The sequence below is a fragment of the Thiobacillus sp. SCUT-2 genome (genome assembly GCF_035621355.1).
GTDB lineage: Bacteria > Pseudomonadota > Gammaproteobacteria > Burkholderiales > Thiobacillaceae > Thiobacillus > Thiobacillus sedimenti.
Window position 1 is genome coordinate 1,346,575 of sequence record NZ_CP141769.1, and the last position, 57,671, is coordinate 1,404,245.

The window sequence follows — 57,671 nt, forward strand, 5'->3', positions numbered from 1 at the left end:
GCGGCGGCACGTACCACACCATCGGCAGCGTGCGGTACTCGGGATGCAGCGGGAAGGCGATCTTCCAGTCGATCGCCATCTTGTAGACCGGGGACTTCACGGCCGCGTCGAGCCAGGCCTCGGGAATGCCCTCGGCGCGCGCGGCGGCGATCACGGCCGGATCGCTCGGATCGAGGAAGATCTTCAGCTGGGCCTCGTAGAGTTCCTTCTCGTCGGCCACGCTGGCGGCTTCCTCGATGCGGTCGGCGTCGTAGAGGATCACGCCGAGGTAGCGGATGCGGCCGACGCAGGATTCCGAGCAGACGGTCGGCTGGCCCGCCTCGATGCGCGGATAGCAGAAGATGCACTTCTCGGCCTTGCCGCTCTTCCAGTTGTAGTAGATCTTCTTGTACGGGCAGCCGGAGATGCACATGCGCCAGCCGCGGCACTTGTCCTGGTCGACCAGCACGATGCCGTCTTCCTCGCGCTTGTAGATCGAGCCCGAGGGGCAGGACGCGACGCAGGTCGGGTTGAGGCAGTGCTCGCACAGGCGCGGCAGGTACATCAGGAAGGTGTTCTCGAAGGTCGCGTGCATCTCCTTCTGCACGTTGTCGAAGTTCTTGTCGCGCCCGCGCGAGGAAAACTCGCCGCCGAGGTCGTCTTCCCAGTTCGGGCCCCAGTGGATCTTGTCCATCTTCTCGCCGGTAATCGCCGAGATCGGGCGCGCGGTCGGCGGAGTCTCGGACAGCGGCGCCTTCTGCAGGTGCTGGTAGTCGTAGGTGAAGGGCTCGTAGTAGTCGTCGATCTCCGGCAGGTTGGGGTTGCCGAAGATGTTGGACAGGATCTTCAGGCGGCTGCCCTGGCGCGGCTCGATCTTGCCGTCCTCACGGCGCTTCCAGCCGCCGTTCCACACCTCCTGGTTCTCCCACTGCTTGGGATAGCCGATGCCCGGCTTCGATTCGACGTTGTTGAACCATGCGTATTCCACGCCCTCGCGCGAGGTCCATACGTTCTTGCAGGTGATCGAGCAGGTGTGGCAGCCGATGCATTTGTCGAGGTTCAGCACCATGGCGATCTGGGCACGCACTTTCATGTTCCAACTCCTTGCATGGCCGCGGCGGCATGCCGCGGCGCGTTGTAAAAAACCCCGCGCCTGGAGAGATCGGGCGCGGGCGAGGGCATGGGGGGCCTTACCCTCAAAAAAACGCTCTCCTCAGCGTTCTGCCAGCGGGCCTTCCATCCAGTCGACCCGCTTCATCTTGCGCACGATCACGTATTCGTCGCGGTTGGACCCGACCGTGCCGTAGTAGTTGAAGCCGTAGGCCTGCTGGGCGTAGCCGCCGATCATGTGGGTCGGCTTGGTGATGGTGCGCGTGACCGAGTTGTGGATGCCGCCGCGGAAGCCGCTGACTTCGGCCCCCGGCACGTTCACGATCTTTTCCTGGGCGTGGTACATCAGGCACATGCCCTTGGGCACCCGCTGGCTGACCACGACGCGTGCCGTCAGCGTGCCGTTGACGTTGAACACCTCGACCCAGTCGTTGTCGACCAGGCCCGCCTCTTTCGCCTCGGCCTCCGACACCCAGACGTGGGGGCCGCCGCGCGACAGCGTCAGCATGCGCAGGTTGTCGGTGTAGGTGCTGTGGATGCCCCACTTCTGGTGCGGGGTGATCCAGTTGAGCACCAGTTCGTGGTGGCCGTTCGATTTCTTGCCCAGCAGCGGCGCGATCGTCTTGGTGTCGACGGGCGGCTTGTACACGCACAGGCCCTCGCCGAAATCGAGCATCCACTTGTGGTCCTGGTAGAACTGCTGGCGTCCGGTGAGGGTGCGCCAGGGAATCAACTCGTGGACGTTGGTGTAGCCGGCGTTGTAGGAGACATGCTCCGACTCGAGCCCGGACCAGGTCGGCGAGGAGATGATCTTGCGCGGCTGGACGACGATGTCGCGGAAGCGGATCTTGTCGTCCTCGCGCGGGATCGCCAGATGGGTATGGTCGCGTCCGGTGATCTTGGAGAGCGCGTCCCAGGCCTTCACCGCCACCTGCCCGTTGGTCTCCGGCGCCAGCATCAGGATGGTCTCGCAGGCGTCGATCGCCGACTCGATCTTCGGCAGCCCCTTGCTGATGCCGTCCTCGGTCACGGTGTAGTTCAGCTCGGCAAGCTGCTTCACCTCGTCCTCGGTGTTCCAGCTGATGCCCTTGCCGCCGTTGCCGATCTTGGTCATGAGCGGCCCGAGCGAGGTGAACTTCTTGTACGTGTCGCCGTAGTTGCGCGTCACCACCGTCATGCTCGGCATGGTCTTGCCCGGAATGGGATCGACTTCGCCCTTCTTCCAGTCGCGCACCGCCATGCTCTGGCCCAGCTCCGAGGGCGTGTCGTGCATCAGCGGCGTGAGCACCAGGTCCTTCTGCGTGCCCAGATGGCTGTCCGCAAGCGCCGAGAACTTCTTCGCGATGGTCTTGTAGATCTCCCAGTCGGACTTGGACTCCCACAGCGGCTGCACCGCTTCACTCAAGGGATGGATGAAGGGGTGCATGTCCGAGGTGTTGAGGTCGTCCTTCTCGTACCAGGTGGCCGACGGCAGCACGATGTCGGAATAGAGGCAGGTGGTCGACATGCGGAAGTCGAGCGTCACCAGCAGGTCGAGCTTGCCTTCCGCCCCCTTGTCGTGCCAGACGACTTCCTTCGGCTTGGCCTCGCCGAGCTCGCCGAGGTCGGGGCCCAGCACCGCATTCTGCGTGCCGAGGAAATACTTGAGGAAGTATTCGTGGCCCTTGCCGGACGAGCCGAGCAGGTTGGAGCGCCAGACGAACAGGTTGCGCGGGAAGTTCCTCGGGTTGTCCGGATCCTCGCACGCGAACTTGAGCGCACCGCTCTTGATCTGCTCGACCGCGTACTTGGCCGGATCGATCCCGGCGGCGTCGGCGGCGCGGGTCACCTCCAGCGGGTTGGTCTCGAGCTGGGGCGCGGACGGCAGCCAGCCCATGCGCTCGGCGCGCACGTTGAAGTCGATCAGGCGGTAGTCGGCATTCGACTTGTCGGCCGTGGGCGAAAGAATCTCCGCGGCCGACAGTTTCTCGTGGCGCCACTGGCTGGTGTGGGCGTAGAAGAACGAGGTCGAGTTCATCTGCCGCGAAGGCCGGTGCCAGTCGAGCGCGAAGGCGAGCGGCGCCCAGCCGGTCTGCGGGCGCAGCTTCTCCTGGCCGACGTAGTGCGCCCAGCCGCCGCCGGACTGGCCGATGCAGCCGCACATCATGAGCAGGTTCATGATGCCGCGGTAGATCATGTCGTTGTGGTACCAGTGGTTGAGCGCGGCGCCGAGGATGACCATGGACTTGCCGTGGGTCTTGTCGGCGTTGTCGGCGAACTCGCGGGCCACCGTGATGATGTCGGCGCGCGGCACGCCGCAGTGCTTCTCCGCCCAGGCCGGGGTGTAGGGCACGGGGTCGTCGTAGCTCGTCGGCACGTTCGGCCCGCCGAGGCCGCGGTCGACGCCGTAGTTCGCGAGCGTCAGGTCGTAGACGGTGGCGATGCGGACGTCCTTGCCGCCGACGCTGATCACCTTGACCGGCATGTTGCGGACGAGCAGCTCGTCGTGGTCGCCGCCGCCGAAGTAGGGCATCGCGACCTCGGCGACCTCGTCGTGGCTGCCGAGCAGGGTCAGCTGCGGCTTCACGTCCTTGCCGGAGTAGCCGTCGCGCATCTCGAGGTTCCAGGCGCCCGACTGGCCCCAGCGGAAGCCGATCGAGCCGTTGGGGGCGACGAGATAGCCGGTGTTCTCGTCGTAGATCACCGTCTTCCATTCGGGGTTGTTGTCCTGCCCCATGTTGCCGGTCAGGTCCGATGCGCGCAGGAAGCGGTCGGCGACGAGCGTGCCGTCGTGCTCCTTCAGCATCACCAGCATCGGCATGTCGTTGTACTGGCGGCAGTACGAGTCGAAGTATTCGCTGCGGTTCTTGTTGTGGAACTCGGACAGGATCACGTGGCCCATCGCCAGCGCCAGCGCGGCGTCGGTGCCCTGCTTCGGCGCGAGCCAGATGTCGCCGAACTTGACCATCTCGCCGAAGTCGCTCGATACGGCGACGGTCTTCGTGCCCTTGTAGCGCACCTCGGTGTAGAAGTGGGCGTCGGGCGTGCGGGTCTGCGGCACGTTCGAGCCCCACACCATCAGGTAGGTGGAGTTGTACCAGTCGGCCGATTCCGGCACGTCGGTCTGCTCGCCCCACACCTGCGGCGAGGAGGGCGGCAGGTCGCAGTACCAGTCGTAGAACGAGCCGCACACGCCGCCGATCAGCGACAGATAGCGGCTGCCTGCGGCGTAGCTCACCATCGACATCGCCGGGATCGGCGAGAAGCCGTAGATCCGGTCAGGGCCGTATTCCTTGATGGTGTGGACGTTGGCGGCGGCGATGATCTCGGTCACCTCGTCCCAGCCGGCCCGGACGAAGCCGCCCTGGCCACGCACCGACTTGTAGCGCTTCGCCTTCTCGGGATCCTGGGTGATCGCCTTCCAGGCCTCGACCGGGTCCATGGCCTTGCGCGCCTCGCGCCACATCTCCATGAGCCGCCCGCGGATCAGCGGGTACTTCACGCGCTGCGCGGAATACACGTACCAGGAGTAGCTGGCGCCGCGCGGGCAGCCGCGCGGCTCGTGGTTCGGCAGGTCGGGGCGCGTGCGCGGGTAGTCGGTCTGCTGGATCTCCCAGGTGATCAGGCCGTTCTTGACGAAGATGCGCCAGCTGCACGAACCCGTGCAGTTCACGCCGTGGGTCGAACGCACGACCTTGTCCTGCTGCCAGCGGCTGCGGTACGCGTTCTCCCAGCTGCGGTCTTCGTTGCTGACGACGCCGTGGCCGTTCGAGAACTCGGAGACACTCTTCTTGAAGAAGGTCAGACGGTCGAGGAAGTGACTCATGTATTCGCTCCTTATGTCGCTCATGGGTGAGCGGTTAGCAGTGAGCAGGTAGCGGTGAGGTGGAGGGGCGCCGCTTCCTGCTCACCGCCTACCGCTCACGGGTTCTTGATGTAGGCGTTCTTGCGCAGGTAGAACCACCAGTTCAGCACCAGGCAGACGGCGTAGAAGATGGCGAAGCCGTACATCGCGTTTTCCGGCGTGCCGGCCTTGATCTGGTCCTTGATCACCTCGGGGGCGATGAAGGAGCCGTAGGCCGCCACCGCCGACGTCCAGCCGAGCACCGGTCCCGCCTGCACGCGGTCGAAGATCACCCCGACCGTGCGGAAGGTCGAGCCATTGCCGATGCCGCTCGCGGCGAACAGCACGACGAACACCGCGAGGAACTGGGTGAAGTAGGCCTCCGGCGTGGCGGAGTGGTAGGCCTGCATCAGCACGTATCCAGCATAGACCGAGGCGGCGACCATGACAGCCGAGATGACCTGGGTGACGATGGAGCCGCCGACCTTGTCCGAGATCCAGCCGCCGACGGGGCGGATCAGGGCGCCGACGAAGGGGCCGATCCAGGCGTATTGCAGCGCCGAGGGGGCGTGCGGATTCTTGGCGTGCACCCAGGCGCCCGTCGCGGCGTCGAGGGTGTGGCTGTCGCCGAAGATGACGGTGATCGACAGCGGCAGGGCCATCGAGAAGCCGATGAACGAACCGAAGGTGACCAGGTAGAGCGCCGTCATCGACCAGGTGTGGCGGTTCTTGAAGATGGCGAACTGCTTGGCGATGTTCTCCTTCATGGTGCCGAACGCCGCGAGCTTGAGGATCAGCAGCGTGACGACGATGATCAGCGGCATCGCCACCCACATGTTGAGGATGCCGAGGCCCGTCGGCGCAGGCAGGTAGAGATAGAGGCCGCCGATGGCCGGGACGAAGACCAGGGTGTAGAGCCAGGTGACCTTGATGAAGGCGAACAGCGTGCCGCCGATGTCGGGCGAGACCGACAGCAGGTTGTTCATGCCGAACCACGCGATGACGCCGAGGGGAACCAGCGAGAGCACCCAGGTGAGGCCGGCGTTCTGGATGTAGGTCGGCGTGCCGGCGACGATCTTGCCGAAGATCCAGCCGCTGTCCTTCACCAGCGTCATCGGCTCGCCGCCCAGCGCGCCGAACACGCTCACGGTCATCACCAGCGGGATCAGGATCTGCATGGTCGTCACGCCGAAGTTGCCGAGGCCCGCGTTGATCCCGAGCGCGGTGCCCTGCAGACGCTTGGGAAAGAAGGTGCTGATGTTGGACATCGAGCTGGCGAAGTTGCCGCCGCCGACGCCCGACCACAGCGCCATCAGCTGGAAGGTCCACAGCGGCCAGTCGGGATGCTGCAGCACGATGCCGGTGCCGATCGCCGGCGCCAGCAGCATCGACGTCGTCAGGAAGATGACGTTGCGCCCGCCCGCCAGGCGGATGAAGAAGGAGGAGGGGATGCGCATGGTCGCGCCGGCGAGGCCGGAGATCGCGGTCAGCGTGAACAGCTCGTCCTTGCTGAACGGGAAGCCCAGGTTGGACATCTGCACGGTGATGATGCCCCACATCAGCCATACGGCGAAGCCGCACAGCAGGGCCGGGACCGAGATCCACAGGTTGCGGTAGGCAATCTTCTTGCCGGTCGTTTCCCAGAAGGCCGGGTCTTCCGGGTTCCATTCCTTGATGTTGATGGACATGCTGCGCTCCTGCTTGGGGAAGGGGTTATTCGAGGGTGTCTGCCGCCGCAGACTTGATCACGGGCACCTTGCGCACCTCGGTGAGATACATCCAGATCAGCGAGACCCAGGTGACGCCGTACAGCAGCATGAAGATGCCGCTGTTGATGCCGGTGAGGTCGACGATGGCGCCGAACAGGATGGGGAGGACGAAGCCGCCGAGGCCGCCCATCAGCCCGACGATGCCGGAGATGACGCCGATGTTGTGCGGATACTCGTCCGAGATGTACTTGAACACCGAGGCCTTGCCGAATGCCCACGCCAGCCCGAGGATGAACAGCAGCGCGGTGAACGCCCAGACGTTGAGCCCGATGTGGAGGGCGACGTCGCCCTTGGTCGTGCGGACCACCATGTCGGTCTGCGGGTAGGAGAGCAGGAACAGGCAGATCCACGACACCCACATGACCCACCAGGTCAGCCGATGGGCGCCGACGCGGTCCGAGATCCAGCCGCCGACCGCGCGCATCACCCCGCCCGGCAGCGAGAATGCCGCCGCCATCAGCGCGGCGGTCTGGATCGAGAAGCCGTATTCGGAAATGAAGTACTTCGGCATCCACAGCGCCAGCGCGACGTAGCCGCCGAACACGATCGAGTAGTACTGCGAGAGCTTCCAGACGTTCGGGTCCTTCAGCGCGGCGAGCTGCTGGCGGACCGTGACGTGGCCCGGGACGTGGTGCGCGGTGTCGGTGTAGGTGAAGATCCAGAACAGGATCGCCATCGCGAGCATGCCGATCGCGTACACGTGGGGAACCGACTGCCAGCCGTAGGCGACCACCAGCGACGGGGCGACGATCTTGGTCAGTGCCGCGCCCGAGTTGCCGGCGCCGAAGATCCCCATCGCGAAGCCCTGGCGCTGCTTGGGGAACCAGCGTGCGACGTAGGCGATGCCGACCGAGAACGAGCCGCCGGCCGCGCCGACGAAGAGGCCGAGCAGGAGGAACTGCCAGTATTGCGTGGCGTAGCCAATGAGCCAGATCGGCACCACCGTCGACAGCATCAGGACGAAGAACACGATGCGCCCGCCCAGCTTGTCGGTCCACATGCCGAGCGGCAGGCGGATCAGCGAGCCGGTGAGGACGGGGGTGGCCACCAGGATGCCGAACTCGGTTTCGTTGAGCCCCAGCAGCTTCTTGATCGGAATGCCGATGATGGCGAACATCATCCAGGCCGCGAAACACGCCGTGAACGCGAGGGTGCTCAGGGTGAGCACGGAAAACTGTTTCTGCGCATGGGTGGCCATGATCGCTCCTCTTCTGCGATTACGGATTCGTTTATCCGAATAGCTGACTGCAGTGTATGCGCATAAGACCGGAAGAAAAGGAGGGGAATTCGCATGGAGCGAACCGTCCTACCTCCAGCGAGGTAGACGGGGTAGGCGGCTAAGGCCTCGCTGCGCAAGGGGAAATCGGAACGGCACCGCGTGCGCATCGCGGGCCGGGGTCATTCGGGGTATCCCTTCGGACGCGTCCGCAGCCCGCCGTGGCGTGGTATATTTTCCTCGAACGAAGCGCCCGCCGAACGGAGCAGCCGGTTGCGGTGAGCGGCGCGCGGTGCCGATGTCCCACCCTTTTCGAGAAGCAGCAACCTTTCAACTGACCCTGGAGGAAACGGAAATGAAGAAGACTTCACTCGTACTGGCACTGTCGCTCGCCGCGCTGTTGGGCGCCTGCGGCAAGCAGGAGAGCCCCCCCGCCGAAGCCCCGGCACCCGCCCCGCAAGCGGCAGCGCCTGCGGCACCCGAGGCCGCCGCACCCGCAGCCCCCGAAGCTGCGGCGCCCGCTGCAGCGGCCGCAGAACCGAAGGCCGAAGGCAGCGACGACGTCGGCAAGAAGGTCTTTGGCGCCGTCTGCTCGATGTGCCATGCGTCCGGCGCCGCCGGTGCGCCGAAGTTCGGCAACAAGGAGGAGTGGGGCCCGCGCATCGCCCAGGGCAAGGACGTGCTGTACAAGCATGCGCTCGAGGGCTTCACCGGCTCCAAGGGCATGATGCCTGCGCGTGGCGGTTCCGCTACGCTGAAGGACGACGAGGTGAAGGCGGCAGTGGACTACATGGTGCACAAGGCCCAGGAGTAAACCGGCGGGACGCGCCCATCCGGGCGCGCGACGAGGAAACGGGGGAGATCGCATCTCCCCCGTTTCTTTTTGGCGGCTTGCGCCGGCTCAGTGCTGATGCGGCGCGCCGCGATAGAGTCCCTGCAGCACCGCAGGCGTGATCTGGGCGGCCGCGACGACCGCACCGCCGTGACGCCGCGCGAAGGCAGCGGCCGCATCGCGGCTCGCGAACGCGGGGAGGTCGGCCGTCCGCATGGGGCCGCGTGCCTCGGAACCCTGCACGAAGAAGGCAGCGGGGGCATCGATCCACTGGCCGCTTTCCACGTCGCGGACGTAGCGGGCGATGACGTCACCGCGCGTGTAGCGGCGGTCGTAATGGTCGACCCGCTGCAGGAAGACGAACAGGTCGATCGGCGAGTCGAAGTAATGCACGGCGCCGTCGCGGAAGATGACCTGCGCGCTCCAGTGCGGATGGCGGGCCGGATACATGCCGCACACCGGGCAGCGTGCGCCGGCGGGGATCGGGCGCGGCGCGATCATTGGCAGGCCCGACGCCGGGTCGTAGGGCGTGGCGGGCGCGACGATGCAGAGGTCGTTGCGGATCACCTTCGGCTTGCCCGTCGGGGGCGCGTCGCCGAGCAGCAGCGGCACGACGAGCGCGGCGGCTCCCAGCGAGAGCAGCGCCGCCCGTGGGTTCATGGCGCGACGCGGGAACCGAGCGTCGGGTCGTCGAGCAGGGCCCGGATCAGCTGCGCGAGGTTCGCTTCAGGCGCGGCGCCGGGCTGTGTGACCGGGTCGGCCACGACGCGCCCGGCGGCATCATGGAAATGGTTGGGAAAGGTCGCCAGCCCGCGGTGGAGCGGCGCCGTGTCGATCCCGGATTCGGCCTCGCCGTGGCGCCAGCGCAGCGAATAGGCGTCCGGCGCGGCATAGCGCACGTCCAGCGTCACGCCGTTGCTGAGGCGCACGATCATCACGTCCTGCTTCTGCTCGATGGGCCCGTCGAGGGCGTCCGGAAACGCCTGTTCGAGCGTCGCGCCGAGTTCGATGTGAAGGCTCATGTCCGGTTGGCCTCCTGCAGGCTTTCGGCCAGCGCGGCACGGGCGGCATCGCGCGTGTCGGCGAGAATGCGCGCCGCGAGGTAGTACTCGTAGGTGGGATGCTCGTCCGCCTCGCCCGCCTCGATGCGCGCCAGCAGCGCCGCTTCGTCGGCCACGTCATGGGCGGCGAGGATCGCATTGCGATTCTCGCGGAGTTCGTAGGACAGCCTCGCCAGCTCCTCGATGGCCGTGGCGAGCTCGAAATCGATGCTTTCGAAGAATTCGGGCATGGCAATCACATGTTCCTGTCGTGGAGCACGCCGCCATCCAGCACCACCATGTCGGGGGTGATGTCGGCGAACCGGTAGACCTTGCCGCCATACTGGGCGGCGAACTTCGCCGCGTCCTGCTCGCGCGCGAAACTGGCGATGGTCGGCCCCATCGAGCCTTCCCGCTTGCTGCCGAAGACATAGTACGCCGTCTTGGCGTCGATCCAGTGGCCGCGCGGCGCATCCCAGTCGGCCACGCCCATGTCCTGCACGAAAATCCCGGTCACCTTGCGCACCTGTTCCGGCGTCAGGTAGATGTGAAACATCTCCACCGTGTCGCAGAAGAAGTCGGGCGCCTTCTGTCCGGAATAGAAGATCTGCGCCTTGGGGCCCGGGTAATCGGCGAGCAGCATGCCGTCGAGCGTGCACGACGTATTGCGGTCGAAGTCCTGCGGGGCCACGGCGTCGGTATGCGCCGACTGGCCACAGCCGGCAAGCAGGGCGGCCATCAGGGCCGCGGACACGAGTCGTCGTCTAACGGGGGTCATTTGCGGAATCTCCAGCTTGCGATCACGAGGGGAACTGCGATCCAGCCCAGCATCACCAGGCCCAGCAGCCACGGATCGGCCAGGGTTGGGGGAAAAACGGTCGCCAGTCCGTACAGGGTCCGGACGTCGTCGAGGGAAAAGATGTTGAGGATGCGGAACACGTCCGCGGGGTTGGCGAGCAGCAGGTAGGCGAACAGGTCGCCGCCCCACTGGCCGCCCGTCACCACCAGCGCGCCGAGCAGCAGCAGGTCGAACACGAGGACGAAGAAGAACCAGGTCGCGATCGCGAATCCCGACGCCCGGGTGCGGTCGGCCGCGAAGGTCGACAGCATGACCGCGAGGCTCAGGAAGGCGCAGCCCAGCAGCACCGAGCTCAGCATGAAGCCGAAGTAGTGGAACAGCGCGGCAAGCTCGAGCTTGGTCGACAGCACGATCGCCACCAGGCCGAAGCCTGCGACGGTCGAGAAGGTGAGTGCACCGGCGAGCCCGAGGTACTTGCCGAGCAGCAGTTCCAGCCGGGTGATCGGCATCGACAGCAGCAGGTCGAGCGAACCGCGCTCGCGTTCGCCGACGATGGCGTCGAAACCCAGCACGAGCGCGATCAGCGGGATCAGGTAGATGACCAGGCTCACCAGGCTGGCGATGGTCACGTCGATCGAACGGAAGCCGACGGTGCCCTGCTGGGCGGCGCCGAAGTAGGCGATGACGAGGGCGAAGGCGGTGAACACCAGCGCGACGGCGAGCACCCAGCGGTTGCGGATGCGATCCCAGAATTCCTTGCCGGCAATGGTGGCGATCTGTCTGAATTCCATGTCGTCCCTTCAGTCGGCAAAGCCGAAGAACACATCCTCGAGCGAGGGTTCGCGCACCGTCAGGTCGCGCACCTGGCCATCCAGGCGCGCGAGCGCCTCGATCACCGCCATCTTCGACTGGCGCCCGCACTGCACGCGGACGTGGTCGTCGTGGGCCTCGACCGCCTCGACCTCGAGATGCGCGAGCACCGCGCGCACCGCCTCGAAATCCTCCGGCGCGACCCGGACCGTGAACGACAGGGGCAGGTCCATCTGTTCGCGCAGCGACTGGACCGTCCCGGTGGCCTGGATCTTCCCGGCCGCCATGATCGCCAGTCGGTCCACGCGTTCCTGGATCTCGGCCAGGATGTGCGAGGTGATCACCACGGTGACGCCTTCGCTGCGCAACTGGCGCAGCGTCGTGTAGAAGCCCCGGATCGCCTCGGGGTCGAGCCCGTTGGTCGGCTCGTCGAGGAACAGCAGGCGCGGCTTGCCGAGCAGTGCCTGGGCGAAGCCGAGGCGCTGGCGCATGCCCTTGGAGTATTCGCGCACCCGCCGCCGCGCCGCGTGCGCAAGGCCCACGCGCTCGAGGATCGGCCCGATCTCGGCGGGCGAGGCGCCCTTCAGCTGGGCGAAGAACTGCAGGGTCTCGGCGCCGGTGAGATTGTCGTACAGCACCACGTTCTCCGGCAGGTAGCCGACGCTGCGGCGGACCGCGCGGAAATCGCGGCCGGTGACCGGCGCGCCGCCGATGCGGATCTCGCCGCCGGTGGCCGGGATCAGGCCGAGCATCATCTTGAACAGCGTGCTCTTGCCGGCGCCGTTGTGGCCGATGAGGCCGAACAGTTCGCCGGCGCGGATGTCGAGGTCGACGCCGTCGACCGCGTGGACGGCGCCGTAGTGCTTGCGGGCCCCGCGCGCGACGATCACCGGCGTGCCGGGTTCAGCGGGGGGAAGAGAAGAGTTTGCCACGCCATTGGCTCCAGTCGGGGTTGTGCGGCTGCATCCGCGGCTTCGGGTCGACGATGCTCGGCGCCCGCAGCAGCGGGAACTGCTGGGCGACGAGACGCAGCGTCTGCACCGCAGGGCTGGCGAGCAGCAGCTTCATCAGCGGATGGCGCCACGACAGGTAGTCGACCATGTCGTTCGCCTCGTAGGGCACGTCGCCGATGCCGTCGCCGTTGCGGTCCCAGCCCACGTAGTTGCTCCAGTAGTTGCCGCTCCAGGTCTGGTCGCGGGCGGCGACGTACTTGATCTGGGTGCGGTTCATGATGAAGTCGTTGCCTTCCGCCTTGTTGCGGTAGGAGCCCGCCCACAGGTGCACGCCGACGTTGTTGTCGATCACGAGGTTGTTGCGGATGGTGTTGTACTCGGCATCGTAGATGAAGAAGCCGCGGTTGTTGCCGGCGACGACGTTGCCTTCGATCAGCGAATCCTGGATGGTGCGCAGCATGATGCCGTGGTCGGAATTGCCCCACGCCCGGTTGTTCCGCACCACCTGGTTGCGCACCTCCATCAGCGCGAGTCCACCGCGGTTGTGGTAGACGTCGTTGCCCTCCCACACGTTGTAGTAGGAATTCATGTAGTGCGTGCCGTAGCGCGCGTCGTGGATGCGGTTGTCGCGGAAGACCGCGTGGTGGGAGACGTCCACGTAGATGCCGTCGCGTACGAAGCTGATCTGGTTGCCGACGATGCGGGCGCCGGTCGTGTTGTAGAGCTCGATGCCGTTGCCGCGGCGCGCCGACTGGTAGTCGCGCTTGCCGGTGATGACGTTGCTGCGGATCTCGACGTCCTTGACCTTCTCGATCCACAGGCCGAAGAGATTGTAGGTGAGATCGCAGTTGCGCACGGCGGCCCGGTCGGCGCCGGGCTGGATGTAGATGCCGGCATTCTGGGCGACCAGGTCGTCGCCCGAGTCGCGCACGATCATTCCTTCGATGGCGACGTCGGTCGCGGTGATCCGGATCGTGTCGCCCTTGAGGCCGCCGCTCAGCGTGGGGCGGTCGATGCCTCTCAGCGTGAGCGGCTTGTCGATGCGGAGGTTTTCACGGTACAGGCCGCGCTCCACGCGGATCTCGTCGCCGGGGCGGGCCCGGGCGACGGCCGCGCCGATCGACTGGCCCGGCTGGACCATGAGAACGGCGGCGCCGGCGGGCGGGGCGTGCAGCAGGCAGGCCAGCGCGCCAAGGACAACCGCATGCCATGCGACGGGCTGACGCGGCGGGCGGGCCCGCGCGGCGGCGTCAGGGCGCCCAGTCAGAAGAACCATTGAAACGACGGCAGGCCTTGAAGGAGATCCAGTATGCCAGCACCCTTCATGATGAGGAACAGCGCCGCGGCGATCAGCAGGTTCTTGAACGACACGTAGGCCGCCATGTCCGCCCACGACGCCGGACGCAGGTTGCGTCCCCACCACGGGCCGTCCTTGACGTAGGGCTTGCAGCGCATGCGCACGAGCAGCTCGTAGACGCTCCAGCCCACCCACCAGCCGAGCACGATGCCGGGGCCGATGCGGCCGGCCGCGCCGAGGATCCAGACCCAGGTCACGAGCGCGGTGAGGGCGAAGGTGGTCGCCTGCAGCAGGATCGGCTGCTGGAACACCTTGCGGCTCCACGGGAACAGGTGATCGAACAGTTCCTGCCCCACGAAGGCGGGCAGGCTTGGCGCCGCGGCCGCGGGGGCGGCCGCCACCGGCTTGATCGGGATGTAGTAGCCGTTGGCGCCGATCGGCGTGAGCGGCTCGCCGGCCTTGGTGCGGCGCTTGCGCTCCTGGACGAGCGGCGGGCACGCATGGGGATCGTAGTAGAGCACCTGGCAGTCGAGGCACAGCAGGCATTCGCGCTGGTCGATGCGGCCGCTGTCGTCGATCGCCTGCGAGCCGCAGCCCACCTGGCACGCCGCGCACGGTCCGCATTCCTTCTTGCGCTTGAGACCCCACCAGCGGAACGTCGACGGCACGGCGAGCGCGGCGCCGAGCGGGCACAGGTACTTGCAGAAGGGCCGCTCGAAGAAGATCGAGGCGACGAACAGGAACGCCCAGAACGTCACGAAGGGCCAGCTGCGGTTCCACACGCCGACCAGGAAGGTCGTCTTGAACGGCTCGACTTCGGCGAGCTTCTCCGCCATCCCCATCGAATAGAAGGACACCGCAAGCAGGACGGTGAAGACGCCGTACTTGATCCACTTGAGGCGGTCGTGCCAGCGCTGCGGCAGCAGGTGGCGCTGGTAGCGCTTGAGGCCGATCTTGCGCGCCACGTGGTAGGCGAGTTCCGCGAGCGAGCCGTAGGGGCACATCCAGCCGCAGAACATGCCGCGTCCCCAGAAGAACACGGTCACGATGATGAAGATCCAGAACAGGAACACGAAGGGATCGGAGAGGAAGAGCTCCCAGCGCCATTCGAACAGGATCGCGTGGAACCAGGTGAGCACCTGGGTGATCGAGGGAACCGCCAGCAGATGGAAGCCGACGAAGCCGATCGAGGAAATCCACAGCAGGTATTTCGGGATGTCCTTCCAGCGCTTGTCCTTGTGGGTGGAGCGGCGCACCAGCTTGTCGCGCAGCGCGTAGACGGTGCCCGCTGCGGCGAGCCACAGGAGGAACAGCACGACCTCGAGCTTGCGCGTCTTCCACACCTTCACCCAGGTCGGCTCCGGCTTGACGATCTCCGGCCGCCCGCCCACGAGGTAGCGGGCCGGCAGCCAGTACTCGCGGTCGAAGTTGACGAAGGTCTTGGCGCCGGTCTGGCGATCCACCTTGTTGGCGAGATAGATCAGCCGCCACGGATAGGCCGCGCTGAATGCCGGCGAATGGATGATGAAGATCGCCGATTCCTTGTAGGCCGGCGCACCGGCGGCCTCGATCCCATACAGGTTGAGGTAGTCGAGGTCGCGGAAGGTGAACGCGTCCATGTCCTGGGAGACCTGCACACGATCGTAGATGCCGCCGCGGACGAAGCCCGAGCCCTTGAACGAGCCGGTGCCGTTGGCGATCAGGAAGATGGCGTGCTCGCCCGGCTTGAGCTTGGACATCAGCGCGGCATAGCCGTGCTCGCCCAGCACGCTGCGCCCGATCGTCGGCTCGTTGAGATAGCCGAAGTAGATGTCGATGTAAGGCTGGCCGTTGGGTTCGAGGCCGAGTTCCTCGGGCCTGACCTTGAGCTCCTGTACGCCGCCTTCCTTGAGCAGCGCTTGCCAGTCGAGCGTGCCGGCGACATCGGTGAATTTCGCCTGGGGCCGGATCGTGGGCTTGACGATGCCCACCTGCTTGGCGACTTCCAGTCCACTGCGCAGGATGACCTGGTTTTCCGCGATGACGGTGACGGTGGCGCCGGAAATCGCGTCGACGCCGATCATGCCCTCGCCCGGGCGCGCGCTGCCGACCTCGATCTTGGCGCCGACGAACTTGCCGAGATACTGCTTGACGAACTTGGTCAGCTCCGACTCCGGGATGCCGACCAGCAGGATCGGCTCGGAGTGGCGCAGCACCCGCACGCCGGTGATGATGCCCTTGGTGTCCATGCCGATCAGGGTCACGACGGGCTTGCCCGAGTAGGCGGGGATGTCGACCACGTCGGTGGAGAGGAAGACATAGCCGACGAGCTTGCGGCCCTTCTTCTCGCCGTGGTGCTCCTTGTCGCCGTTGGCGCCGTTCTCTTCATGCTCATCCGAGGTCGTCCGGTAGGCCTCGACGTAGGACGGCTTGCCCATGCGGGGGGAGAAGCTGTCGGCGCCGGGCATGACGTCCTTGCAGGGAACGTACTTGCAGAGATCGGGGTCGCTGGAGAGTTCGGCAGGGAGCGGGGCTTCGTAGCTTCCCGCCAGCGCCAGGCCGGGGGCGCAGCACAAGACCACCAGGGTCGCGAAACGGACGGCCAGGCGTGCAAGAGAATTCATCAGAGGTATCGCCAAGAGTTGAACATCAAGCGGGCGCTCGCTTCCTCGAGGCCCGAGCGGCCGCCGGTCGCATGGCCGGCGGGCCGCCAGGTCGTGCACTGCCCCGCGTTACGCGGGGCAGCGGCGCGGATCACGCCTCGACAAGCATGCGGCTGCGCATCTCCAGGTGCAGAGCATGACAGAAGTTGGTGCAGTAGCACCAGTAGACGCCGGGCTTGTCGGCAATGAAGGTGACCGACTGCGTCTGCTGCGGGTTGACGATGAACTGGATGTCGTACTTCGGAATGGCGAAGCCGTGGGTCAGGTCCTCGACCTTGTCGTGGTTGGTGAGGATGATGGTGACTTCGTCGCCCTTCTTGACCTTGAACTCGCGCAGGCTGAAGGCTGGCGCCTGGCTGGTGAGCTTGATGGTCACCTTCTTGCCGTTGCGGAAGACGCCGGAGTCCTTCGGGTCCTTCACCGCGTGGGGGAAGTCGTCCAGGTTGTAGACCTGGCGCGTCTTGATGATGTCGCGGCGAACGATGATGGAATCGTGCGGCTCCGAGTACACCGAGTGGTCGGCGACCAGCTTCATCTTGTCGCCGCTGATGTCGATCAGCTGCGCCGTCTCGGCGTGGAGCGGGCCGACCGGCAGGAAACGGTCCTTGGAGAACTTGTTGTCCGAGATGAAGTACTTGCCGTCCGATTCCTTGGTCTCGCCCATCGAGGTGAAGCCGTGGCCCGGCTGGTAGTGCACGTCGATGCGGTCCAGCACGACCTTGGCCTGCTTGTCGCCCTTGAACGCCTTGATCGCGGCGTCCACGTTCCATTTCACGATCTGGCTGTCGAGGAACAGCGTGGTGTAGGCGTTGCCCTTGTTGTCGAAGCCGGTGTGGAGCGGGCCAAGGCCGATCTCGGGCTCGGCGACGACCGCATCGCGCGGGTTGGCCAGCTGCCCGTCGAACCACTTCAGCACCAGGGCGTGCTCGATGACCGAGGCGGTCGGCGACAGCTTGCCCGAGCAGGCGTAGTACTTGCCGTCGGGGCTGATGTTGACGCCGTGCGGGTTCTTCGGAATCGGCACGTAGCAGGTCAGCGCCGTCTTCGGATCCTGGTTGGCGGCCTTGGTACCGTCGACCACGGGGACCTTGGAGCCGGCGATGGTCTTGAACTTGCCGGCCTTCACCGCCTCCTCGATGCGGGCGACGTTGAAGAACAGGCAGGCATCCATCTCGGATGCCATCATGTCCTCGTAATGCAGCCCCATCTCGGTGTTGTACTGGTTGGTGCAGGTCAGCTTGCCGTCATAGGAGGTGGCGACCAGGTCGCAGTTGCCGTCGATCAGCACCTGCCAGCGCACGTCCATCGTGTTCGAATCCACGCAGGTGAAAATCGAGCGGTACTTGCTGCCGTCTTCCAGGTCACGCCCGTCGTTGGGCAGGGGAATCGAGAACTCGCCGCCGCAGAAGACGCGGGTGGTGTGGTTGATGTTGGGGTCGACCGGATCACGCTTGTCGGGGAAGGTGCCGTGGAAGCCCTGGACGTTCGGCAGCTCGGTGATCTTGTCGGTTTCCATGGTATCCATGCGGACGCGTGCGAGGCGGCCGTGGATCTTGTCGTTGACGAACATGTACTTGCCGTCGTAGACGCCGTCCGTGTAGGACTGGTGGAGGTGGTGCGTGTCGCCCGTGTGGTATTTCAGCGTGCCGTCGGGCTTGGTGCCGATGATCGCCTTCGATTCGTTGGTGATGCCCCAGCCGACCAGCGCGTCCATGTTGAAGACGGGGATCCGCTTGAGCTCGCGGCCCGAGGGAATGCCGTAGATGCGCACTTCGCCCGAGTGGCCGCCGCTGGAGAAGGAGTAGTACTCGTCGAGCTGGCCCGGCGGCACTTCGTACTTGCTGTAGTCGACCGCGCCGGCCGCAGCCGCCGGTGCGGCGCCGCCGGTCGCTGCCGGAGCCGCCGCCTCCTTCTTGTTGCAGGCGGACAGCCCCAAGGAGAGACCCGCGCCGGACAGGCCGACCAGCGCGGCCGTGTTCATGAATTTGCGGCGACCCAGATCGGGCGGCGTGTCGGAGAGTTTGCTATCGTCCTGTGTCATGTCCTATTGACTCCCTGTCTCAGGTGGAACCGGCACGCCATCCCGGACGGGGACGACGCACGCGCATGGTGCGAAACACGCAGGAGGCCCTGGGGCCGCCTGCCGATGCGACAAAATGTCGCACTTGGAACATAGCATAAAAAGCAGAGAAAATGATCCTTAATTGTGGTCAGCGATCCGCGACGGTGCGTGCTTCCCCGGGGAAGGGAAGGCGCTGCGCCGCAGGGGAGGTAGGCGGTTAAGCCCCTGTTTTTGCGCAAGCTGCCCCGATCGTTGCTGGCATCCGCCGTGCCGGCTTAATCCATTGGAGGTACTCCCTTATATCCGGGCGCGAAGGGCCCCGGTGCGAGCGGGAAAGCATGAGAGAACGACGCGGATTCCTGCAGCATTCCCTGCTGCTCAAGCTGGGCGGGGCGCTGGCGCTGATTGCCTGCTTCGCCATCCTAGGCATGGCCAGCTCGGGCATCATCGCGGAATCGGTCCAGGGCAGCAGCGAGGCGATCAACCAGGCAGGCAGCCTGCGCATGCAGGCCTACCGCATGAGCAGCCTGGCGCTGGCTGCACGTCCGGGTGACGGGACCCGGGCGGCTGCGGCGATGGAGGAGGCGATCGCGAAATTCGACGCGACGCTGCGCGATCCGCACATTACGTCGACGATGTCGCGGCAGGGCGACACCGCGCTCGCTGCCAGCTACGCCAGCGTGCAGGATGCCTGGACGCAGCGCATGAAGGCGCGCTTCGCGGCGGTCGCCCCGGGCGGCGGCGACGCCGGCGGCGCGGCGCTGATCGACGACACCACGCGCTTCGTCGGCCAGATCAACGATCTGGTCAAGCAGATCGAGCGCGATACCGAGGACAAGATCCTCGTCCTGCGCATGGTGCTGGGGGCGGCGCTGCTGATGACGCTGCTGGTCGGCGCCTTGACCCTTTACCTGGCGCGCAACGACCTGATCCTGCCGTTGCGCGACCTGCTGGCCTTCGCCGCCCGCGTCGGCCAGGGGAACCTCGCGGTGCGCACCGAGCACACCGGGAGCGACGAGTTGGGGCGGCTCGGCCAGGCCTTCAACCACATGGCGGAAGACCTCTCCAAGCTGTATCAGAACCTCGAAGCGCGGGTGGAGGAGAAGACCGCCGAGCTCACCATCGCCAACCGTTCGCTGGAGCTGCTCTATCATTCGATCGCGCGCCTGTACAACGGGCCGGTGGCGCCGGAAACCTACGCCATCCTGCTGAAGGATCTGGAGAACGTGCTGGGCGTCGGGCACGGGCTGGCCTGCCTGGTGGAATCCGGAGGCTCCCGCGCGCGCGTCATCGCCAGCACGCTGCATCCGGAAACGGGCGATCCCGACCTGTGCGGCCTGATGAGCTGCGCCGAATGCCTCGCGCACCAGACGCTCGACGTCCTGCCGCTGCGCGACGGGCGGCGCGTGCTGACGCTGCCGTTGAAGGACGCCGAGCACCACTACGGCGTGCTGCAGCTCGACATGCCGCCGGGGCGCGAGCTTGCGCCGTGGCAGATGCAGCTGCTGGACGCGCTGTCGCGCCACATCGGCGTCGCCATCGGCACGGCGCGCCGCATCGAGCAGAGCCGCCGGCTGTCGCTGCTGGAAGAGCGTGCGGCGCTGGCGCGCGAGCTGCACGACTCGCTGGCGCAGTCGCTCGCGTACATGAAGATCCAGGTGAGCCGCCTCAAGCCGCTGCTACCCGCGCCGGACGACGCGGGCGGCGGCGGGGAGGCGGCCGAGGTTCTGGCGGAACTGCGCGAAGGGCTCAACAGCGCCTATCGCCAGCTGCGCGAATTGCTGACCACCTTCCGCCTGCGCATCGAAGGCGAGGGCCTCGGCGCCGCGCTGCGCACCACGGTGGACGAGTTTTCCGGGCGCGGCGGCATCCCGATCACGCTGGAGGCCCATCTCGCCGGCTGCACGCTCAGCGCGAACGAGGAGATCCACACGCTGCAGATCGTGCGCGAGGCGCTGTCGAACGTGATCAACCATGCGCGGGCGCACGCCGCCGAGGTGCGGGTCGTCTGCAACAGCGACGGCTCCGTGTCGGCGACCGTCACTGACGACGGCATCGGCGTCCGGCAGGCCGCGGGCACCCACCATTACGGCATGGCCATCATGGAGGAACGCGCCCGGCACCTGGGCGGCCAGCTCACCGTGGAAAACCTGCCGACCCTGGGCGCGCGAGTCACGCTACACTTCACGCCGGGGCACGAACCCGAGCGTGCCGTTCCGATCCATCCCGTCCATCCGTCCTGACTTCGTCATGCAAGCGGCTTCCCCCCATACCATCCTGATCGTCGACGACCACCCGCTGTTCCGCAAGGGGGTGATCCAGCTCATCCAGGCCGACCCGGAATTCCGCTTCGTCGGCGAGGCCCCGAGCGGGCGCGAGGGCATCGAGCTTGCGCAGCGCCTGCAGCCGGACATGATTCTGCTGGACCTCAACATGAAGGACATGGACGGGGTCGAGGTCCTGCGGACCCTGAAGGAGGCGGGGCTCGATTCGCGCATCATCATGCTCACGGTGTCGGACCAGGCCGAGGACCTGATCGCCGCGCTGCAGGCCGGTGCCGACGGCTACCTGCTGAAGGACACGGAGCCCGAGGACCTGATGCAGCAGCTCGCCGAGGCCGCGCGCGGCAAGATCACGATCAGCGAGCGCCTGACCCAGCTGCTCGTCGTGTCCCTGCGCGAGAAGAGCCGTCCCGTCACCCCGTCCGAGGCGGGGCTCACCGAGCAGGAAAGCCGCATCCTCGAGCATCTCGTCGACGGCAAGAGCAACAAGCTGATCGCGCGCGACATGGGCATCGCCGAGGGCACCGTGAAGGTCCACGTGAAGCATCTCCTGAAGAAGCTCAACCTCCGCTCGCGGGTCGAGGCCGCGGTGTGGGCCGACCGCTGCCGCCGCCAGGCCAAGCCCTGACGCCTTGCTTTTTCGGACCGGTCCCTCTTCAATGAAATCGAGGGATTCCGGAACGCGCAAGGAGGACATGATGCCCATCGGCGAAATCTGCAACCGCGAAGTCGTCATCGCGGAGACGTCGCTCCCCGTCACCGAAGCGGCGCAGCTGATGCGCGCCCATCACGTCGGCGACCTCGTCGTCGTCGAGGAGCGCGCGGGGCGCCGTCACCCCGTCGGCATCGTCACCGACCGCGACATCGTCGTCGAGGTGGTGGCCGCGGGTGTCAATCCGGAGGCGCTCAAGGTCGGCGACATCATGGGATCCGACGTGGCGACGGTGCGCGAAGGCGAAGGGCTGTTCGAGGCGCTGCGCTACATGCGCGACAAGGGCGTGCGGCGCATGCCGGTGGTGGACGCCGCGGGCGGGCTGGTCGGGATACTCACGCTCGACGACCTGCTGGGCCTGCTGGCGGAAGAGATGATGGAACTCGCCAAGCTGGTGTCGCACGAACGGCAGCGCGAATCGGTGGCGCGCCACTGAACCGTTTCGGACGCCGGCCAGCGACGCGAGCGCTGCGCTATCGCGCCTAGCGGCCGGGATCAGTCCGGCCCGCCGGCTCGGGCGGCGCCGTCCGTCCACCCGCATTCTTCAGCAGCTGCACGCTGGCAGCGAGGCGGCGGCTGTGGATGTCCACCGCACCGCGTTCCGCCGCGAGCTCCTGGGCCTGGGCGGTGATCACGTTGAGCGCGCTGATCGTGCCGGCGCGATATTGATCCTCCGCGATCTCGCGGGCACGGCGGGCCGCCGCCAGCGTCTGCTCCTGTTCGCCGGTTTCCCGTTCGAGCAGGCGGGCGGCGGCGAGGTTGTCCTGCACTTCCTGGAAGGCGGTCAGCACGGTCTGCCGGTAGACGGCCACGGCCTGGTCGTAGCCGGCCCGCGCCTGTTCGACACCCGCGCTGCGTGCGCCGCCGTCGAACAGCGTCATCGCGAGGCTGGGACCGAGCGACCAGAGGCGGTTCGGCGCATCGAACAGGCGGGCGAGCGCGCTCGCCCGCCCCCCGGCCGTGGCGCCCAGGTCGACCAGCGGATAGTAGGCCGTCTGCGCGAGGCCGATCTGCGCATTGGCGGCGGCGGCCAGGCGTTCGGCCGCGGCGAGGTCGGGACGCTGCTCCAGCAGGGTCGACGGGAGCAGGGTCGGGGCGGGCGGAACGGCCGGCAGCGGCGCACGCGCTTCGGCCGGGGCGGCCTTGCCGCCCAGCAGCGCCGTCAGGGCGTGTTCGAGCTGCGCCCGCTGCAATTCGATTTCGCTGAGCTGCGTGCGGACCGTGCCGAGCTGGGTCTCGGCCTGGGCGATGTCGAGGCGCGACGCGACCCCGGCGGCATAGCGGTCGCCGGTCAGCGCGAGGAAGCGGGCGTAGGCGGCCTGGGTGCGCTGCAGGAGGCGGTGCTGCGCGTCGGCCGCGCGCAGCTGGAACCAGGTCTGCGCCAGCAGCGCCTGGGTCGACAGCCGCGCCGCCGCGAGATCGTCGGCGCTCGCCTCGGCGCGCGCCTGGGCGGCTTCGACGCTGCGGCGCACGCGCCCCCACAGGTCGATCTCCCAGCTGGCGCTGACGAGCAGGCTGACGCTGTCGGTGGTGGCGCCGGTGCTGTGGCTGCGGCTGGCCGCGGCGGACCCGGTGACGGTCGGGAAGCGCGCGGCGGCGGCGCTGTTCACGGCTGCGCGTGCCGCGCGGTATTGCGCCTCGGCGGCCTTGAGCGTCTGGTTGTCCACGACCACCTGCGCTTCGAGGCGGTCGAGTTCGGCGTCGCCGAAGACGCGCCACCAGTCGGCCGGGACCTCGAAGCGCCCCGGCTGCGTCGCGCGCCATTCGTCGCCGGCCTCGCTGAAGCGGGCGGGAAGCGCGACCTCGGGGCGGCGGTAGTCGGGGCCGACCGCGCAGGCGCCCAGGCACAGCAGGGGAAGAACCAGAATCAGGCGTGATCGCACGGGGGCTCCTTCAGGCGTTGTGCAGCGCCGGCACCGGCGGGGCCGGGCGGCGCATGACGAGGTTGCGCAGCCGGTCCATCAGCAGGTAGACGACCGGCGTAGTGTAGAGGGTCAGCGCCTGGCTGACCAGCAGGCCGCCGACGATGGCGATGCCGAGCGGGTTGCGCAGCTCGGCGCCGTCACCGCTGCCGAGCGCCAGCGGCACGGCGCCGAAGGTCGCGGCCAGCGTGGTCATCATGATCGGACGGAAACGCCGCTGCGCCGCACGATAGATCGCGCGCGCGGCGCTGACGCCGTGGCGGCGCTGGTGCCCGATCGCGAAATCGATCATCAGGATCGCGTTCTTCTTGACGATGCCGATCAGCAGGATGATGCCGATCAGGGCGATGACGTCGAACTCGTTGCCGAAGGCCATCAGCGCCAGCAGGGCGCCCACGCCCGCCGAGGGCAAGGTCGACAGGATGGTGATCGGGTGGATGAGGCTTTCGTAGAGCACGCCCAGCACGATGTAGACCGTCAGCAGCGCGGTCAGGATCAGGATCGGCTGGCTGGCGAGCGACTCGCGGAAGGCCTTGGCCGTGCCCTGGAAACTGCCGTGCACCGTGGTCGGCACACCCATCCGCCCGAAGGCACGGTCGATGGCGGCGGCGGCCTCGTCGAGCGACACGCCGGGCGCGAGGTTGAAGCTGATCGTCGTCGCGGGGAAGGTGCCCTGATGGTTGACCGCGAGCGGCGTATTCGTCGTCTCGATGTGCGCGATGTCGGACAGCGCGACCTGCCCGCCACCCGGCGTGCCGAACCAGACCGAGCGCAGCGTCTCCGGGCTGGCCAGCCATGCCGGTGCCAGCTCCATGACGACGCGGTACTGGTTGAGCGGGTTGTAGATCACCGACACCTGGCGCTGGCCGAAGGCGTCGTTGAGCGTCGCGTCGACCGCGCGCATCGTCAGGCCGAGGCTGGCCATGCGGTCGCGGTCGAACACCAGGCTGGTCTGCAGGCCCTTGGTCTGCTGGTCGGAGCTGACGTCGACGAGCTCGGGCAGGTTCATCAGCGCGCGCCGGATGCGCGGCTCCCAGGCGCGCAGGTCGTCTAGATGGTCGGCCTGCAGGGTGTACTGGTAGTTGGCGTTGCCCGGCCGGCCGCCGACGCGCACGTCCTGCGCCGGGCTGAGGAAGAGGCTCGCCCCCGCGACGCGTCCCAGCCTGGCGCGCAGCCGGCCGACGACCTTGTCCGCCCCGACCTTGCGTTCGCTCAAGGGCTTCAGCGTGACGAACATGAAGCCGGAGTTCTTCTGCCCGCCGCCGGTGAAGCCGACGACCGTATCGACGGCCGGGTCGCGCTGGACGATGGCCATCAGGTCGAGCATCTTCTGGCGCATCGCCTGGAAGGAGATGCTCTGGTCCGCCTGCACGATGCCGATGACGCGGCCGGTGTCCTGCTGCGGGAAGAAGCCCTTCGCGATCGTCGCGTAGAGATGCACGTTGAGCGCGATCGTCAGCGCCAGCAGAGCCAGCATGAGGCCGCTGTGGCGCAGCGACCAGGCCAGGCTGGCGCGATAGCCCGCCTTGAGCCGGCGCAGCAGGCGGGCGCTCCAGCGCGCCCAGCGCCCCGCAGGGGCCGCGGCCGGGCGCGGCTTGAGCAGGTGGGCGCACAGCATCGGCGTGGTGGTCAGCGAGACGAGCATCGACACCAGGATCGCGGCCGCCAGGGTGAAGGCGAACTCGCGGAACAGGCGGCCGACGATGCCGCCCATGAACAGGATGGGAATGAAGACCGCGACCAGCGAGAGGCTGATCGACACCACCGTGAAGCCGATCTCGCGCACGCCCGCCAGCGCCGCGTCGAACGGGCGCTTGCCGCCTTCGAGGTGGCGGCTGATGTTCTCGACGACGACGATCGCGTCGTCGACCACGAAGCCGGTGGCCACGGTCAGCGCCATCAGCGAAAGGTTGTCGATGCTGTAGCCGGCGAGGTACATGACCGCGCTGGTGCCGATCAGCGACACCGGGACGGCGAGGCCCGGGATCAGCGCCGCGCGCAGCCGGCGCAGGAACAGCAGCACGACGAGCAGCACGAGCCCGACCGCGATCGCGAGCGTGCGCTGGACTTCGTGCAGCGAGCCGCGGATCGTCGGGGTGCGGTCCATCACCACCTTGAGATCGATCGCCGCCGGGATCGACGCGCGCAGATGCGGCAGCAGCGCGTTGACCTGGTCGACGGTGTCGATGATGTTGGCGCCGGGCTGGCGATACAGGATCAGCAGCACCGCCGGCCGGCTGTTGGCGGCGCCGAAGTGGCGCACGTCCTGCACCGAATCGTCCACGGTGGCGACGTCGGCGAGCCGCAGCGGCGCGCCGTCGACGTAGCGCAGGATCAGCGGCCGGAAATCGGCCGCCGTGCGGCCCTGGTCGCTGGCGCCGAGCTGCCAGTGGCGCGCGCCGCGCTCGAGCGCGCCGAGCGGCCGGTAGGCGTTGCTGGCGGCGATGGCCGCGCGCACGTCCTCGAGCGCGAGGCCGTTATGGCTGAGCGCGGTCGGATTGAGTTCCACCCGCACTGCCGGCAGCGCGCCGCCGCCGATGTTGACCTGGCCGACGCCGGCGACCTGCGACAGCCGTTGCGCGAGCACGGTCGAGGCGGCGTCGTACATCTGCCCCGGCGACAGCGTGGCCGAGGTCAGCGACAGGATCATGATCGGCGCGTCGGCCGGGTTGACCTTGCGATAGGTCGGCATCGACGGCAGTCCCGACGGCAGCAGCGCCCGCGCCGCCTGGATCGCGGCCTGCACGTCGCGCGCGGCGCCGTCGATGTCGCGGCCGAGGTCGAACTGCAGCACCACGCGCGTGTTGCCGAGCGAACTGGACGAGGTGATCTCGGTCACGCCGGCGATGCGTCCGAGCGTGCGCTCCAGCGGCGTCGCCACGGTCGCCGCCATGGTCTCGGGGCTCGCTCCCGGCAGCGAGGCCTGCACCATGATGGTTGGAAAGTCGACCTGCGGCAGCGGCGCCACCGGCAGGCGGAAATACGCGACGATGCCCGCCAGCACGATGCCCAGCGTCAGCAGCGTCGTCGCGACCGGGCGCCCGATGAAGGTGGCGAAGAAATTCATGCCGGCTCCGCCGCGCCGCGGCGCCCGCCGAAGCGGGCCGACAGGCGGTCGAAGGCAAGGTAGATCACCGGCGTGGTGAACAGCGTCAGCACCTGGCTGACCAGCAGGCCGCCGACCATGGCGAGGCCGAGTGGCTGGCGCAGCTCGGCGCCGACGCCGGTGCCGAGCATCAGCGGCAGGGCGCCGAGCAGCGCCGCCATCGTCGTCATCAGGATCGGCCGCAGGCGCAGCAGGCAGGCCTGGTAGATGGCCTCGCGCGGCGGCAGCCCCTGTTCGCGCTCGGCCGACAGCGCGAAGTCGATCATCAGGATCGCGTTCTTCTTGACGATGCCGATCAGGAGAATGATGCCGATGATGCCGATGATGTCGAGCTCCTGGCCTGCCAGCGCCAGCGCCAGCAGCGCGCCGACGCCGGCGGAGGGCAGGGTCGAGAGGATGGTGACCGGATGGATGGCGTTCTCGTAGAGCACGCCCAGCACGATGTACATGGTCACCACCGCGGCAAGGATCAGCAGCAGCGTGTTGGTCAGCGAGGCCTGGAACGCCAGCGCGGCGCCCTGGAAGCTCGTTTCGATCGACGCCGGCAGGCCGAGCGCGGCCTCCGCCTGGCGGACCGCTGCGACGGCGGCGCCCAGCGAACCGCCCGCGGGGACGTTGAACGACACGGTGGCGGCCGGGAACTGCCCAAGGTGGCTGATCAGCAGCGGCATGCGCCGCTCCTCGATGTGCGCGACGGCGGTCAGCGGCACCTGCCGGCCCGAGGCGGTCGGCACGTAGAGCCCGTCAAGTGCGGCGGGACCGGCCTGGAATTCCGGTTTCACCTCCAGCACCACGCGGTACTGGTTCGACTGCGTGAAGATGGTCGAGATCAGGCGCTGGCCGAAGGCGTCGTAGAGCGCGTTGTCGATCGCCGCCACCGACACACCCAGGCGCCCCGACGCGTCGCGGTCGATGTCGACGTAGGCCTGCAGGCCGTCGTTCTGCAGGTCGCTGGCGACATCAGCGAGCTCGGGGAGCTGCTTCAGCCGCGCCACCAGCTTCGGCACCCATTCGGCGAGCGCCTGCGCATCCGGCGAGCCCAGCGTGAACTGGTACTGCGAGCGCGAGACGCGATCCTCGATCGTGAGGTCCTGCACCGGCTGCAGATAGAGCGCGATGCCGGGCACCTGCTTGGCCGCCTCGGCCAGCCGGCGCATGATGGGGCCCACCGCGTCCTTGCGCTGCGCCTTCGGCTTCAGGGCGATCTGCAGCCGCCCGCTGTTGAGGGTGATGTTGCTGCCGTCGACGCCGATGAAGGAGGCCACGCTGTCGACCGCGGGGTCCTGCAGGATCGCCGCGGCCAGCGCCTGCTGGCGGTGCGCCATCGCGGCATACGAGACGGTCTGGTCGGCCTCGGTGATGCCCTGCAGGAGGCCGGTGTCCTGCACCGGAAAGAAGCCCTTGGGAATCCAGACATACAGCGCGGCGGTCAGTCCCAGCGTGGCGACGGCCACCCACAGCGTCGCGGTCTGGCGGTCGAGAACCCAGGTCAGCGCCCGGCCGTAGGCCGCGACGACGCGCTGGAACAGCGGATCGGGCTGGTGGCGCTTCTCGGCACGCAGCAGGCGGGCGCAGAGCATGGGCGTCAGGGTCAGCGACACGACCGCGGAGATCAGGATCGCCACCGCCAGCGTGATCGCGAACTCGTGGAACAGGCGGCCGACGACGTCGCCCATGAACAGCAGCGGGATCAGCACGGCGATCAGCGAGAAGGTCAGCGAGATGATCGTGAAGCCGATCTGCTTCGAGCCCTTGAGTGCCGCTTCCAGCGGCGATTCGCCGGCCTCGACGTGGCGCGTGATGTTCTCGATGACGACGATCGCGTCGTCGACGACGAAGCCGGTCGCGATCGTGAGCGCCATCAGCGTGAGGTTGTTGATCGAGAAGCCGGCCAGGTACATGACGCCGAAGGTGCCGACCAGCGAGATCGGCACCGCCAGGCTGGGGATGACCGTGGCCGAGGCCTTGCGCAGGAACAGGAAGATCACCATCACCACCAGCGCCACGGCGAGCAGCAGCGAGAACTCGACGTCGGCGACCGAGGCGCGGATGGTGGTGGTGCGGTCGGACAGCAGGTGCACGTCGATGGCGGCCGGCAGGCTCGCCTGCAGGCCCGGCAGCGCCGCCTTGATGCGGTCCGCCACTGCGATGACGTTGGCGCCCGGCTGCCGCTGCACGTTGACGATGACGCCGGGGCGCGCGTCGGCCCAGGCGGCGAGGCGCGCGTTCTCGGCGCCGTCGACGACGTCGGCCACGTCCTTGAGGCGGATCGGCGCGCCGTTGCGGTAGGCGACGACAAGGTCGACGTAGTCGTCGGCGCTCTTCAGCTGGTCGTTGGCGTCGATCGCCGAGGCGCGGTGGGCGCCGTCGAAGCTGCCCTTGGGCGTGTTGACGTTGGCGGCGCCGACCGCCGCGCGCAGATCCTCCAGCGACAGGCCGGCGGCTGCCAGCGCCTTCGGATTCGCCTGGATGCGCACCGCAGGGCGGCGCCCGCCGGCCAGCGTGACCAGCCCGACGCCCGGCAGCTGCGAGATCTTCTGCGCCACGCGGCTCTCGACGAGGTCGTGCAGGCGCGTCACCGGCAGCGACGGCGAGGTCACCGCGAGCGTCAGGATCGGCGCGTCGGCCGGGTTGACCTTGCTGTAGACCGGCGGCAGCGGCATGTCGGTCGGCAGCAGGTTGGACGCGGCGTTGATCGCGGCCTGGACCTCCTGCTCGGCAATGTCGAGCGTGAGCTCGAGGCCGAAACGCAGCGTGATGACCGATGCGCCGCCCGAGCTGGTCGAGGTCATCTGCACCAGGCCCGGCATCTGGCCGAGCTGGCGCTCCAGCGGCGCCGTGATCGAGGCCGTGACGACCTCGGGGCTGGCGCCGGGATAGAGCGCCATGACCTGGATCGTCGGGTAGTCCACCTCGGGCAGCGCCGACAGCGGCAACAGGCGGTAGGCCACCGTGCCCGCCAGCAGGATCGCCAGCATCAGCAGCGAGGTCGCGACCGGCCGCAGGATGAAGAGGCGGGACGGATTCATCCGGGACTCAGCGTGCCGCGCCGGTGACGCCTCGGGCCAGGTCGCCGGCGGCGGGGCGCGTTTTTCCCTGTGAGGCACCGGTACCGCGTGCAGCCTTGCCGGCGCCGGGCACGACGACCTCGGCCCTGGCGCCGTCGCGCAGCTTGTCGGCGCCGTCGACGACCAGCTTGTCGCCTGGCTCGAGCGCGCCGCTCACGGCCATCCAGTCGCCGTCGACCGCGCCCGGCTGGACCGGCACGACTCTCACGGTGCCGTCGGCGCCGACGCGGTAGACGAAGCTGCCCTTGTCGCCGCGCTGGACGGCGGCGGTCGGAATCGCGACGACCTGGTGCAGGACGTCGAGCAGCAGGCGGACATTGACGAACTGGTTGGGGAACAGGCGGTTGTCGCGGTTCGCGAATTCCGCCTTGACGCGGATCGTGCCGGTGGCCGGGTCGATCTGGTTGTCGGTGGTGAGCAGGCGGCCCTCGGCCAGCCGGGCCCGCTGCTCGCGATCCCAGGCTTCGACGGGGAGGCTCTGGTGCGCGGCGGCCCGGCGGCTGATCGCCGGCAGCCTGGCCTCGGGCACCGAGAACACCACCGTGGTGGGCTGCAGCTGGACGATGGTGGCGAGCCCCGCGGCATCGCTGGCGTGCACCTGGTTGCCCGGATCGACCTGCCGCAGGCCGATCCGGCCCGATGCGGGCGCGACGACGCGCGTGTAGCCGAGCTGCAGCGCGGCGTTGTCGACCAGGGCGCGGTCGGCAACGACCGTGCCCTGGCACTGCCGCACCAGCGCCTCCTGGCTGTCGACCTGCTGGCGCGCGATGGCATCCTTGGCCAGCAGGTCGCGGTAGCGCGCGAGATCGAGGCGGGCGTTGTCGAGCAGGGCGGTGTCGCGCGTCAGCTGCCCGCGGGCCTGCTCGAGCTGGATGCGGAAAGGACGCGGGTCGATCTCGGCGAGCAGGTCGCCCGCCTTCACCATCTGCCCTTCGCGGAAATTCACGCGCAGCAGCGTGCCGTCCACCTTCACGCGCACGAGGGCGAGGTTGCGCGGCGTCACGGTGCCGAGCGCGTCCACCCAGACGCGGATGTCGCGCTTCTGGATCGTCTCCACCGACACCGGTTGCGCATGGTTGCCCCCGCTGCCCTTCATGCCGCCATGCCCGCCGCCTGCCGCAACAGGCGGCGCGCGGTGACTGCTCCAGTACCAGGCGCCCCCGATCAGGCCGGCCAGCAGAAGTGCCACGAGTGCGGCACGCAGTGGATGACGGTGGCGGGAAGGCGCGACGGATTCGGGAGCCATATGCAATTGGAATGGGTGGGTGATGAAAGCGGTCGGGCGCGCGCCGGCAGGCGTGCCGGAATCCGCCGGATGCAGCGACCGAGCGGAGCGGCGCGCGACTCAAGCGAACGCCGACGGGCCTTCGTAACGCGTCGCGCGGTCAGGCAGCGTCCCGGGGCGTCGGCACGGCAGGGCCAGGGCATGGCAAAGGTACAAAAGAGAATAGGAATGAGCGAGATGATAAGAGGTTCCGGCTGTCCGCGGCGGCGCTTCGCGCATCGTCTCCGCGCTGCGAGCCGGGCCCGGTCCCCGCGCGGCGCCGGCGGTCAGCAGATCCGCGGCAGCGGATCATCCTCCAGTTCATCCAGCACGCGGCGCCCGCCCAGGCCCGTTTCCAGGATCACCCGTGCGCCGCCCACCTCGATGCGGCCGATGACGGCCGCTTCCTGTCCCTCGGGCAGCGCGTGCCAGCGGGCGAGCACTTCGTCGGCGGCAATCGGGTCGGCGACGGCGACGACCCGGCCCTCGCATGCCAGAAAATACGGGTCGTAGCCGAGCATCTCGCAGACCGACGCGACCTGGGGGCGCACCGGCACGGCGTCCTGATCGAGCACGACGCTGTGTCCGGTGGCGCGGGCGATCTCGTGGGCGACCGTGGCCAGGCCGCCGCGCGTCGGGTCGCGCATGAACTTGAGGTCCGGGAAATCGCGGACGGCCCGCGTCAGCGGCAGGACCGACGCCGAATCCGAGTGCAGGCTGCCCGACAGCCCGAACTGCTCGCGCGCCAGCATGACGGCGACGCCGTGGTCGCCGACCGGCCCCGAGACGAGGATGGCGTCGCCGGGCCCGATGCGCCCCATGGCGAGCCGGGCCGACGCGCGCCGCACGCCGATGCCGGCGACGGTCAGGTAGAGGCCGCTGCCTTCGCCGCGGCGGACCACCTTGGTGTCGCCCGCGACCACCGCGACGTGGTTGTGGCGTGCGGCGCGCGCGAAGCTGGCGATGTAGCGGTCGAGCCGGGCGATCTCCAGCCCTTCCTCGATGAGGGCAGACAGCGTGAAATAGCGCGGCTCGGCGCCGGCGACGGCGAGGTCGTTGACCGCGCCGTGCACCGCCAGCGAGCCGATGTCGCCCCCCGGAAAGTCGAGCGGGTCCACCGTGAAGCCGTCCGTGGTCACCAGGATGTCGCCGTCGAGCGGCGGCAGCGCGACGGCGTCGGCATCCGTATCGAGCAGCGGGTTGCCGAGGTGGAGATTGAAAATGTTGGCGATGAGCTCGCGCATGAGGCGGCCGCCGTTGCCATGCGCGAGGAGGATGCGGGTGTCGTCCATGTTGTTACCGGTGAAGGAATTCGATGACCTGGCCGAAGCTTAACCCGGCGTCGTTCACCGGGATACGCTGCGGCAGGCAGGCCGTGAAGCCGGCGGCCCGGAGTCCTGCGATCGCGGCCTCGGCGAGCACGCGGTTCTGGAACACGCCGCCGGTGAGGCCGACGCTGCTGGCGCCCGTCGCCTCGCGCAGCCGCACGGCCTGGTCGACGAGCGCCTGCGCAAGGCTCGCGTGGAAGACCGCGGCGCGTTCGGCAACGGGAACGGCCGGGTCGGCGAGCATGGGCAGCAGCGGTGCCCAGTCGCTGCGCCAGAGGCCGGCGGCATCGGGTTCGAGCGGCAGGGGAATGGCGCGTGGGCTACCGGCCCGCCCATCGACGGGGCGGTCCCGCGCCTTGTCGGGGGGCTCAGGGCGAAGGGCGCATGCCTGCGCCAGGGCGTCCAGCTGCATCGGGCCTTCGCCCTCGAAGCTGGCGTGGGTGCAGACGCCGGCAAGCGCCGCGGCGGCGTCGAACAGGCGCCCGACGGCGGTGCTCACCGGGCTGTTGAGCCGCGCGGCCCAGGCCTGATGGAGGGGCGCCGGGGCGAACGGCGCGTCGGCGCCGGTTTCCCACCGCAGCGCTGCCGCCGCGCGCCACGGCTCGCGCCCGGCCTTGTCGCCGCCGGGCAGGCGGAACGGGCGGAACGATGCCGCGTGACGCCAGCGGCCGGGCGCGCCGGTGAAGGCTTCGCCGCCCCACAGCGTGCGGTCGGCGCCGAGGCCGACGCCGTCCCAGGCGAACACGATCCAGTCTTCCGTTTCCGGAAATTCCCAGGCCAGCGCGGACGCGTGCGCATGGTGATGCCAGACTTCGGCGAGCGGCAATCCGCTGTCGCGCGCGTAGCGGCGGTAGCCGTAGCCGGGATGGCGGTCGACGATGAGCCGCTTCGCCTCGACCTGGTAGAGCCGCTGCAGGTCGGCAGCCACCTGCGCCAGCGTGTCGAGGCTGCGCGCGGTGTCGAGTTCGCCGATGTGCGGCGAGACGACGGCACGGTTTTCCCATGCGAGGCAGACCGTGTTCTTCATGTGGCTGCCGAGCGCGAGCAAAGGCTCGGAAAGCGGCACGGGCAGGTCGAGCTCGAGCGGCGCGCTGCCGCGGCCGAGGCGCAACGGGCGGGGCGCGCCGGCGATTGGGCGGTACACCGGGTCGTCGGCCGGGCGCACGATGGGGCGGTCGTGGTGCAGGAAGGCGTCGGCCAGATGCGCGAGGCGGGCCTGTGCATCGGCGTTCTCGGTCAGCACCGGCTCGCCCGAGAGGTTCCCCGACGTGGCGACGAGCGCTCCGCCGAAGTCGGCGAGCAACAGGGCGTGCAGCGGCGAGTACGGGAGCAGGCAGCCGATTTCCGCGAGGCCCGGCGCGATGTGACGCGACAGGTTCGCGCCGGCGCGCTTCGGCAGCAGCACGATGGGGCGCTCGGGCGAGGCGAGGAAGGCTTCGAGCGCCGGCGTCGCGTGCACCGCCGCGCGCAGGGCGTCGAGGCCGGGGAACATCACGGCCAGGGGCTTGGCCGGGCGCGGCTTGCGCTCGCGCAGCGCGGCGATGGCCGCGTCGTTCGTGGCGTCGCACATCAGGTGGTAGCCGCCGACGCCTTTCGCCGCGACGATCTTTCCGGCGCGCAGCGCGGCAACGGCGGCGGCGAGCGCCGCTTCGTCGCCCGGCTCGATGCGCTCGCCCTCCACGAAATGCAGATGCGGCCCGCACACCGGGCACGCCATCGGCTCGGCATGGAAGCGGCGGTCGAGCGGATTCTCGTATTCGGCGCGGCAGTCCGGGCACAGCGCGAAATCGCGCATCGCCGTGTTCGGCCGGTCGTAGGGCAGGGCGGTGATCAGCGTGTAGCGCGGGCCGCACTGGGTGCAGTTGATGAAGGGATAGCGATGGCGGCGGTTCGCCGGGTCCTCGAGCTCGGCGAGGCAGTCGGCGCAGACGAAGCCGTCGGCGGGCAGGTGGATGTCGGCCTCGCGGCCGGCGGCGCTGTCGAGGATGGCGAACGCCGCGTGCCCTTCGGGCGGGCAGCGGCTCATGCCCAGCGGGCCGGGCGCCGACAGCGGCGGCGCCTCGGCGACGAGCGCCGCGACGAAGCGCTCCAGCTGCGCGGGTTCGCCCTCGGCGTGGATCTCGACCGCGCCGCTGGCATTGCGTACCCAGCCGGTGATGCCGTGACGATGCGCGAGACGATGGACGAAGGGCCGGAAGCCCACGCCCTGCACCTTGCCGCTGAGGGTGAGGTGACGGGCCTCGCGTTCAGGCATCGGCGGCAACACGCACGCCGCCGGCCCACCAGATGCGGCAGGCGCCCTCGTCCGACACCATGCAGGGACCGACCGGGTTGCGCGGCGTGCAGGCCTTGCCGTAGATGCGGCACTGGTTGGGATAGATCTTGCCGAGCACGACCTGCGCGCAGTCGCAGCCGGGCGGCATCTCGCCGGCGCGGCGGCGCCCCGGATCGGCATGGTCGGGAAACAGCACGCGCGCGTCGTGCTGCGCCAACGCGGGCTTCAGCGCGTAGCCGGAGTTCGGAATGACGCCGATGCCGCGCCAGTTGGCGTCGACGACGTCGAGTGCCGCATTCATGAATCGCTGCGCCGTCGGGTTGCCGCCGGGGTGGGCGACTTCGGTGTAGCAGTTGTCGAGGAAGCGCTCGCCGGTCTTGAGCTGGCGCAGCACGGAATAGAAGGAAGCGAGCAGCGACTCGGTACCGAAGCCGGCGACCGCGCACGGGATCTCGTGGCGGTCCACCACGAAGCGCCATTCCTCCGGCCCCATCACGGTCGAGACGTGGCCGGGTGCGACGAGCGCATCGAAGCCGGGGCTGCCCGAGTCGAGGAGCATGGCGACGGCCGGCCAGGTCAGTCGGCCGGACAGCAGGATGGCAAGATTGGGGGGAACACCTTCGGCCAGCATCGCCGCGGTCGGCGCCGTGGTCGTCTCGAAGCCGGCGGCGAAGAACACCACCGGACGGCCGGGGTTCTCGCGCGCGATTTTCCGGGCGTCAAGCGGGCTCGCGATCGGCCGCACGTCGGCGCCGGCGGCCTGGGCCTCGGCGAGCGAGCGCACCTCGCCCTTCCTGACGTTGACCGGCACCCGCAGCATGTCGCCGTAGGCGACGAGGATGACCTTGTCCCTGAGCGCGAGCTGGATCGCCTGGTAGACGTCCTCCTCGGGGCACACGCACACCGGGCAGCCTGGGCCGGGCACCAGTTCGAGCCATTTCGGCAGCGCGCCGCGCAGGCCGGCGTGCGTGATCGAGCGCTCGTGTCCGCCGCACACGTTCATGATCTTGACGGTGCGGCCGAAGTCGAGGGCGTGGAGCTTGTCCAGCCAGGCGCGGGCTTCGTCCATCAGGCAGTCGCGGCGTGGTAGGTCTGGCCGTCGGGCTGGATCGCCGGGCGGCGCGACTGGCCAAGCGCGACGCGGGCACGCTGGGCCGCGAGTTCGTTGCGCAGCCAGGCGAGCCAGGCGTCCATGCCGAGGTCCTTGCGCGCGGAGAGCCGCATGACCGGCGCCGGATTGGCGAGATCGCGCAGGTGCGATTCGGCCTTGGCGGGCTCGAAGTCGTCGAGCACCGCGAGCAGGTCGGTCTTGGTGATGAGCATCGCATCGGCGGCGCGGAACATGACCGGGTACTTCGCCGGCTTGTCGTCGCCCTCGGTGGTCGAGAGCAACGTCACGTTGAGGTGCTGGCCGAGGTCGAAGCTCGCCGGGCACACGAGGTTGCCGACGTTCTCGATGAAGAGGATGTCGACGCCGTCGAGATTCATGTGGTGCAGCGCGTCGTGCACCAGATGCGCGTCGAGATGGCAGGCGGTGCCGGTGACGATCTGGTGCGCCTGGACGCCCTTGGCGCGGATGCGCTCGGCGTCGTTCTCGGTCTCGAGGTCGCCCTCGATCACGGCGCAGGTGAACTCATCCTTCAGTGCGGTGAGCGTGGCTTCCAGCAGCGCGGTCTTGCCGGAGCCGGGCGAGGACATGAGATTGATCGCGAGGATGCCGCGGCGGTCGAAGTGTTCCCGGTTGTGGCCGGCCTGGTCGTCGTTCTTCTGCAGGAGGCCCTTCAGCACCGAAACCGCCGTCGCGCCTTTCGCAACGGGCTTGAACGCCAGATGACGGTTACCGGGGGTGAGGTTGCAGCCGCAGGTGTCACACATGTCGGGTAAGTGGCAAGCCGTGAGTGGTGAGTAGTGAGGGGTCAGGTGGGGACGGTTTCGAGTTCGACGCTTTCGAGCAGCAGTTCGTCGCCGGAAATGACTTGCGTGTGCCAGTCGCCGCAGGCGCCGCAGACGAGGCGGTTCATCGCGGCCTCCGTCTCGGCGCCGCAGGTCTGGCAGCGCACCTTGATCGGCGCGGTGACGAGGTCCAGCACGGCGTGTTCCATGCGGCTGCCGGCGGCGGCCAGCGGGAAGGCGCTCCCCAGGAGTTCGGGCACGACGCCGGCGAGCGGGCCGATGCGCACGCGAATGAGTGAGGCGGAGACGGCGTGATGCTGGCGGATCACGTCTTCCACCTGTTCGACCAGCGCCTGCGCGACCGCGAGTTCATGCACCCCCCGCCTCCTGGGCCTGGCCCTCGAGGATCTGGTCGAGCAGGTCCCACGAGGTACGGGCGTCGGCTTCGGTGACGGTCTGGATCGCGTAGCCGACGTGCACCATCACGAAGTCGCCGACCGCGGGCAGGGTGTCCTGCATCATGAAGAGGCTGACGTCGCGCCATACGCCCTTGGCCTGGCAGCGGGCGGTGAAGCCTTCGATCGATTCGATCCGCATCGGGATGGCGAGGCACATAAGCGGCGATCAGTAACTACACTGGGTTTTGAGTATACGTGATTTGCCGGTCCGCAGCGGTTCGAGAATATTACGAAATAGTGATGAACAATCAAAAGCTTGAGCGCAATACTTGGTTGTTATTGTCAAAACCTGCTGTTAGATTCGGCCCCATGAAAACGCTCGTGCTCGGCATCGGCAACACCCTGCTCACCGACGAAGGCGTGGGGGTGCACGTGCTGCAGGCGCTCGAACCCGAGCTCGGCCATCGCGACGACGTGACGCTGCTCGACGGCGGCACGCTCTCCTTCACGCTTGCGGGGCCGATCGAGGAGGCGGATGCGCTGATCGTCGTCGACGCCGCCAACATCAAGACCCGGCCCGGCGAATGGGCGCTGCTGGAGGGGAACGACATGGATGCCTTCCTGATGGCCAACCGCAAGGCGTCGGTGCACGAAGTCGGGCTCACCGACCTGCGCGCGATCGCCTTGCTGGCGGGCCACTGGCCCGCGAAGCGCGCGATGCTCGCCATCCAGCCCGCGGTCATCGACTGGGGCGAGGCGCCCACGCCTGCGGTCGCCGCTGCCATTCCGCCGGTGTGTGCCGCCATCGTCGAACAGATCCGGACCTGGAACCATGTCGCTTGACGCGATTCCGATCCACGTCGTTTCCGTTGCGCCCCCCGAGCCCGGGCTGACCGGCAATGCGCCGCCGCTTCTGCGCGAGCTGCACGAAATGGTGCGGCGCCTGCTCGACGGCGGCGAAGCGGCTGCCATCGACCTGTCGGCGCTGCCGCTGACGCCGGCCGACCTCGATTGGCTGCGCGGCAGGCTGGGCGAGGGCGAGATCGCCGTCACGCTCGAGGCCAACGGCGAGTCCCGGCTCGAGGAAACGGCCTGCCCGGGCATCTGGTGGGTGACGCATCGCAACGAACAGGGCGCCGTCGCCGCGCAGTTCATCGAAGTGACCTTCGTTCCCGAGCTCGTCAAGGCGCATCCCGCCGACGTCGCGCTCGGGCTGGAGCAGCTGGAATCGATGCTGGCCGACCTGTAGGCGGCGCTTCGCGCTCGGTCGGCAGGGCTGGGGTGTTTGACATCAGGAGAGACGCATCATGCAGGGTCCGTTGATCGATACGCTTGCGCGGCGAGGCGTGACGCGCCGCACCTTCCTCAAGTACTGCGCCACGCTGGCCTCGATGATGGCGCTGCCGCCGAGCGCGGGGCGCGCGATGGCCGAGGCCATGGCTGCGGCCAGGCGGCCTTCGGTGATCTGGCTGCCGTTCCAGGAATGCACGGGCTGCACCGAATCGATCACGCGTTCGCACTCGCCGAGCATCGAAGGCATGATCTTCGACATGATCTCGCTCGACTACCAGGAGACGCTGATGGCCGCCGCCGGCCACCAGGCCGAGGAAGCGCGCGCCAACGCGATGAAGGACAACTACGGCAAGTACGTGCTGATCGTCGACGGCTCGATTCCGCTGGCGCAGAACGGGGCCTACTCGTGCATCGGCGGTCGCTCCAACGTCGACCTCCTGAAGGAAGCGGCGGCGGGGGCGGCGGCGATCGTCGCCATGGGGACATGCGCGTCCTTCGGCGGCATTCCGAAGGCGAATCCCAATCCCACCGGCGCCGTCTCGGTGGCCGACCTCATCAAGGACAAGCCCATCGTCAACGTGCCGGGCTGTCCGCCGATCCCGGTCGTGATGACCGGCGTGCTGGCGCACTACCTGACCTTCGGCAGCCTGCCCGAGCTCGACGACAAGGGCCGCCCGAAGGCGTTCTACGGCGACACCATCCACGACCGCTGCTACCGCCGGCCGTTCTACGACCAGGGCAAGTTCGCCAAGACCTTCGACGACGAGGGTGCGCGCATGGGCTGGTGCCTGTTCGAGCTCGGCTGCAAGGGACCGGTCACCCACAACGCCTGCGCCACCGTGAAGTGGAACGGCGGCACCTCCTGGCCGGTCGAGTCGGGGCACGGCTGCATCGGCTGCTCGGAGCCCGATTTCTGGGACGGCGGCGGCTTCTACAAGGCGCTGTCGGTGCCGGCGAGCCCGGTGAAGATCGGCGCCGCGGCCGCCGTGGCCGGCGCTGCGGTCGGCGTGGGGGTGAGCGTCGCCAACCGCGTCAAGAAGCGCGCCGCCAAGGCCTCGCACGAGACGACCACGCTGGCCGATCTGGAGAAATGAGCATGAACGACCTGCAGTTCCTGACCTGGGTACGCGGACCGGCGCTCGCGGCTGCCGTGGGCATCTTCGTGCTGGGCGTCGTCTGGCGCCTGCTCGAGATCTATTCGCTCGGCCGCAAGGCCGACCTCGCCGCGCCGCGCCACGCGGCCGGGGCCTCCGGCCTGCATACCGTCTTCCGCCGCTCGCTGCCCCCGCCCGGCATGCTGAAGCGCTCGCCGGTGAGCTATATCGGCGGCTACATCTTCCATATCGGGCTGGCGATCATCGTATTCCTGGGCGCACCGCACATCCTGCTGATCCAGAACCTGATCGGGCTGTCGTGGCCGGCGCTGCCCTCGCAGTTCATCGGCCTGGCGGCCGTGGTGACGATGGCGGCGATGGTGATGATGCTCGTCGACCGCATCAACAAGCCGGTCAAGCGCTTCCTCAGCACCTTCGAGGACTGGTTCACCTGGGCGGTGACCTTCCTGCCGGTGCTGACGGGCTGGATGGCGACGCAACATCTGCTGCTGCCCTACACCCGCATGCTGGCGCTGCACATCCTCACGGTGGAGGTCCTGCTCGTCGTGCTGCCCTTCACCAAGCTGTTCCACGGCTTCACGCTGTTCGGCTCGCGCTGGTACAACGGGCGCGTGAACGCGCACCGGGGCGTGCCGGTATGAGCGGCCGCGCCTGTCACCCGGATCTGTCCTGCATCGCCATGGAGGAAGCCGCATGAGCGCCTCGCTGGAAAAGGGCCTCCACGCCCTGAAGGAAGTCATCGACGCCCCGATCGCGAGCTATTTCAACAGCTGCGTCCACTGCGGACTGTGCGCGGAAGCCTGCCTGTTCTACACGGAGACGGGCGATCCCAAATACACGCCGATCCACAAGCTCGAACCGCTGCGCCGCGTCTACGAGCAGGAATACACGCTGCTCGGCCGATTGAAGAAGATGGCCGGCCTGTCGAAGCCGGTGACCGACGCCGAGCTCGACGCCTGGCAGGAACTGGTCTACGACAGCTGCACGATGTGCGGGCGCTGCTCGATGGTCTGCCCGGTCGGCAACGACCTCGTCTACATGGTGCGCAAGCTGCGCGAAGGCATGGCGGTGTCCGGCCACGTGCCGGACGGCATCAGGAGCGCGACCGCGCGGACGGTCGAGCAGGGCGGACCGATGGGCCTGAAGTGGCCGGCCGTCGCCAACGTGCTCAGGCACGCCGAGGAGAACACCGGCGTGAAGATCCCGGTCGACCAGGAAGGCGCCGACTACCTCGTGCTGCTGTCGTCGATGGAGATCGTCAACTACCCGGAATACATCGAAGCGCTCGCCAAGATCTTCCGCAAGGCGGGGCTCAGCTTCACGCTCGCATCCGATGCCTTCGAGGCCACCAACGCAGGCATCCAGATCGGCAATTCGGACCTCGCGAAGGTGATCGTGTCGCGCATCGTCGACGCCGCCGAGCGCCTCAAGGTCAAGCGCGTGCTGTCGCCCGAGTGCGGCCATGCCTACATGGCGATCCGCTGGGAGGGCCCCAACCTGGTCGGGCGGCGCTTCGGCTTCGCGGTCGTCCACGTGCTGGAACTGCTCGACGAACTGCGGCGCAAGGGCGTGCTCAAGATGAAGGACCGCATCAAGGACCCGCTGATCCTGCACGACCCCTGCCAGATCGTGCGCCGCGGCGGCGTGCTGCAGGCGCCCGAGCTGCTGATCAACCAGGTCGCCGAGAACTACATCCCGATCGCCGACAAGCAGAAGATGAACTGGTGCTGCGGCGGCGGCGGCGGCGCGTCGGCGATCCACACGGAACCGGCCGAGGCGCTGCGCGCCAAGGCGTTCAAGATCAAGAAGCGCCAGATCGAGGAGGCGGGCGTCGGCACGATGGTGACCTTCTGCGCCAACTGCCGCATCACGATCGAGGAAGGGTTCGACCACTACGAGATGAATACCAAACTGCTCGGCCTGACCGAGCTGCTGGCGGAACATCTGGAGGACTGACTACATGACCACAGCACAACGCGTCGTCGTCGACCCGATCACGCGCATCGAGGGGCATCTGCGCATCGAGGCCGAAACCGACGCCGGCGGCAAGATCACCCGCGCCTATTCGGCCGGCACCATGGTGCGCGGCATCGAGATCATCCTGCGCGGCCGCGATCCGCGCGATGCCTGGGCCTTCGCGCAGCGCATCTGCGGCGTCTGCACCCTGGTGCACGGCATCGCGTCGGTGCGCGCGGTCGAGGATGCGCTGCATCGCGCGATCCCCAGCTACGCGATCCCGAAGAACGCCGAGCTGATCCGCAACCTGATGATCGCGGCGCAGTTCGTGCACGACCACGTCATGCACTTCTACCATCTGCACGCGCTCGACTGGGTCGACGTGGTATCGGCGCTGAAGGCCGATCCGAAGGCGACCTCGGCGCTGGCACAGGGCATTTCCAGCTATCCGAAGTCGTCGCCCGGCTACTTCGCCGACGTGCAGAAGAAGGTCAAGACCTTCGTCGAGCAGGGCCAGCTCGGCATCTTCGCCAACGCCTACTGGGGCCATCCCGCCTACAAGCTGCCGCCGGAGGCCAACCTGATGGCGGTGGCGCACTACCTCGATGCGCTGGCCTGGCAGCGCGACGTCGTGAAGCTGCACACGATCTTCGGCGGCAAGAATCCGCACCCCAACTTCCTCGTCGGCGGCGTGCCCTCGGCCATATCCGTCCAGCCCGGCGCGGGCCACGGCCACGGCGGGCCGCATTATCGGGGCGGGCAGGATGCCACCGCGCTCAACATCGTCGGCCTCGAGACGGTGCAGAACGTGATCCGGCAGATGCGCGAGTTCGTCGACCAGGTCTACGTGCCCGACACGCTGGCGATCGCCGGCTTCTACAAGGAGTGGGGCGGCATGGGCGAGGGGCTGGGCAACTTCCTGTCGTTCGGCGACCTGCCGTCGAAAGGCTTCTGGGAGTCCGATTCCTTCCTGATCCCGCGCGGGGTGATCCTCAACCGCGATCTCTCGACCGTGCATCCGATCGACCTCGACGACGACAAGGAGATCCAGGAGTTCGTCAGCCATTCCTGGTACAAGTACGGCGGCGGCGACGCGCAGGGCCTGCATCCGTTCAAGGGCGAGACCGAGCTTCACTACACGGGCCCCAAGCCGCCCTACGAACATCTCGACGTCGACCACAAGTATTCGTGGCTGAAGTCGCCGCGCTGGAAGGGTCACGCGATGGAAGTCGGCCCGCTGGCGCGGGTGCTGATGATGTACGCGAGCGGCAACGCGCAGGCCAGGGAGCTCGTGGGCTACACGCTGAAGACGCTGAACGTGCCGGCGCAGGCGCTGTTCTCGACGCTGGGGCGCACGGCGGCGCGCACGCTCGAGACCAAGATCCTCGCCGACGCCATGCAGGGGTGGTACGACGAACTCGTCGCCAACATCAAGGCGGGCGATCTCAAGACCTTCAACGAGCAGTACTGGGAGCCCTCAAGCTGGCCGCGCCACATGCAGGGCGTGGGCCTGATGGAAGCGCCGCGCGGCGGCCTCTCCCACTGGATCGTCGTCGACGACGGCAAGATCAGCAACTACCAGGCCGTGGTGCCGAGCACCTGGAACGCCGGCCCGCGCGATGCCCAGGGCCAGCCGGGGGCCTACGAGGCGGCGCTGCAGCACAACCACGTCATGCACGACCCCAAGCAGCCGATCGAGATCCTGCGCACCATCCATTCCTTCGACCCCTGCATCGCCTGCGCCGTACACGTCACCGACCCGGACGGCGAGGAGCTCGTCCAGGTCAAGATCAAATAAAACCACACCATCCCGACTCCGGAGAACCCGATATGAAGCCAAGCATCCTTTCCCGCGCCGTCACCCTGGTCGTTCTCTGCCTCGCGGCCGGAAGCGCGGCCGCGCATCCCGGCCACCTGGCGGCCGGCTTTGCCGGCGGGCTGGCGCATCCCTTCATGGGGCTCGACCACATGCTCGCGATGATCGCGGTCGGCCTGTGGGCCGCCCAGTTGGGCGGCCATGCGCGCTGGGCCGTGCCGACGTCCTTCGTCGGTGCCATGGGTGCGGGCGGCGCGCTGGCGTGGACGGGCGCCGTGCTGCCGCATGTCGAAACCGGCATCGCCCTGTCCGTGCTGGTGCTCGGTCTGCTGGTCGCGACCCGGCGCCAGTGGCCGGTGGCGGCCGGGGCGGCGATCGCGGCGGTTTTCGCGCTGTTCCATGGCTATGCGCACGGGCTTGAGATGCCGCAGGTCGCGTCACCCGTGCTGTACGCGCTGGGCTTCACCGTGGCGACCATGAGCCTGCATGCCGTCGGCCTCGCCGCCAGCGTGGTCGGCCGCCGCGCGATGCAGCTCGCCGGCATCGCCATTACGGCGGCGGGCCTGACCCTGGTGCTGGGCGTGTAAGGCAGGGCTGGCAGCGTGGCCGACGAACTGCAGCGACTGCTCGACGCCGAGGCGCGCGCCCAGGCGGCGATCGACGCCGCCAGCCGCGAGCGCCAGGGCATGATCGATGCCGCGCTCGCCGCAGCGCGCGACGCGGATGCCCGCTTCGAGGCCGGCCGCAGCGAGTTGCGCGCGCCCTTTCTCCACGAGGCGCAGCTGCGCGCCGACCAGGCGGTGGCGGAACTTGTGCGCAAGTATGCGGAACGCCAGCGCGCCCTGCGCGAGCTGGCCGCGCGCCACGAGTCGGAGGCGGTGGATGCCGCGCTGACCCTCCTGCTCGATCCGGGCGCGTGAGCCGGTTGCGCGCCTGGTGAGGGGGCGCACGGCGACGTTTCCGCATTCACCCATGTCCGCCTATCTCGATACCCGCGTCAGTCTCTATTCCGGCCGCCTCTGGCGCGACGCGGAGCTCGATGCGCTGGTGAGCGTGCCGGACGGCGCGATGGCCGCCACGCTGGTCGCGCACGGCCTGCCGCAACTGGTCGCCGGCTACGATCGCCCGGAGGGTGCGCAGCACGATCCCCGTTCGCTCGAGCAGCGGATCATCGCCCGGATCCTCGACGAAACCCAGGTGTTGATCCGCCCGCTGGCCGGCGAGGCGCGCGCCTTCCTGGCCTTCTGGACGGCGCGCTTCGAGATCTCCAACGTCAAGACGCTGCTGCGCAGCAAGATGTCCGGCGAACGGCCGGCCGCCGCACTTGCGCGCCTGACGCCGATGGGGCCGTTCGCGCGCCTGGACAACCAGGCGCTTGCCCACGCCGAGGACGTCGGCGAGCTGCTGCGCCGGCTCGAGGCCGGCCCGTATGCCGACATCGTCCGCCATGCCCGCCGCGCCTTCGAGCAGAGCCACGACCCGTTCAGCCTGGACGCCGCGCTCGACCGCAGCTACTACGAGGGCCTGGTGCTGCGTGCGCACCCGCTCGAGACGGAACTGGGGGCGCCGTTCCGCTCCCTCATGTCCAGCCTGATCGATCGCATCAACCTGGTGTGGCTGCTGCGCTACCGCTTCAACTACAAGCTGCCGCCGGCGCAGGTCTATTACCTGCTGGTGGGTTCGCGCTATGGGCTGGGCGGCGCGCGCCTGCGCGAGCTGGCGGCGCTCGACAGCACGCAGGCGGTGCTCGCCGCGCTGCCGGCGCCGTGGCAGGCGCAGCTGGCTGGCGTGGCCGACATCCCCGGCGCGTTTGCGCGCATGGAAGACCTGGCCGCGGCGCAGGCGCGGCGTGTCCTGCGTTCGAATGCGCCCGGCGTGGCGCGGTCCTTCGCCTACCTCATCCTGCGCGAACGCGACCTGCGGGCGGTACGCGCCGTTCTGCGCGGCCGGCATCTGGGCCTCGCCGAAGCCGACATTCGTACGGCGCTGCGCCGCGCGGCCAACGAGGATTTCTGATGCTGCGCGCCGAACCCCTGCTGCGGATCGAACTGCTGATGCTGGCCTCCGAAGTGCAGGACGCCACGCTGGCGCTGGCGCGCTTCGGCGTATTCAGCCCGGCGGCATCCGCCCTCGACCAGCTCGCCGAATCGCCTGCGGCGGCCTATCGCGAAGCCTGGCTCGAAGCCGACGCGCGCCTCGCCAAGCTGCTCGAGCAGTGTGGCGACACCGGGCCGCTGCAGATTCCGGCGGATGCCGAGGCACCGGCACTGGCCGACCTGGAAGAACTGAACGCCTGGCTGAAGGAGGTGTGGGGGGCCTGTCTCGCCTGCCACGAAAGCGAAATGCGCATCGCCGAGACGCGCAGCCACCTCGACGCCCTGGAGGAGACGCTGGGCAAGCTCGAAGGGCTCGATGTCGATCTTGCCAGGCTGCTGCGGCAGGACGGTCTTCTGGCGGTGCGCATCGGCAGCCTGCCGGCGGGCGAGGCCAGGCGCGTCACCGAGGCGTTGGCGATGAGCAGCCACCTGGTCGCGCGCTTCGACCAGGTCGGCGAGCAGGTGTTCGCGGTCATCGCCGGGCCGCGCGCGCGCCAGGACGAGGTGGCGGGACTGCTGTCCCAGGCGGGATGGCACGAGTTGCCGGTGCCCGCGGAATTGCGTACCCACCCGCAGGCGGCGCGGGCCTGGCTGGAGGCGGAGCGGAGCCGGCTGCAAGCCGATTCCACGGCCGCCTGCGAGGTGCGCGACGGCCTGCACGACCGCTTTGGCCCGCGCCTGCGCGAGGCGCGCCTGCGGCTGGCACTGGCGCGGCCGCTTGCCGAGGCGGCGCTGGCCGGGGTGCGTGGCCGGGGGGGGCTTGCCGCCCTGTCGGGCTGGATTCCCAAGCGCCAGCTGGATGCGCTGCGCGCGACCCTCGACAGCCGCTTCCACGGCCGCTACTGGCTCGAACTGCGCGAGCCTGCGCCGCGCGACCTCGCCGAGGTGCCCTCGCTGGTGCGCTACCCGGCCTGGCTGGCCCCCTTCGTCCCGCTGGTGAAAAGCTATGGCGTGCCGCGCTACGGCGAATTCGACCCGGTCCTGCCGTTCGCCTTCACCTATCTGCTGCTGTTCGGCGCCATGTTCGGCGACGTCGGCCACGGCGGCGTCCTGCTGCTGCTGGCGCTCGCGTTGCGCAAGCGCCTGGGACGCCTCGCCTGGGTGGGCGTGGCGGCCGGCGCGGTGTCGATGCTGTTCGGGCTGCTGTACGGCAGCGTCTTCGGCTTCGAAGACCTCCTTGCGCCGCTCTGGCTGTCGCCCCTGCACAATCCCGAGCGCGTCCTCGGCATCGCCGTCGCCTTCGGGGTCGGCTTCATCGGCTGCACGCTCCTGGCCAACATCTGGAACAGGGGCGTCGCCGGCCGCGCCGCCGAGGCCCTGTTCGACGCCGGTGGCCTGGCGGGGCTGGCGTTCTACCTCGGTTCGGTCGGCCTGCTGGCGAGCCTCGCAGGCCTTGCCTCGGTTGGCCGCGCGGCCGCCGTCGTCGCGGCGGCCGGCCTGGCCGCGATCGCGGCGTACAAGTGGACCGAGATCCGGGGAACGCCGGGCGAGCGCATGCTCGTCGCCTTCATCGAGGTGCTCGAGACCGCCATCAGCCTGTTTTCGAATACGCTGTCGTTCATGCGGGTGGCGGCGTTCAGCCTCAACCACGTGGCCCTCGCGCTGGCCGTGTTCACGCTCGCGAACGGCATGCAGGCGGCCGGGCACGGGCTGACCGTCGTGCTCGGGAACGCCGTCATCATCGTGCTGGAGGGGGGCATCGTCGCGATCCAGGCGCTGCGCCTGATGTACTACGAGGGCTTCTCGCGCTTCTTCAGCGGCGACGGCAAGTCCTTCGTGCCGCTGCGGCTGGCGGAGCAGTGAGCAGTGAGCAGTGAGCGGACCGTCTTCCGCCGCACTGCTTACCGCTCACCGTTCACCAAACAGGAGGAGACATGACTGGATTGATCGCATGCCTGGTGCTGCCCGTGGCGGCGACGCTGGGCGCCGGAATCTGGCTCGAGCTGAAGCCGCGCCGGCTTTCCGCCGCGTGGCTGAAGGGCGGGCTGCTGGCCAACGTCGCGCTGTTCGGCCTGGGGCTTGCCACCGTCATGCTGGTCGGCGTGCAGGACGTGCTGGCCGCGGAGCCTGCCGCAGCCGCCGCCGGCGGCATCACGCTCGGCCAGGGCCTCGCGCTGCTCGGCATCGGCTTGCCGACGGGCCTCGCCGCGATCGCCGCCGCGCTGGCGCTCGGGCCGATCGGCTCGGCCGCGCTCGCCGTCATCGCCGAGAAGCCGGAGATGTTCGGCCGCACCCTGGTCTACATGGGACTGGCCGAAGGGATCGCGATCTACGGCCTGGTGATGTCGATCCTGCTGCTCGGCAAGCTCTGACATGCCGGCCGCCGGAAGCGCCCGTCTCGTCGTCCTCGGCAGCGCCGGCCTGGCCGACGGCTTCAGCCTCATCGGGGCCGAGGTCCATCCGGATGCCGATCCCGCGACCGTCGAGCGGGTGCTCGAGCAGCTGGTCCGCAGCGGCGAGCCCGCCCTGGTGCTGCTGGAAACGCCGCTCGCGCATGCCGGCGGACCCTGGCTCGATCGCCTGCGCAGCGAAGGCGGCCAGATCGTCATCACCGAACTGCCGCCGCTGCCGGCGCCCCAGGCCTACGCGCCGGCCGTCGATGCCGTCGTACGCGCGGTGCTGGGGCCCGAGGCGCTGAAGTAGGCGAGGGGGCAATGCTGAGAACATCCTTGAAACAAGCCGCTTCAAGCAGACCTTGCAAGCGCTTGAATCCGGAGTGAAACATGGAAGCGGACGCGCAGGTTTCCCAACTCGAGCAGGCCCTGCTGCAGCAGGCCGAGACGCTCGCGCGCGAACAGTTGCAGAACGCCGAAGCGACCTGCGCGCGCATACGCGCCGAGTCGGCCGCGAAGCTCAAGCTGGCAGAGGAACGCGAGATCCTCGCGGCCAAGGTCGAGGCCGAGCGGCAGGTGCGGCGGCAGATCCAGGCGGCGGAGACGCGGCTGTCGGCGGAACTCGACCGCCTGCGCTGGACGCTGACCGAGTCGACGCAGGCCGAAGTGCGGACGGCGTTCCGTCGCCTCGTGGCGGACCAGGCGCGCTATCTCGGCGTGCTCGAGGCGTGGCTGGCGGCGGCGGCGCAGGCGCTGCCGCCCGGCGACCTGGCGGTCGAGGTGCGGCACGAGGACGACGCGTGGCTGGCGCCGGTGTGGCCTGAAATCGTGGTGCGCGCGGCGCCGGGGCGCGCGGCGACGCTGGTCGCCCACGGCCAGCCGAGCGAAGGGGGCCTGCGGGTGCGGCTCGCCGACGACCGCGCCCGCGTCGACCAGACCTTCGAGGCCCGCCAGGCGCGGCTTGCCGACGAGCTCGCGCGCGTCGTGATGGAACGGCTGTTCGCCAGCGCGCCCGATCTGGGCACGCTGGTGCATGGGTGAGTGGTGAGTGGTGAGTGGTGAGCGGTGAGCGGTGAGCGGTGAGCGGGGAGCGGTAAGCGGTGAGCGGTGAGCGGGATGGCGAGCGGGGATTGCGGGTCGGCTGCCTTCGCTCCCTGCTTGCCGCTCACCATACAAGGATTCCAATGGGCAAGATTCTTGAAATCAACGGGCCGCTGGTCAAGCTCGAACTGCCGCAGACGGTGATCGGCGAGCAGGTGCGCGTGGGGCGTCTTGGTCTCGTCGGCGAGGTGATCGGCCGCGAGGGCGAGACGGCGCTGGCGCAACTGTACGAGGACACCGCGGGGCTGCGGCCGGGCGAGGTGGCGGAGGGGCTGGGCTGGCCGCTCTCGGTGGAGCTCGGCCCCGGCCTGCTGGGGGCCATCTTCGACGGCGTGCAGCGACCGCTGGCGGCGGTGCGGGAACACAGCGGCGACCGCATCGCGCGCGGCGTCGCCGTGCCTTCGCTGGCACGCGACACGCGCTGGCATTTCGTGCCCGAGCCGGCGTGGCGCGCCGGCACGGCGCTCGCGGGAGGCGAGGTGCTGGGCAGCGTCCGGGAGACCGCCTCGATCACCCACCGGATCCTGGTTCCGCCGCTGCTCGGGGGCGAGCTGCTGGAACTGGCGCCGGAGGGCGACTACACGATCGAGGAAGCCATCGGCCGGGTGAAACTCGCCGACGGCCGCATCGAGAAGCTGCGGCTGTTCCACCGCTGGCCGGTGCGGACCCCGCGCCCCTTCCGCCAGCGCGACCACGCGGTGGCGCCGCTGTTGACGGGACAGCGCATCCTCGACACCTTCTACCCGCTGCTGAAGGGCGGCAAGGCGGCGATCCCCGGCCCCTTCGGCGCCGGCAAGACCATGCTGCAGCAGCAGATCGTGCGCTGGTGCAACGCCGAGATCGTCGTCTACGTCGGCTGCGGCGAGCGCGGCAACGAGCTCACCGACGTGCTCGAATTCATGCCCGAACTCAAGGATCCGCATACCGGCCGCCCGCTTCTGGAACGCACGCTGCTGGTCGCCAACACCTCGAACATGCCGGTCGTGGCGCGCGAGGCGTCGATCTACGTCGGCATCACGCTGGCGGAATATTTCCGCGACCAGGGCTACGACGTCGTCATGGTCGCGGACTCCACCAGTCGCTGGGCCGAGGCGCTGCGCGAGGTGTCCGGCCGTCTCGGCCAGATGCCGGTCGAGGAAGGCTATCCCGCCTATCTCGGCTCGCGGCTGGCGGCCTTCTACGAGCGCGCGGGGCGCGTCGAGACGCTTGCCGGCGGCCACGGCTCCGTCACGCTGATCGGCGCGGTGTCGCCGCCCGGCGGCGATTTCTCCGAGCCGGTGACGAGCCACACCAAGGAGATCATCCAGACCTTCTGGGCGCTGTCGAAGGAGCTCGCCGACGCGCGCCACTACCCCGCGGTCGACTGGCTCGAGAGCTTCTCGGGCTACGTGAGTTCCGCCGCGAAGTGGTGGGCGCAACACGTTGATCCGGATTGGGAAACCGCGCGCGCGGAAGCGCTCGACCTGCTCGCCGCGTCGGAAGAGCTGCAGCGCATCGTCAACCTGGTCGGGGTCGAGGCGCTGTCGTCGGAACAGCGCTGGACGCTCGAGGCGGCCAGCCTGATCAAGGAAGGGCTGCTGCAGCAGGCGGCCACCGACGAGGTCGACAGCTACGCCTCGCCCGAGAAACAGTTCGCGCTGCTGGCGGCACTGCTGGAGATCCGGCATCAGGGCCTGCGGCTCGTCAGGCTCGGCGTGCCGGCGCGGCGCCTGATCCAGCTGCCCCTGCTGGCCCAGGCGCGGCGCTGGAAGAGCCAGCACGGAGCGGACGACTTCGACGCGCTGAAGGCGAAGATCGCCGCGATCCCGGCGGCGTTCGAGCCGCTACTGGAGGAATACGGGACACCCGCTGCGGGCACCCAACCGGGGGAGGCTGCGGCATGAAGCACGTCGAATTCCGCACCGCCGCCTCCGCGCAGGGGGGCCTTGTCGTCATGCGCGGCGTGCCCGGCGTGGCGGCCGGCTCGCGCGTGCAGCTGCGCGATCACGCCGGGCGCCTGCGCGCCGGCCTGGTGATCCGCGCGGCCGACGACGCGGTGCTGGTCGAGGTGTTCGAGGGCACCGACGAACTCGACCTCGAGCGCACCTGGGTGCGCTTCCTCGACGAGCCGTTCAGGCTGCCCGTGTCGCGCGACATCCTCGGCCGCGTGTTCAACGGCGCCGGGCTGCCGCGCGACGGCCGTCCGCCGATCATTTCGGCCGATCGCCGCGACGTCAACGGCGAGCCGCTCAATCCGGCCGCGCGCGCCTATCCGCGCGAATTCATCCAGACCGGCATCTCGGCGATCGACGGCATGAATTCGCTGACGCGCGGCCAGAAGCTGCCGATCTTTTCCGGCGGCGGCCTGCCGCACAACCGGGTCGCGGCGCAGATCGTGCGCCAGGCGAGGCTGCTCGGCGAGGAGGCGGCCGAGTTCGTGATCGTGTTCGCGGCCTTCGGCGCCTCGCACGCCGATGCGCAGTTCTTCCGGGAGAGCTTCGAGGAATCCGGCGTGCTCAACAAGGTCGTGATGTTCCTGAATCTCGCCGACGAGCCGGTGATCGAGCGCCTGCTGACGCCGCGCGCCGCGCTCACCGCCGCCGAGTATCTCGCCTACGATCTCGACACCCACGTGCTGGTCGTGATGACCGACATGACCGCCTACGCCGAGGCCTTGAGGGAGGTCGCGGTGCTGCGCGGCGACGTACCGGCGCGCAAGGGCTACCCGGGCTACCTGTATTCCGATCTCGCCGAGCTCTACGAGCGGGCAGGGCGCATCAAGAACCGGCGCGGCTCGATCACGCTGATTCCCGTGCTGTCGATGCCGTCCGACGACATCACCCATCCGATTCCGGACCTTACCGGCTACATCACCGAAGGCCAGATCGTGCTCGGGCGCGAGCTCGCCAACCAGGGCGTCTACCCGCCGGTGACGGTGCTGCCTTCCCTTTCCAGGTTGATGAAGGACGGCATCGGCAAGAACTTCACCCGCGAGGACCATCCGCACGTCGCCAGCCAGCTCTTCGCCAGCTACGCCAAGGCGCTCGAGGTGCGCGGGCTGGCCGCGATCATCGGCGCCGAGGAATTGAGCGAGGCCGACCGCCGCACGCTGGCGTTCGCCGAGGCCTTCGAACGCCGCTTCATCGGGCAGGGCGAGGACGAGGACCGCAGCATCCACGAGACGCTCAACCTCGCCTGGGACCTGCTGTCGATGCTGCCCCCGGAAGCGCTGGTCCGCGTGTCGGAGGACGAGCTGGCGAAGTATCACAAGGGGGCGGCGTGAAGCCGGCGAGAAGTGAGCGGGAAGCGGTGAGCGGAAACCCCACTCACGGCGCTGCCTTTGCCGCGCCCTGCTTACGGCTCGCCGCTCACCGATCATGAGAAGACGCCTGTCCGTTCCGCCGACGAAGAGCGCGCTGCTGCAGGTGGGGCGGCAGGCGCGCTTCCTGGAGCAGGGCCGGCAGATGCTGGAGAAGAAGCGCGACCTGCTGACGCGCCTGGTGTACGAGCGGCTCGCGCAGTATCGCGAGCTGCGCGCGCAGACGCAGCGCGAGCTCGCCGAGGCCTACCGCTGGCTCGGCATCGTGCAGATGCGCATGGGCGAGCAGATGCTGCGGCAGGCGTCGGTCGGGCTGAAGCCGGCGGTGGCGATCCGCGTCGTGGCGCGTTCCAGCGTCGGCGTCGAATACCCCAGCGTCAGCGCCGAGCCGCTGCCGCTGCAGCCGGTCGGCCTGATGTGGACCGACGTCAGCTTCGACGAGGCGCGCCTGCGGCTGCGCGAGCTGACGGTGACGCTGGCCCGCCTGGGCGAAGCCGAGAACGCCCTGTGGCGGCTGCTGGCGGCGAGCCGCAAGACGCAGAAGCGCGTCAACGCCCTGAAATACAACATTATTCCGCGCTACCAGGCGACGGTGCAGCACATTCGCGCCGCGCTCGAGGAGGACGAGCGCAACACGCTGTTCCAGATCAAGGTTCTGCGCGCACGGCGAGCCGGTTGAGCCCCATCCGGCGCCGGCCGGCGGCGAGCAAGGCCATTCCACCGATGGCGAGGAGCATGCGGGAATCCGGCTCGGGAACGGACGCACCGGCACCGGCCTCACCGGCGAGCGAGAACGCCGCATTGAACGTGGGCGCCGGCTGGCCGCCGACGATGTCGGTTCCGATCCGCAGCCAGTCCGGGTCGAGGTTGGCGTCGCGTATCCAGCTCTGCAGGTCGGGCGTGAACGGCGTGCCCGGCGGCACGATCGGGCGGGGTGCCGACAGCCACAGGAAGTCGCCCTTGGTCAGCCCCACGAGCGGCACGAAAAAGTAATGGTCCGCGGCAAGGTCGAAGGGCGTGCCGAAGCTCACGTCGAACATCACCTCGCTTCCCGTCTGCGGACCCTCGCCCCCGGTGGCCTGGTTGGGCAGCGAATGAATCCCGCTGATCACCGAGTTGGCGGCGGTGAAGCCCGCGCTCAGCAGCATCGTGCTGAATGTCAGCGTGCCGAGCGCACTGTCGCGGCTGTCGAACGCGACGTCGGCCGGCGAATTGACCCGCGTCGGCACCTGGGACGTCGAGTAGGTCGGGGCGCCCGAGGTGCGCCCGATATCGGAGTCGTCGGGGAAGACACGATAAATCCGGATCGCCACCTGGCCGATGTCGGAAGCCGACGCGCCGCCGGTCAGGAGGCCGGTGAAGGTCGCGTGATTGAGCTGGGTCTGGCTGCCAAGGACGAAATCGTCGGCGGTTTCGGTCTCGATTCCCGGGGGACCGGCGAGATGCGAGGCGGTGGCCATCTGGCCGTCCGGATCGCCGGTGCTGAACGTGAACGGAACGGCAAGGGCCAGGGACGGGACCAGGGCGAACGGCGAAAGCATCCGGGCCAGCGGGCTTGCAACGCGGCGGAGCAGGGCGGCGCAAGGGGTTGGTTTCATCACGGTCTCCTGCGGTAGGGCGGGATCGGTGCCTGCGCGAGTTCCACGTGCGCAGCGCCGAGGTGGAAGCCTCATGCATCAAGCGTGCCGAAGAGGACAGCGCGCGTATTTTCAGGGGGTTAGCGCGCCCGCTCCCTGATCGGCCGGCGCACGTGTCAAAGAATCCGACAGCGCGGCCTGCCGCCGGGGAGGTCCGGAGAGCGATCGCCCCTGCAGGCACGGGCGTTTTCCTTGACACATTCTAACTATCGTTAGACTATTACCTGCATGAACAATCGCGAACTCAAGGACCTGCTCTACGAACAGGTTGCCCGCATCGGCAAGGCCGTCTCCAGCCCCAAGCGGCTCGAACTGCTCGAGCTCCTGGCGCAGGGCGAGAAGACGGTCGACGTGCTGGCGCAGGAGGCCAGCATCGATATCAAGCTCGCCAGCGCCCACCTCAAGGTGCTGAAGCAAGCGCGCCTGGTCGAAACCCGGCGCGACGGCCGCTTCATCGCCTATCGCCTGAGCGGCGACGACGTCGGCGCGCTCTGGGTCAACCTGCGCACCGTGGCCGAGGAGCACCTGCTCGAGCTCAAGCTGGCGATGGACGCGATCTTCGCGGCGCCGGAGAAGCTCGACGCCGAAACCCGCCAGTCGCTGATGGAGAAAGCGCGGCGCGGCGACGTCGTGGTCATCGACGTGCGCCCGGCGGCCGAATATGCCAGCGGCCACCTGCCGTTCGCACGCTCGATGCCGCTCGACGAGATCCGCCAGCGCATCAGGGAACTGCCCGCCGACAGGGACATCGTCGCGTATTGCCGCGGGCCGTTCTGCATGATGTCGGCCGAGGCGGTGGCGCTGCTGAAGGAGCACGGCTACCGCGCGCAGAAGATCGCCGACGGCACCGCCGAATGGCTCGCCGCCGGCCTGCCGCTGGCCGAGTCCTGATTCCCTTTCTGTTTTCGATACCAAGACCCAAGGAGACCCCCGATGTTCTTCCGTCAACTGCTCGCCAAGGACGCCACGCTGTCCTACTTTTTCGGCTGCGGCTCGTGCCATGTCGGCGTCGCCGTCGACCCCGTGCTCGGCGACGAGCAGTGGTTCATCGACGAAGCCGCGAAGCAGGACGTCAAGATCACCCACGTGATCGACACCCACGTCCATGCCGACCACTTCTCCGGCGGGCGCAAGCTCGCCGAACTGACCGGCGCGCACTACTGCCTGCACGAGGCCAACGCGGGCCGCGTGCAGTACCCGTTCGAGGCGCTGAAGGATGGCCAGCGCATCGACGTCGGCAACGTCTTCATCGACGTGCTGCACACCCCCGGCCACACGCCGGATTCGATCTGTCTCCTGGTGACCGACAAGCGCCGCGCCACGGCGGGAGAAAATGCGGCGCCCTGGTTCGTCCTGAGCGGCGACACCCTGTTCGTCGGCAGCGCCGGCCGGCCCGATCTTGCCGGCAAGGAAACCGAGATGGCCGGGCAGATCTGGGATACGCTGCAGCAGCGCCTGATGGCGCTGCCGGCCGAGGTCGAACTCTATCCCGGCCATACCTCGGGCAGCGCCTGCGGCGCCGGCATGTCGGGCAAGCCGATGTCGACGATCGGCTTCGAGAAGCGCTGGAACCCGATGCTGTCGATGAGCCGCGACGAATTCGTCGCGACGCTGACGCAGTCGATCCCGCCGCGTCCCGCCGAAATGGACCGCATGGTCGCCTTCAACCTCGGGAGCTGAGATGTCCGCCTCCCTCGCCCATGAGGTGGCGGAGTACCGCTACGGCATCCGCCACAACTTCGCGCAGTTCTCGCACCAGCTGGTGCAGGTGTTCCTGGTCGGGCTCACCATCGGCATGTTCCGCACCGTCGTTCCGGCGCTCGCCGAGTCCGAATTCGGCGTCGCCAAGGGCTCGTTCATGATGCTGATGGCCTTCGTCACCGCCTTCGGCTTCGTCAAGGGCACGCTCAATTTCGTCGCCGGAAGGCTGTCCGAGCGCATGGGCCGCAAGAAGGTGCTGTTCTTTGGCTGGCTGGTGGCCGTGCCGATGCCGTTCATGATCCTCTACGCGCCCTCGTGGAACTGGATCGTCGCGGCGACGGTGCTGCTCGGCGTCAACCAGGGCCTGACCTGGTCGATGACGCAGACGGCCAAGCTCGATCTCACCAGTGCCAGCCAGCGCGGCCTCACCATCGGCCTGAACGAGTTCTCCGGCTACTTCGGCGTCGCGGTCGCGGGCATCGTCACCGGCTACATGGCCGCGGCCTACGGGCCGCGCGAGGGACTGATGCTGTTCGGCCTCACGGTCATCCTGCTGGCGGGCCTGCTGACGCTGGTGTGGGTCAAGGACACGCTGCCGTGGGCGCAGGCCGAGGGCAAGCGGCACGCAGCGGGACAGATGACCGGGCCGCAGCCGCGTTATCCGGCCAACATTTCCGACCAGCCCGGCACCTGGGACGTGTTCACGCTGATGTCCTGGCGCGACGCGCGCATGGCGTCGATCAGCCAGGCCGGGCTGGTCGAGAAATTCGTCGACGCGCTGGTGTGGGTGTTCTTCCCGGTCTACCTCCACCAGCGCGGGCTGTCCCTGCCCGGCATCGGCTGGGTGGTCGGCGTCTACGGCTTCGTCTGGGGCATTTCGCAGTTCTTCACCGGCCACCTGTCCGACCGTGTCGGCCGCAAGCAGCCCATCGTGTGGGGGATGTGGCTGTGCGGCGCCGGCGTCGCGCTGGTCGTGCTCGGCGAGGGCGAACTCTGGTGGTCCCTCGCTGCGGCGCTGACGGGCTTCGGCATGGCGCTCTTGTACCCGACGCTGTCCGCCGCGGTGTCCGACATCGCGCACCCGAGCTGGCGCGGCTCGGCGATCGGCATCTACCGCTTCTGGCGCGACCTCGGCTACGGCATCGGCGCGCTGCTGCTGGGCGCGGTGGCCGCGCTGGCCGGCGGCATCGAGGCGGGCTTCTGGTTCACCGCGGCGGCCATGTTCGTCTCCGGGCTCATTGTCCTGATGGCGTGCGAGGAAACCCACCCGCGTCTCAACCCGGCCACCGATTGATGCGCCTGCGAGACGCAGCCGGCCATCGAACGTGAACCCCGCCGACTACGACGCCTGGTACGCCACGCCGCGCGGGCGCTGGATCGGGAATACCGAATATGCGCTGGCAATGCGCGGTCTGGCCGCACGACCCGGCAGCACGCTGCTCGACGTCGGCTGCGGCACCGGCTGGTTCACCCGCCGCGCCGCAGCCGACGGCCTTCTCGCGACGGGGCTCGACCGTGATCCGCGCGCGCTCGATTTCGCGCACAGCCACGGCGGCGCCGCGTGCGGCTGGGCCGAGGGCGACGCGACCGCGCTGCCGTTCGGGGACGCCAGCTTCGATCACGTGATGTCGATCGCCGCCCTGTGCTTCGTGGAAGACGAGCCGCGCGCGGTGGCCGAGATCGTGCGCGTTGCGCGCCGCAGCTTTGCGATCGGCTGGCTCAATCGCGCCAGCCTGCTGTACCGGCAGAAAGGGCGTGCAGGCGGCAGCGGCACCTACCGCGGGGCCCGCTGGCATACCGCAGGCGAGCTTCGCGCATTCTTCGCGGGCCTGCCGGTGCGCGCGCTGCGCGTGCGCTCGGCGGTTTTCCTGCCTTCCGGGACCGCGTTGGCTCGCCGACTCGAGGCGGCCATTCCGGATGCCTTGCCGTGGGGCGGGATGCTGATCGTTTCGGGCCTGAAGACCTGAGGCGGGCGTTGGCCAAGGGGGCTGCCCGCGAACTTGCGCTGCGCGGCTGGCGCGAGACGCCACGCGTCCCGTGAATGCGGGCGGGCGCCACCGCCGACGCCCGATCCGGGCGAATCGATCAGCCCGGCTCCGTGCCGGGGGACTGCCGAACGGTGTTCCGTTCGCCCCGGCCCCGGCGCGCGCCGAGCCAGGCGATCATCTCCTCCGTGGGCATGGGACGCGCGATCCAGTAGCCCTGGATGCGGTCGCAGCCGAGCGCGCGCATCAGCTCGAGCTGGCCCTCGCTTTCGACCCCTTCGGCAACGGTCTGCAGGGCCATGCGCCGCGCCATGTCGATGCTGCCCTGCAGGATCGCATGCGCGGTGGCGTCCGATCCTCCCTTGTTGACGAAGCTGCGGTCGAGCTTGAGCTCGGTGAAGGGAATGCGGTCAAGCTGTTCGAACGACGAATAGCCGATGCCGAAATCGTCGATCGACAGTCCGAAACCCTTCAGGCGCAGGCGCGTGAGCACCTCGAGCGCGGTGGCGAGCTCCTTCATCAGCCCGGTTTCGGTCACCTCCAGCATCACGTCGGACGGAAGCAGGCCGGCCGCCTGGGTCGTGGCATGGATGAATTCCGGCAGCCGCAGGTCGTCGAGCCAGAGTGCGGAGAGGTTGATGGCAATCGTCAATGGAAAGCCCGCGTCGTGCAGGCGGGCGCCTTCCATCAGCGCGTGCGAGACCAGGAGCTGCGACAGTTCGCCGACCAGGCCCTCGCGTTCGGCCACCGCGATGAAAGC

General features: G+C 68.7%; 49 protein-coding genes (2 of these 49 only partly in view). 24 read left to right on the top strand and 25 right to left on the bottom strand.

Annotated elements, in window-relative coordinates; all coding sequences use genetic code 11:
- The 4 genes from narH to VA613_RS06625 all read right to left on the bottom strand — a co-directional run.
- On the bottom strand, window positions 1–1,072 hold the 5' portion of the coding sequence (narH, locus tag VA613_RS06610) for a nitrate reductase subunit beta (protein ID WP_324781069.1). 473 nt of this gene lie to the left of the window's left edge; the window shows 1,072 of its 1,545 coding nt (coding positions 1–1,072); its start codon is at window positions 1,070–1,072; its stop codon lies off the left edge, out of view.
- Between the two features lie 120 nt (window positions 1,073–1,192).
- The gene (locus VA613_RS06615) at window positions 1,193–4,894 is read right to left on the bottom strand and encodes a nitrate reductase subunit alpha (RefSeq protein ID WP_324781070.1); all 3,702 of its coding nucleotides are present in this window, start codon (window positions 4,892–4,894) and stop codon (window positions 1,193–1,195) included.
- Between the two features lie 95 nt (window positions 4,895–4,989).
- Entirely contained in the window at window positions 4,990–6,600 is a 1,611-nt protein-coding gene (locus VA613_RS06620; protein ID WP_324781071.1) for an MFS transporter, read from the bottom strand.
- A gap of 25 nt (window positions 6,601–6,625) precedes the next feature.
- A complete protein-coding gene (locus VA613_RS06625) occupies window positions 6,626–7,879 on the bottom strand; it encodes an MFS transporter (protein ID WP_324781072.1) in 1,254 nt (417 codons plus the stop codon).
- 373 nt (window positions 7,880–8,252) lie between these two features.
- On the opposite strand from VA613_RS06625, the gene VA613_RS06630 reads away from it, so the two are divergent.
- Window positions 8,253–8,711, top strand: a complete 459-nt coding sequence (locus VA613_RS06630; RefSeq protein WP_324781073.1) for a c-type cytochrome — start codon at window positions 8,253–8,255, stop codon at window positions 8,709–8,711.
- An 87-nt stretch (window positions 8,712–8,798) separates the two neighbouring features.
- Here the strand turns inward: VA613_RS06630 and VA613_RS06635 are convergent, their stop codons facing one another.
- From VA613_RS06635 to nosZ, 9 genes are all read right to left on the bottom strand, one after another.
- Window positions 8,799–9,389: a nitrous oxide reductase accessory protein NosL gene (locus tag VA613_RS06635; RefSeq protein WP_324781074.1), complete on the bottom strand. Its 591-nt coding sequence runs from the start codon at window positions 9,387–9,389 to the stop codon at window positions 8,799–8,801.
- A complete protein-coding gene (locus VA613_RS06640; RefSeq protein WP_324781075.1) occupies window positions 9,386–9,751 on the bottom strand; it encodes a hypothetical protein in 366 nt (121 codons plus the stop codon). The genes VA613_RS06635 and VA613_RS06640 overlap by 4 nt, the downstream gene beginning before the upstream one ends.
- A complete protein-coding gene (locus VA613_RS06645; RefSeq protein ID WP_324781076.1) occupies window positions 9,748–10,020 on the bottom strand; it encodes a hypothetical protein in 273 nt (90 codons plus the stop codon). The genes VA613_RS06640 and VA613_RS06645 overlap by 4 nt, the downstream gene beginning before the upstream one ends.
- A gap of 5 nt (window positions 10,021–10,025) precedes the next feature.
- Window positions 10,026–10,523, bottom strand: coding sequence for a nitrous oxide reductase accessory protein NosL (locus tag VA613_RS06650; protein WP_324781077.1), 498 nt, complete (start codon window positions 10,521–10,523; stop codon window positions 10,026–10,028).
- A 20-nt stretch (window positions 10,524–10,543) separates the two neighbouring features.
- Entirely contained in the window at window positions 10,544–11,359 is an 816-nt protein-coding gene (locus tag VA613_RS06655; protein WP_324781078.1) for an ABC transporter permease, read from the bottom strand.
- 9 nt (window positions 11,360–11,368) lie between these two features.
- A complete protein-coding gene (locus VA613_RS06660) occupies window positions 11,369–12,310 on the bottom strand; it encodes an ABC transporter ATP-binding protein (RefSeq protein WP_324781079.1) in 942 nt (313 codons plus the stop codon).
- On the bottom strand, window positions 12,282–13,607 hold the full coding sequence (locus VA613_RS06665; RefSeq protein WP_324781080.1) for a nitrous oxide reductase family maturation protein NosD: 1,326 nt from the start codon (window positions 13,605–13,607) through the stop codon (window positions 12,282–12,284). Before VA613_RS06665 ends, VA613_RS06660 begins: the two co-directional genes overlap by 29 nt.
- Entirely contained in the window at window positions 13,595–16,231 is a 2,637-nt protein-coding gene (locus VA613_RS06670; protein ID WP_324781081.1) for a 4Fe-4S binding protein, read from the bottom strand. Before VA613_RS06670 ends, VA613_RS06665 begins: the two co-directional genes overlap by 13 nt.
- A 130-nt stretch (window positions 16,232–16,361) precedes the next feature.
- The gene (nosZ, locus tag VA613_RS06675; RefSeq protein ID WP_324781082.1) at window positions 16,362–18,311 is read right to left on the bottom strand and encodes a TAT-dependent nitrous-oxide reductase; all 1,950 of its coding nucleotides are present in this window, start codon (window positions 18,309–18,311) and stop codon (window positions 16,362–16,364) included.
- A 359-nt stretch (window positions 18,312–18,670) separates the two neighbouring features.
- Here nosZ and VA613_RS06680 point away from each other — a divergent pair, with 359 nt between their 5' ends.
- From VA613_RS06680 to VA613_RS06690, 3 genes are all read left to right on the top strand, one after another.
- Window positions 18,671–20,575 carry a type IV pili methyl-accepting chemotaxis transducer N-terminal domain-containing protein gene (locus VA613_RS06680; RefSeq protein ID WP_324781083.1) on the top strand — a complete coding sequence of 635 codons (1,905 nt, stop codon included), beginning with the start codon at window positions 18,671–18,673 and terminating at the stop codon, window positions 20,573–20,575.
- A 7-nt stretch (window positions 20,576–20,582) separates the two neighbouring features.
- Window positions 20,583–21,242, top strand: coding sequence for a two-component system response regulator NarL (gene narL, locus VA613_RS06685; protein WP_324781084.1), 660 nt, complete (start codon window positions 20,583–20,585; stop codon window positions 21,240–21,242).
- 70 nt (window positions 21,243–21,312) lie between these two features.
- Window positions 21,313–21,762: a CBS domain-containing protein gene (locus tag VA613_RS06690; protein ID WP_324781085.1), complete on the top strand. Its 450-nt coding sequence runs from the start codon at window positions 21,313–21,315 to the stop codon at window positions 21,760–21,762.
- A 46-nt stretch (window positions 21,763–21,808) separates the two neighbouring features.
- Here VA613_RS06690 and VA613_RS06695 read toward each other — a convergent pair whose 3' ends face one another.
- The 10 genes from VA613_RS06695 to VA613_RS06740 form a co-directional block, all read right to left on the bottom strand.
- Window positions 21,809–23,209, bottom strand: a complete 1,401-nt coding sequence (locus VA613_RS06695; protein WP_324781086.1) for an efflux transporter outer membrane subunit — start codon at window positions 23,207–23,209, stop codon at window positions 21,809–21,811.
- Between the two features lie 10 nt (window positions 23,210–23,219).
- Entirely contained in the window at window positions 23,220–26,315 is a 3,096-nt protein-coding gene (locus VA613_RS06700; protein WP_324781087.1) for a multidrug efflux RND transporter permease subunit, read from the bottom strand.
- Window positions 26,312–29,383 (bottom strand): MdtB/MuxB family multidrug efflux RND transporter permease subunit, encoded by a 3,072-nt coding sequence (locus tag VA613_RS06705; protein WP_324781088.1) that lies wholly within the window; start codon window positions 29,381–29,383, stop codon window positions 26,312–26,314. Before VA613_RS06705 ends, VA613_RS06700 begins: the two co-directional genes overlap by 4 nt.
- A 7-nt stretch (window positions 29,384–29,390) precedes the next feature.
- Window positions 29,391–30,611 (bottom strand): MdtA/MuxA family multidrug efflux RND transporter periplasmic adaptor subunit, encoded by a 1,221-nt coding sequence (locus tag VA613_RS06710; protein ID WP_324781089.1) that lies wholly within the window; start codon window positions 30,609–30,611, stop codon window positions 29,391–29,393.
- A 362-nt stretch (window positions 30,612–30,973) separates the two neighbouring features.
- Entirely contained in the window at window positions 30,974–31,978 is a 1,005-nt protein-coding gene (gene hypE, locus VA613_RS06715) for a hydrogenase expression/formation protein HypE (protein ID WP_324781090.1), read from the bottom strand.
- A gap of 4 nt (window positions 31,979–31,982) precedes the next feature.
- Entirely contained in the window at window positions 31,983–34,268 is a 2,286-nt protein-coding gene (gene hypF / locus VA613_RS06720; RefSeq protein WP_324781091.1) for a carbamoyltransferase HypF, read from the bottom strand.
- Window positions 34,261–35,358, bottom strand: a complete 1,098-nt coding sequence (gene hypD / locus VA613_RS06725) for a hydrogenase formation protein HypD (protein ID WP_324781092.1) — start codon at window positions 35,356–35,358, stop codon at window positions 34,261–34,263. The genes hypF and hypD overlap by 8 nt, the downstream gene beginning before the upstream one ends.
- On the bottom strand, window positions 35,358–36,164 hold the full coding sequence (gene hypB, locus VA613_RS06730) for a hydrogenase nickel incorporation protein HypB (RefSeq protein ID WP_324781093.1): 807 nt from the start codon (window positions 36,162–36,164) through the stop codon (window positions 35,358–35,360). The genes hypD and hypB overlap by 1 nt, the downstream gene beginning before the upstream one ends.
- Window positions 36,165–36,205: 41 nt before the next feature.
- Window positions 36,206–36,559 (bottom strand): hydrogenase maturation nickel metallochaperone HypA/HybF, encoded by a 354-nt coding sequence (locus VA613_RS06735; protein WP_324781094.1) that lies wholly within the window; start codon window positions 36,557–36,559, stop codon window positions 36,206–36,208.
- A complete protein-coding gene (locus VA613_RS06740; RefSeq protein ID WP_324781095.1) occupies window positions 36,552–36,797 on the bottom strand; it encodes a HypC/HybG/HupF family hydrogenase formation chaperone in 246 nt (81 codons plus the stop codon). The genes VA613_RS06735 and VA613_RS06740 overlap by 8 nt, the downstream gene beginning before the upstream one ends.
- 152 nt (window positions 36,798–36,949) lie before the next feature.
- Here VA613_RS06740 and VA613_RS06745 point away from each other — a divergent pair, with 152 nt between their 5' ends.
- The 16 genes from VA613_RS06745 to VA613_RS06820 all read left to right on the top strand — a co-directional run bounded on the left by VA613_RS06745 (window position 36,950) and on the right by VA613_RS06820 (window position 52,267).
- Complete coding sequence (locus tag VA613_RS06745; RefSeq protein ID WP_324781096.1) at window positions 36,950–37,423, top strand: HyaD/HybD family hydrogenase maturation endopeptidase; 474 nt, start codon at window positions 36,950–36,952, stop codon at window positions 37,421–37,423.
- A complete protein-coding gene (locus VA613_RS06750) occupies window positions 37,413–37,829 on the top strand; it encodes a hydrogenase expression/formation protein (protein WP_324781097.1) in 417 nt (138 codons plus the stop codon). The genes VA613_RS06745 and VA613_RS06750 overlap by 11 nt, the downstream gene beginning before the upstream one ends.
- Before the next feature lie 58 nt (window positions 37,830–37,887).
- Entirely contained in the window at window positions 37,888–38,967 is a 1,080-nt protein-coding gene (locus VA613_RS06755; RefSeq protein ID WP_324781098.1) for a hydrogenase small subunit, read from the top strand.
- A 2-nt stretch (window positions 38,968–38,969) separates the two neighbouring features.
- Window positions 38,970–39,629, top strand: a complete 660-nt coding sequence (locus VA613_RS06760) for a hypothetical protein (RefSeq protein WP_324781099.1) — start codon at window positions 38,970–38,972, stop codon at window positions 39,627–39,629.
- 52 nt (window positions 39,630–39,681) lie between these two features.
- Complete coding sequence (locus VA613_RS06765; RefSeq protein WP_324781100.1) at window positions 39,682–40,944, top strand: (Fe-S)-binding protein; 1,263 nt, start codon at window positions 39,682–39,684, stop codon at window positions 40,942–40,944.
- Between the two features lie 4 nt (window positions 40,945–40,948).
- Window positions 40,949–42,742 (top strand): nickel-dependent hydrogenase large subunit, encoded by a 1,794-nt coding sequence (locus VA613_RS06770; protein WP_324781101.1) that lies wholly within the window; start codon window positions 40,949–40,951, stop codon window positions 42,740–42,742.
- 32 nt (window positions 42,743–42,774) lie between these two features.
- Window positions 42,775–43,347: a HupE/UreJ family protein gene (locus VA613_RS06775; RefSeq protein ID WP_324781102.1), complete on the top strand. Its 573-nt coding sequence runs from the start codon at window positions 42,775–42,777 to the stop codon at window positions 43,345–43,347.
- A 15-nt stretch (window positions 43,348–43,362) separates the two neighbouring features.
- Complete coding sequence (locus VA613_RS06780; RefSeq protein WP_324781103.1) at window positions 43,363–43,680, top strand: hypothetical protein; 318 nt, start codon at window positions 43,363–43,365, stop codon at window positions 43,678–43,680.
- A gap of 52 nt (window positions 43,681–43,732) precedes the next feature.
- Window positions 43,733–44,776 (top strand): V0D/AC39 family V-type ATPase subunit, encoded by a 1,044-nt coding sequence (locus tag VA613_RS06785; RefSeq protein ID WP_324781104.1) that lies wholly within the window; start codon window positions 43,733–43,735, stop codon window positions 44,774–44,776.
- Window positions 44,776–46,659 (top strand): V-type ATP synthase subunit I, encoded by a 1,884-nt coding sequence (locus VA613_RS06790; protein ID WP_324781105.1) that lies wholly within the window; start codon window positions 44,776–44,778, stop codon window positions 46,657–46,659. The genes VA613_RS06785 and VA613_RS06790 overlap by 1 nt, the downstream gene beginning before the upstream one ends.
- Before the next feature lie 71 nt (window positions 46,660–46,730).
- Complete coding sequence (locus tag VA613_RS06795; protein WP_324781106.1) at window positions 46,731–47,168, top strand: ATP synthase subunit C; 438 nt, start codon at window positions 46,731–46,733, stop codon at window positions 47,166–47,168.
- A 1-nt stretch (window position 47,169) separates the two neighbouring features.
- The gene (locus VA613_RS06800) at window positions 47,170–47,499 is read left to right on the top strand and encodes a V-type ATP synthase subunit F (protein ID WP_324781107.1); all 330 of its coding nucleotides are present in this window, start codon (window positions 47,170–47,172) and stop codon (window positions 47,497–47,499) included.
- Window positions 47,500–47,579: 80 nt separating this feature from the next.
- Complete coding sequence (locus tag VA613_RS06805) at window positions 47,580–48,230, top strand: V-type ATP synthase subunit E (RefSeq protein WP_324781108.1); 651 nt, start codon at window positions 47,580–47,582, stop codon at window positions 48,228–48,230.
- A 143-nt stretch (window positions 48,231–48,373) separates the two neighbouring features.
- Window positions 48,374–50,173 carry a V-type ATP synthase subunit A gene (locus VA613_RS06810; RefSeq protein WP_324781109.1) on the top strand — a complete coding sequence of 600 codons (1,800 nt, stop codon included), beginning with the start codon at window positions 48,374–48,376 and terminating at the stop codon, window positions 50,171–50,173.
- On the top strand, window positions 50,170–51,552 hold the full coding sequence (locus VA613_RS06815; protein ID WP_324781110.1) for a V-type ATP synthase subunit B: 1,383 nt from the start codon (window positions 50,170–50,172) through the stop codon (window positions 51,550–51,552). Before VA613_RS06810 ends, VA613_RS06815 begins: the two co-directional genes overlap by 4 nt.
- A 94-nt stretch (window positions 51,553–51,646) precedes the next feature.
- Window positions 51,647–52,267, top strand: a complete 621-nt coding sequence (locus VA613_RS06820) for a V-type ATP synthase subunit D (protein ID WP_324781111.1) — start codon at window positions 51,647–51,649, stop codon at window positions 52,265–52,267.
- Here the strand turns inward: VA613_RS06820 and VA613_RS06825 are convergent.
- Window positions 52,236–53,186 (bottom strand): hypothetical protein, encoded by a 951-nt coding sequence (locus VA613_RS06825; protein ID WP_324781112.1) that lies wholly within the window; start codon window positions 53,184–53,186, stop codon window positions 52,236–52,238. The two genes, VA613_RS06820 and VA613_RS06825, sit on opposite strands and share 32 nt — an antisense overlap.
- A 267-nt stretch (window positions 53,187–53,453) precedes the next feature.
- Between VA613_RS06825 and VA613_RS06830 the strand changes: the two genes are divergently transcribed.
- The 4 genes from VA613_RS06830 to VA613_RS06845 are packed head-to-tail and all read left to right on the top strand — an operon-like array spanning window position 53,454 to window position 56,893.
- A complete protein-coding gene (locus VA613_RS06830) occupies window positions 53,454–54,116 on the top strand; it encodes an ArsR/SmtB family transcription factor (protein WP_324781113.1) in 663 nt (220 codons plus the stop codon).
- Between the two features lie 42 nt (window positions 54,117–54,158).
- Window positions 54,159–54,905, top strand: coding sequence for an MBL fold metallo-hydrolase (locus tag VA613_RS06835; protein ID WP_324781114.1), 747 nt, complete (start codon window positions 54,159–54,161; stop codon window positions 54,903–54,905).
- A 1-nt stretch (window position 54,906) separates the two neighbouring features.
- Window positions 54,907–56,220, top strand: coding sequence for an MFS transporter (locus tag VA613_RS06840; protein ID WP_324781115.1), 1,314 nt, complete (start codon window positions 54,907–54,909; stop codon window positions 56,218–56,220).
- A gap of 31 nt (window positions 56,221–56,251) precedes the next feature.
- Window positions 56,252–56,893, top strand: a complete 642-nt coding sequence (locus tag VA613_RS06845; RefSeq protein WP_324781116.1) for a class I SAM-dependent methyltransferase — start codon at window positions 56,252–56,254, stop codon at window positions 56,891–56,893.
- A 118-nt stretch (window positions 56,894–57,011) separates the two neighbouring features.
- On the opposite strand, the gene VA613_RS06850 is transcribed toward VA613_RS06845, so the two are convergent.
- On the bottom strand, window positions 57,012–57,671 hold the 3' end of the coding sequence (locus VA613_RS06850; protein WP_324781117.1) for an EAL domain-containing protein. It continues 2,589 nt past the right edge of the window; only the last 660 of its 3,249 coding nucleotides appear in the window; its start codon lies off the right edge, out of view; its stop codon occupies window positions 57,012–57,014.

Excerpts from the sequence above, each read along its gene's own strand:
- VA613_RS06755 (WP_324781098.1), top strand. The coding sequence starts at position 37,888 with ATGCAGGGTCCGTTGATCGATACGCTTGCGCGGCGAGGCGTGACGCGC.
- VA613_RS06680 (WP_324781083.1), top strand. The coding sequence starts at position 18,671 with ATGAGAGAACGACGCGGATTCCTGCAGCATTCCCTGCTGCTCAAGCTG.
- VA613_RS06765 (WP_324781100.1), top strand. The coding sequence starts at position 39,682 with ATGAGCGCCTCGCTGGAAAAGGGCCTCCACGCCCTGAAGGAAGTCATC.
- VA613_RS06785 (WP_324781104.1), top strand. The coding sequence starts at position 43,733 with ATGTCCGCCTATCTCGATACCCGCGTCAGTCTCTATTCCGGCCGCCTC.
- VA613_RS06840 (WP_324781115.1), top strand. The coding sequence starts at position 54,907 with ATGTCCGCCTCCCTCGCCCATGAGGTGGCGGAGTACCGCTACGGCATC.
- VA613_RS06620 (WP_324781071.1), bottom strand. The coding sequence starts at position 6,600 with ATGTCCATCAACATCAAGGAATGGAACCCGGAAGACCCGGCCTTCTGG.
- VA613_RS06800 (WP_324781107.1), top strand. The coding sequence starts at position 47,170 with ATGCCGGCCGCCGGAAGCGCCCGTCTCGTCGTCCTCGGCAGCGCCGGC.
- VA613_RS06630 (WP_324781073.1), top strand. The coding sequence starts at position 8,253 with ATGAAGAAGACTTCACTCGTACTGGCACTGTCGCTCGCCGCGCTGTTG.
- VA613_RS06615 (WP_324781070.1), bottom strand. The coding sequence starts at position 4,894 with ATGAGTCACTTCCTCGACCGTCTGACCTTCTTCAAGAAGAGTGTCTCC.
- VA613_RS06655 (WP_324781078.1), bottom strand. The coding sequence starts at position 11,359 with ATGGAATTCAGACAGATCGCCACCATTGCCGGCAAGGAATTCTGGGAT.
- VA613_RS06830 (WP_324781113.1), top strand. The coding sequence starts at position 53,454 with ATGAACAATCGCGAACTCAAGGACCTGCTCTACGAACAGGTTGCCCGC.
- VA613_RS06795 (WP_324781106.1), top strand. The coding sequence starts at position 46,731 with ATGACTGGATTGATCGCATGCCTGGTGCTGCCCGTGGCGGCGACGCTG.
- VA613_RS06740 (WP_324781095.1), bottom strand. The coding sequence starts at position 36,797 with ATGTGCCTCGCCATCCCGATGCGGATCGAATCGATCGAAGGCTTCACC.
- VA613_RS06700 (WP_324781087.1), bottom strand. The coding sequence starts at position 26,315 with ATGAATTTCTTCGCCACCTTCATCGGGCGCCCGGTCGCGACGACGCTG.
- VA613_RS06810 (WP_324781109.1), top strand. The coding sequence starts at position 48,374 with ATGGGCAAGATTCTTGAAATCAACGGGCCGCTGGTCAAGCTCGAACTG.
- VA613_RS06815 (WP_324781110.1), top strand. The coding sequence starts at position 50,170 with ATGAAGCACGTCGAATTCCGCACCGCCGCCTCCGCGCAGGGGGGCCTT.
- VA613_RS06645 (WP_324781076.1), bottom strand. The coding sequence starts at position 10,020 with ATGCCCGAATTCTTCGAAAGCATCGATTTCGAGCTCGCCACGGCCATC.
- hypB (WP_324781093.1), bottom strand. The coding sequence starts at position 36,164 with ATGTGTGACACCTGCGGCTGCAACCTCACCCCCGGTAACCGTCATCTG.
- VA613_RS06670 (WP_324781081.1), bottom strand. The coding sequence starts at position 16,231 with ATGAATTCTCTTGCACGCCTGGCCGTCCGTTTCGCGACCCTGGTGGTC.
- VA613_RS06745 (WP_324781096.1), top strand. The coding sequence starts at position 36,950 with ATGAAAACGCTCGTGCTCGGCATCGGCAACACCCTGCTCACCGACGAA.
- VA613_RS06805 (WP_324781108.1), top strand. The coding sequence starts at position 47,580 with ATGGAAGCGGACGCGCAGGTTTCCCAACTCGAGCAGGCCCTGCTGCAG.
- VA613_RS06625 (WP_324781072.1), bottom strand. The coding sequence starts at position 7,879 with ATGGCCACCCATGCGCAGAAACAGTTTTCCGTGCTCACCCTGAGCACC.
- VA613_RS06635 (WP_324781074.1), bottom strand. The coding sequence starts at position 9,389 with ATGAACCCACGGGCGGCGCTGCTCTCGCTGGGAGCCGCCGCGCTCGTC.
- hypF (WP_324781091.1), bottom strand. The coding sequence starts at position 34,268 with ATGCCTGAACGCGAGGCCCGTCACCTCACCCTCAGCGGCAAGGTGCAG.
- VA613_RS06775 (WP_324781102.1), top strand. The coding sequence starts at position 42,775 with ATGAAGCCAAGCATCCTTTCCCGCGCCGTCACCCTGGTCGTTCTCTGC.
- nosZ (WP_324781082.1), bottom strand. The coding sequence starts at position 18,311 with ATGACACAGGACGATAGCAAACTCTCCGACACGCCGCCCGATCTGGGT.
- VA613_RS06770 (WP_324781101.1), top strand. The coding sequence starts at position 40,949 with ATGACCACAGCACAACGCGTCGTCGTCGACCCGATCACGCGCATCGAG.
- VA613_RS06690 (WP_324781085.1), top strand. The coding sequence starts at position 21,313 with ATGCCCATCGGCGAAATCTGCAACCGCGAAGTCGTCATCGCGGAGACG.
- narL (WP_324781084.1), top strand. The coding sequence starts at position 20,583 with ATGCAAGCGGCTTCCCCCCATACCATCCTGATCGTCGACGACCACCCG.
- VA613_RS06820 (WP_324781111.1), top strand. The coding sequence starts at position 51,647 with ATGAGAAGACGCCTGTCCGTTCCGCCGACGAAGAGCGCGCTGCTGCAG.
- VA613_RS06640 (WP_324781075.1), bottom strand. The coding sequence starts at position 9,751 with ATGAGCCTTCACATCGAACTCGGCGCGACGCTCGAACAGGCGTTTCCG.
- VA613_RS06760 (WP_324781099.1), top strand. The coding sequence starts at position 38,970 with ATGAACGACCTGCAGTTCCTGACCTGGGTACGCGGACCGGCGCTCGCG.
- VA613_RS06790 (WP_324781105.1), top strand. The coding sequence starts at position 44,776 with ATGCTGCGCGCCGAACCCCTGCTGCGGATCGAACTGCTGATGCTGGCC.
- VA613_RS06825 (WP_324781112.1), bottom strand. The coding sequence starts at position 53,186 with ATGAAACCAACCCCTTGCGCCGCCCTGCTCCGCCGCGTTGCAAGCCCG.
- VA613_RS06835 (WP_324781114.1), top strand. The coding sequence starts at position 54,159 with ATGTTCTTCCGTCAACTGCTCGCCAAGGACGCCACGCTGTCCTACTTT.
- hypD (WP_324781092.1), bottom strand. The coding sequence starts at position 35,358 with ATGGACGAAGCCCGCGCCTGGCTGGACAAGCTCCACGCCCTCGACTTC.
- VA613_RS06705 (WP_324781088.1), bottom strand. The coding sequence starts at position 29,383 with ATGAATCCGTCCCGCCTCTTCATCCTGCGGCCGGTCGCGACCTCGCTG.
- VA613_RS06665 (WP_324781080.1), bottom strand. The coding sequence starts at position 13,607 with ATGGTTCTTCTGACTGGGCGCCCTGACGCCGCCGCGCGGGCCCGCCCG.
- VA613_RS06750 (WP_324781097.1), top strand. The coding sequence starts at position 37,413 with ATGTCGCTTGACGCGATTCCGATCCACGTCGTTTCCGTTGCGCCCCCC.
- hypE (WP_324781090.1), bottom strand. The coding sequence starts at position 31,978 with ATGGACGACACCCGCATCCTCCTCGCGCATGGCAACGGCGGCCGCCTC.